Source organism: Streptomyces sp. NPDC048521 (assembly GCF_043199855.1).
Taxonomy (GTDB): domain Bacteria; phylum Actinomycetota; class Actinomycetes; order Streptomycetales; family Streptomycetaceae; genus Streptomyces.
Map to the genome: position 1 here is coordinate 130,353 of NZ_JBICWR010000008.1, position 57,447 is coordinate 187,799.

The 57,447-nt window shown below is 71.7% G+C and carries 48 protein-coding genes and 4 pseudogenes (2 of these 52 running past the window's edge); 26 read left to right on the forward strand and 26 right to left on the reverse strand.

Annotated elements, in window-relative coordinates; translation table 11 throughout:
• On the forward strand, nt 1-138 hold the final stretch of the coding sequence (speB, locus tag ACGFRF_RS20320) for an agmatinase (RefSeq protein ID WP_393741766.1). The gene continues 831 nt to the left of window position 1, outside the view; only the last 138 of its 969 coding nucleotides appear in the window; its start codon lies off the left edge, out of view; it ends in the stop codon at nt 136-138.
• A 23-nt stretch (nt 139-161) separates the two neighbouring features.
• Entirely contained in the window at nt 162-1,847 is a 1,686-nt protein-coding gene (locus ACGFRF_RS20325) for a thiamine pyrophosphate-binding protein (RefSeq protein ID WP_393741768.1), read from the forward strand.
• Nucleotides 1,848-1,937: 90 nt separating this feature from the next.
• On the opposite strand, the gene ACGFRF_RS20330 is transcribed toward ACGFRF_RS20325, so the two are convergent.
• Both ACGFRF_RS20330 and ACGFRF_RS20335 read right to left on the reverse strand, forming a co-directional pair.
• Nucleotides 1,938-2,060 carry a peptidase inhibitor family I36 protein gene (locus ACGFRF_RS20330; protein ID WP_393741770.1) on the reverse strand — a complete coding sequence of 41 codons (123 nt, stop codon included), beginning with the start codon at nt 2,058-2,060 and terminating at the stop codon, nt 1,938-1,940.
• Nucleotides 2,061-2,064: 4 nt separating this feature from the next.
• Entirely contained in the window at nt 2,065-2,265 is a 201-nt protein-coding gene (locus tag ACGFRF_RS20335; protein WP_393741772.1) for a hypothetical protein, read from the reverse strand.
• A 108-nt stretch (nt 2,266-2,373) separates the two neighbouring features.
• Here ACGFRF_RS20335 and ACGFRF_RS20340 point away from each other — a divergent pair, with 108 nt between their 5' ends.
• The 4 genes from ACGFRF_RS20340 (at nt 2,374) to ACGFRF_RS20355 (ending at nt 9,526) form a co-directional block, all read left to right on the forward strand.
• Complete coding sequence (locus tag ACGFRF_RS20340; protein WP_393741774.1) at nt 2,374-3,297, forward strand: serine hydrolase; 924 nt, start codon at nt 2,374-2,376, stop codon at nt 3,295-3,297.
• A gap of 431 nt (nt 3,298-3,728) precedes the next feature.
• A complete protein-coding gene (locus ACGFRF_RS20345) occupies nt 3,729-7,448 on the forward strand; it encodes an ABC transporter ATP-binding protein (protein ID WP_393741776.1) in 3,720 nt (1,239 codons plus the stop codon).
• A gap of 150 nt (nt 7,449-7,598) precedes the next feature.
• Nucleotides 7,599-7,991 (forward strand): hypothetical protein, encoded by a 393-nt coding sequence (locus tag ACGFRF_RS20350; protein ID WP_393741778.1) that lies wholly within the window; start codon nt 7,599-7,601, stop codon nt 7,989-7,991.
• A 110-nt stretch (nt 7,992-8,101) separates the two neighbouring features.
• Nucleotides 8,102-9,526: a S28 family serine protease gene (locus ACGFRF_RS20355; protein ID WP_393741780.1), complete on the forward strand. Its 1,425-nt coding sequence runs from the start codon at nt 8,102-8,104 to the stop codon at nt 9,524-9,526.
• Between the two features lie 197 nt (nt 9,527-9,723).
• Here the strand turns inward: ACGFRF_RS20355 and ACGFRF_RS20360 are convergent.
• The 3 genes and pseudogenes from ACGFRF_RS20360 to ACGFRF_RS20370 form a co-directional block, all read right to left on the reverse strand.
• Nucleotides 9,724-10,348: pseudogene (locus ACGFRF_RS20360) on the reverse strand (hypothetical protein).
• A gap of 87 nt (nt 10,349-10,435) precedes the next feature.
• Nucleotides 10,436-12,292 (reverse strand): glycoside hydrolase family 3 protein, encoded by a 1,857-nt coding sequence (locus ACGFRF_RS20365; RefSeq protein WP_393741782.1) that lies wholly within the window; start codon nt 12,290-12,292, stop codon nt 10,436-10,438.
• Nucleotides 12,293-12,799: 507 nt separating this feature from the next.
• Nucleotides 12,800-13,741: a LysR family transcriptional regulator gene (locus ACGFRF_RS20370; protein WP_393741784.1), complete on the reverse strand. Its 942-nt coding sequence runs from the start codon at nt 13,739-13,741 to the stop codon at nt 12,800-12,802.
• 50 nt (nt 13,742-13,791) lie between these two features.
• Between ACGFRF_RS20370 and ACGFRF_RS20375 the strand changes: the two genes are divergently transcribed.
• The gene (locus ACGFRF_RS20375; protein ID WP_393741786.1) at nt 13,792-14,382 is read left to right on the forward strand and encodes an RBBP9/YdeN family alpha/beta hydrolase; all 591 of its coding nucleotides are present in this window, start codon (nt 13,792-13,794) and stop codon (nt 14,380-14,382) included.
• Here the strand turns inward: ACGFRF_RS20375 and ACGFRF_RS20380 are convergent.
• The 4 genes from ACGFRF_RS20380 to ACGFRF_RS20395 all read right to left on the reverse strand — a co-directional run bounded on the left by ACGFRF_RS20380 (nt 14,360) and on the right by ACGFRF_RS20395 (nt 19,220).
• A complete protein-coding gene (locus ACGFRF_RS20380) occupies nt 14,360-15,682 on the reverse strand; it encodes an MFS transporter (RefSeq protein WP_393741788.1) in 1,323 nt (440 codons plus the stop codon). The genes ACGFRF_RS20375 and ACGFRF_RS20380 overlap by 23 nt on opposite strands.
• 209 nt (nt 15,683-15,891) lie before the next feature.
• The gene (locus ACGFRF_RS20385) at nt 15,892-16,692 is read right to left on the reverse strand and encodes a sugar phosphate isomerase/epimerase family protein (RefSeq protein WP_393742130.1); all 801 of its coding nucleotides are present in this window, start codon (nt 16,690-16,692) and stop codon (nt 15,892-15,894) included.
• Between the two features lie 18 nt (nt 16,693-16,710).
• The gene (locus tag ACGFRF_RS20390; RefSeq protein WP_393741790.1) at nt 16,711-17,643 is read right to left on the reverse strand and encodes a GNAT family N-acetyltransferase; all 933 of its coding nucleotides are present in this window, start codon (nt 17,641-17,643) and stop codon (nt 16,711-16,713) included.
• Nucleotides 17,644-18,170: 527 nt separating this feature from the next.
• Nucleotides 18,171-19,220, reverse strand: a complete 1,050-nt coding sequence (locus ACGFRF_RS20395) for a LacI family DNA-binding transcriptional regulator (RefSeq protein ID WP_393741792.1) — start codon at nt 19,218-19,220, stop codon at nt 18,171-18,173.
• 256 nt (nt 19,221-19,476) lie between these two features.
• Here ACGFRF_RS20395 and ACGFRF_RS20400 point away from each other — a divergent pair, with 256 nt between their 5' ends.
• Genes ACGFRF_RS20400 through ACGFRF_RS20410 form a run of 3 tightly spaced genes read left to right on the forward strand, consistent with a single transcriptional unit; the run spans nt 19,477 to nt 22,603 of the window.
• Nucleotides 19,477-20,628 carry a Gfo/Idh/MocA family protein gene (locus tag ACGFRF_RS20400; RefSeq protein WP_393741794.1) on the forward strand — a complete coding sequence of 384 codons (1,152 nt, stop codon included), beginning with the start codon at nt 19,477-19,479 and terminating at the stop codon, nt 20,626-20,628.
• Nucleotides 20,625-21,776 carry a dihydrodipicolinate synthase family protein gene (locus ACGFRF_RS20405; RefSeq protein WP_393741795.1) on the forward strand — a complete coding sequence of 384 codons (1,152 nt, stop codon included), beginning with the start codon at nt 20,625-20,627 and terminating at the stop codon, nt 21,774-21,776. Before ACGFRF_RS20400 ends, ACGFRF_RS20405 begins: the two co-directional genes overlap by 4 nt.
• A gap of 29 nt (nt 21,777-21,805) precedes the next feature.
• Nucleotides 21,806-22,603, forward strand: coding sequence for a sugar phosphate isomerase/epimerase family protein (locus tag ACGFRF_RS20410; protein WP_393742132.1), 798 nt, complete (start codon nt 21,806-21,808; stop codon nt 22,601-22,603).
• 103 nt (nt 22,604-22,706) lie between these two features.
• Here the strand turns inward: ACGFRF_RS20410 and rbsD are convergent, their stop codons facing one another.
• The 5 genes from rbsD to ACGFRF_RS20435 all read right to left on the reverse strand — a co-directional run bounded on the left by rbsD (nt 22,707) and on the right by ACGFRF_RS20435 (nt 28,607).
• Complete coding sequence (gene rbsD / locus ACGFRF_RS20415; RefSeq protein ID WP_393741797.1) at nt 22,707-23,096, reverse strand: D-ribose pyranase; 390 nt, start codon at nt 23,094-23,096, stop codon at nt 22,707-22,709.
• A complete protein-coding gene (locus tag ACGFRF_RS20420; protein WP_393741799.1) occupies nt 23,093-23,995 on the reverse strand; it encodes a ribokinase in 903 nt (300 codons plus the stop codon). The genes rbsD and ACGFRF_RS20420 overlap by 4 nt, the downstream gene beginning before the upstream one ends.
• A gap of 85 nt (nt 23,996-24,080) precedes the next feature.
• Complete coding sequence (locus ACGFRF_RS20425; protein WP_393741801.1) at nt 24,081-26,030, reverse strand: substrate-binding domain-containing protein; 1,950 nt, start codon at nt 26,028-26,030, stop codon at nt 24,081-24,083.
• Complete coding sequence (locus tag ACGFRF_RS20430) at nt 26,020-27,540, reverse strand: sugar ABC transporter ATP-binding protein (protein WP_393741803.1); 1,521 nt, start codon at nt 27,538-27,540, stop codon at nt 26,020-26,022. Before ACGFRF_RS20430 ends, ACGFRF_RS20425 begins: the two co-directional genes overlap by 11 nt.
• Complete coding sequence (locus ACGFRF_RS20435; RefSeq protein WP_393741805.1) at nt 27,537-28,607, reverse strand: LacI family DNA-binding transcriptional regulator; 1,071 nt, start codon at nt 28,605-28,607, stop codon at nt 27,537-27,539. Before ACGFRF_RS20435 ends, ACGFRF_RS20430 begins: the two co-directional genes overlap by 4 nt.
• Nucleotides 28,608-29,142: 535 nt before the next feature.
• Here ACGFRF_RS20435 and ACGFRF_RS20440 point away from each other — a divergent pair.
• A complete protein-coding gene (locus tag ACGFRF_RS20440; protein ID WP_393741807.1) occupies nt 29,143-29,571 on the forward strand; it encodes a VOC family protein in 429 nt (142 codons plus the stop codon).
• A 19-nt stretch (nt 29,572-29,590) separates the two neighbouring features.
• Here the strand turns inward: ACGFRF_RS20440 and ACGFRF_RS20445 are convergent.
• Together ACGFRF_RS20445 and ACGFRF_RS20450 are read right to left on the reverse strand one after the other, a co-directional pair.
• Nucleotides 29,591-29,803: pseudogene (locus ACGFRF_RS20445) on the reverse strand (IS5/IS1182 family transposase); the annotation flags it as partial.
• A 221-nt stretch (nt 29,804-30,024) separates the two neighbouring features.
• On the reverse strand, nt 30,025-30,516 hold the full coding sequence (locus ACGFRF_RS20450; RefSeq protein WP_393741809.1) for a MarR family winged helix-turn-helix transcriptional regulator: 492 nt from the start codon (nt 30,514-30,516) through the stop codon (nt 30,025-30,027).
• A gap of 75 nt (nt 30,517-30,591) precedes the next feature.
• On the opposite strand from ACGFRF_RS20450, the gene ACGFRF_RS20455 reads away from it, so the two are divergent.
• Nucleotides 30,592-31,539, forward strand: coding sequence for a zinc-binding alcohol dehydrogenase family protein (locus ACGFRF_RS20455; RefSeq protein ID WP_393741811.1), 948 nt, complete (start codon nt 30,592-30,594; stop codon nt 31,537-31,539).
• Between the two features lie 179 nt (nt 31,540-31,718).
• Entirely contained in the window at nt 31,719-31,862 is a 144-nt protein-coding gene (locus tag ACGFRF_RS20460) for a hypothetical protein (RefSeq protein ID WP_393741813.1), read from the forward strand.
• Here ACGFRF_RS20460 and ACGFRF_RS20465 read toward each other — a convergent pair.
• The 4 genes and pseudogenes from ACGFRF_RS20465 to ACGFRF_RS20480 form a co-directional block, all read right to left on the reverse strand.
• Nucleotides 31,859-32,233 (reverse strand): ester cyclase, encoded by a 375-nt coding sequence (locus ACGFRF_RS20465; RefSeq protein ID WP_393741815.1) that lies wholly within the window; start codon nt 32,231-32,233, stop codon nt 31,859-31,861. The genes ACGFRF_RS20460 and ACGFRF_RS20465 overlap by 4 nt on opposite strands.
• On the reverse strand, nt 32,230-32,346 hold the full coding sequence (locus tag ACGFRF_RS20470) for a hypothetical protein (protein ID WP_393741817.1): 117 nt from the start codon (nt 32,344-32,346) through the stop codon (nt 32,230-32,232). The genes ACGFRF_RS20465 and ACGFRF_RS20470 overlap by 4 nt, the downstream gene beginning before the upstream one ends.
• A 515-nt stretch (nt 32,347-32,861) precedes the next feature.
• Nucleotides 32,862-33,290, reverse strand: a pseudogene (locus ACGFRF_RS20475) (hypothetical protein); the annotation flags it as partial.
• A 6-nt stretch (nt 33,291-33,296) separates the two neighbouring features.
• Nucleotides 33,297-33,708, reverse strand: a pseudogene (locus tag ACGFRF_RS20480) (ATP-binding protein).
• 202 nt (nt 33,709-33,910) lie between these two features.
• On the opposite strand from ACGFRF_RS20480, the gene ACGFRF_RS20485 reads away from it, so the two are divergent.
• A complete protein-coding gene (locus ACGFRF_RS20485; protein ID WP_393741819.1) occupies nt 33,911-34,747 on the forward strand; it encodes a helix-turn-helix domain-containing protein in 837 nt (278 codons plus the stop codon).
• Nucleotides 34,748-34,755: 8 nt separating this feature from the next.
• Nucleotides 34,756-34,947 (forward strand): DUF397 domain-containing protein, encoded by a 192-nt coding sequence (locus tag ACGFRF_RS20490; RefSeq protein ID WP_393741821.1) that lies wholly within the window; start codon nt 34,756-34,758, stop codon nt 34,945-34,947.
• Between the two features lie 34 nt (nt 34,948-34,981).
• On the opposite strand, the gene ACGFRF_RS20495 is transcribed toward ACGFRF_RS20490, so the two are convergent.
• Nucleotides 34,982-35,161, reverse strand: coding sequence for a hypothetical protein (locus ACGFRF_RS20495; RefSeq protein WP_393741823.1), 180 nt, complete (start codon nt 35,159-35,161; stop codon nt 34,982-34,984).
• Between the two features lie 60 nt (nt 35,162-35,221).
• Here ACGFRF_RS20495 and ACGFRF_RS20500 point away from each other — a divergent pair, with 60 nt between their 5' ends.
• Nucleotides 35,222-37,477: an ATP-dependent RecD-like DNA helicase gene (locus ACGFRF_RS20500; protein WP_393741825.1), complete on the forward strand. Its 2,256-nt coding sequence runs from the start codon at nt 35,222-35,224 to the stop codon at nt 37,475-37,477.
• A gap of 250 nt (nt 37,478-37,727) precedes the next feature.
• Entirely contained in the window at nt 37,728-39,017 is a 1,290-nt protein-coding gene (locus tag ACGFRF_RS20505; protein ID WP_393741827.1) for a citrate synthase, read from the forward strand.
• Nucleotides 39,018-39,615: 598 nt separating this feature from the next.
• Here ACGFRF_RS20505 and ACGFRF_RS20510 read toward each other — a convergent pair.
• From ACGFRF_RS20510 to ACGFRF_RS20520, 3 genes are all read right to left on the reverse strand, one after another.
• Entirely contained in the window at nt 39,616-41,862 is a 2,247-nt protein-coding gene (locus tag ACGFRF_RS20510; protein WP_393741829.1) for a heavy metal translocating P-type ATPase, read from the reverse strand.
• An 86-nt stretch (nt 41,863-41,948) separates the two neighbouring features.
• Nucleotides 41,949-42,188 (reverse strand): heavy-metal-associated domain-containing protein, encoded by a 240-nt coding sequence (locus tag ACGFRF_RS20515; protein WP_393741831.1) that lies wholly within the window; start codon nt 42,186-42,188, stop codon nt 41,949-41,951.
• Between the two features lie 72 nt (nt 42,189-42,260).
• The gene (locus ACGFRF_RS20520; RefSeq protein ID WP_393741833.1) at nt 42,261-43,211 is read right to left on the reverse strand and encodes a PrsW family intramembrane metalloprotease; all 951 of its coding nucleotides are present in this window, start codon (nt 43,209-43,211) and stop codon (nt 42,261-42,263) included.
• A 251-nt stretch (nt 43,212-43,462) separates the two neighbouring features.
• Between ACGFRF_RS20520 and ACGFRF_RS20525 the strand changes: the two genes are divergently transcribed.
• Nucleotides 43,463-44,518, forward strand: coding sequence for a zinc-dependent alcohol dehydrogenase family protein (locus ACGFRF_RS20525; RefSeq protein ID WP_393741835.1), 1,056 nt, complete (start codon nt 43,463-43,465; stop codon nt 44,516-44,518).
• Between the two features lie 35 nt (nt 44,519-44,553).
• Here the strand turns inward: ACGFRF_RS20525 and ACGFRF_RS20530 are convergent, their stop codons facing one another.
• Together ACGFRF_RS20530 and ACGFRF_RS20535 are read right to left on the reverse strand one after the other, a co-directional pair.
• Nucleotides 44,554-44,754 carry a helix-turn-helix transcriptional regulator gene (locus tag ACGFRF_RS20530; RefSeq protein ID WP_393741837.1) on the reverse strand — a complete coding sequence of 67 codons (201 nt, stop codon included), beginning with the start codon at nt 44,752-44,754 and terminating at the stop codon, nt 44,554-44,556.
• A 255-nt stretch (nt 44,755-45,009) separates the two neighbouring features.
• Complete coding sequence (locus ACGFRF_RS20535; RefSeq protein ID WP_393741839.1) at nt 45,010-45,924, reverse strand: sugar phosphate isomerase/epimerase family protein; 915 nt, start codon at nt 45,922-45,924, stop codon at nt 45,010-45,012.
• A 125-nt stretch (nt 45,925-46,049) separates the two neighbouring features.
• Here ACGFRF_RS20535 and iolC point away from each other — a divergent pair, with 125 nt between their 5' ends.
• The 8 genes from iolC to ACGFRF_RS20575 form a co-directional block, all read left to right on the forward strand.
• Nucleotides 46,050-47,000, forward strand: a complete 951-nt coding sequence (gene iolC, locus ACGFRF_RS20540; RefSeq protein WP_393741841.1) for a 5-dehydro-2-deoxygluconokinase — start codon at nt 46,050-46,052, stop codon at nt 46,998-47,000.
• Nucleotides 46,997-47,944, forward strand: coding sequence for a deoxyribose-phosphate aldolase (locus tag ACGFRF_RS20545; protein WP_393741843.1), 948 nt, complete (start codon nt 46,997-46,999; stop codon nt 47,942-47,944). The genes iolC and ACGFRF_RS20545 overlap by 4 nt, the downstream gene beginning before the upstream one ends.
• A 7-nt stretch (nt 47,945-47,951) precedes the next feature.
• On the forward strand, nt 47,952-48,776 hold the full coding sequence (gene iolB / locus ACGFRF_RS20550; protein WP_393741845.1) for a 5-deoxy-glucuronate isomerase: 825 nt from the start codon (nt 47,952-47,954) through the stop codon (nt 48,774-48,776).
• On the forward strand, nt 48,773-50,650 hold the full coding sequence (gene iolD / locus ACGFRF_RS20555) for a 3D-(3,5/4)-trihydroxycyclohexane-1,2-dione acylhydrolase (decyclizing) (protein ID WP_393741847.1): 1,878 nt from the start codon (nt 48,773-48,775) through the stop codon (nt 50,648-50,650). The genes iolB and iolD overlap by 4 nt, the downstream gene beginning before the upstream one ends.
• Nucleotides 50,651-50,666: 16 nt before the next feature.
• A complete protein-coding gene (gene mmsA, locus ACGFRF_RS20560) occupies nt 50,667-52,169 on the forward strand; it encodes a CoA-acylating methylmalonate-semialdehyde dehydrogenase (RefSeq protein ID WP_393741849.1) in 1,503 nt (500 codons plus the stop codon).
• A 476-nt stretch (nt 52,170-52,645) separates the two neighbouring features.
• Nucleotides 52,646-54,037 (forward strand): APC family permease, encoded by a 1,392-nt coding sequence (locus tag ACGFRF_RS20565; RefSeq protein ID WP_393741851.1) that lies wholly within the window; start codon nt 52,646-52,648, stop codon nt 54,035-54,037.
• A gap of 208 nt (nt 54,038-54,245) precedes the next feature.
• A complete protein-coding gene (locus ACGFRF_RS20570) occupies nt 54,246-56,894 on the forward strand; it encodes a CocE/NonD family hydrolase (RefSeq protein ID WP_393741853.1) in 2,649 nt (882 codons plus the stop codon).
• Nucleotides 56,891-57,447: the 5' portion of an ABC transporter permease gene (locus ACGFRF_RS20575; protein ID WP_393741855.1), read on the forward strand. 307 nt of this gene lie beyond the right edge of the window; only the first 557 of its 864 coding nucleotides appear in the window; its start codon is at nt 56,891-56,893; its stop codon lies off the right edge, out of view. The genes ACGFRF_RS20570 and ACGFRF_RS20575 overlap by 4 nt, the downstream gene beginning before the upstream one ends.

Consider the following 57,447-nt stretch of genomic DNA (forward strand, 5'->3'; position numbering starts at 1 on the left):
AACCTGGTGTCGGCGGACGTCGTCGAGGTCGCTCCCGCGTACGACCACGCGGAGATCACCTCGGTCGCGGCCTCCCACACCGCGTACGAACTGACCACCATCATGAGCCGCCAGATCGCGGCGGCCCGCAACGCCTGACGCTCCTTAGGGGACCGAGAGCAGTGACTCACGACCACGACCTGGTACTCCGCCCGACACCCGCGCAGACGGAGGCCGCGTTGAACCCTCCCCCCGGCCGCAACGGCGGAGACCTGGTCGTGGAGACCCTGGCCGGGCTGGGCGCGACGACCGTCTTCGGCCTGCCCGGCCAGCACGCCCTCGGCATGTTCGACGCCCTGCGCCGCTCCTCCCTCCGCTACATCGGCCTGCGGGTGGAGAACAACGCGGGCTTCGCGGCGGACGCGTACGGCCGGATCACCGGCGAGGCCGCCCCGCTGCTGCTGTCCACGGGCCCGGGCGCCCTGACCTCACTGGCCGCCCTCCAGGAGGCGGCAGCGGCCTCCGCCCCCGTCCTGGCGATCAGCAGCCAGATCCCCACGGCCGGCCTCGGCGGCGGCCGGCACGGCTACCTCCACGAACTCCCCGACCAGGCGGCCTCGTTCCGGGGTGTGGTGAAGTCGGTCCACACCGTCCGCACCCCGTCCCAGATCCCCTCCGCCGTCGCGGCGGCCTGGCGGTCGGCGCTGACCGCGCCGCACGGACCGGTGTGGGTGGAGATCCCGCAGGACGTGCTGCTGGCTCAGACCTCGCTGCCGGTGGTGACGGCGATGGACGCCACCCCGGACGATCTGGCCCCGCGTCCCGAACTGACCGCGCTGGCCGCCCACTTGCTGTCCCACGCGGCCCGCCCGGCGATCGTCGCGGGCGGCGGGGTCGTCCGCGCGGACGCCTCGGGAAAGCTGCGGCAGCTGGCCGAGAGGCTTCAGGCGCCCGTCGTGACGACCTTCGGCGGCAAGGGCGCCTTCCCCTGGACGCACCCGCTGTCCTTGCAGTCCTGGCTGGAGGACCGGCACACGACCGACTTCCTGGAGGACGCCGACGTACTCCTGGTGGTCGGCTCGGGCCTGGGCGAACTGTCCTCCAACTACCACACGTTCCAGCCCCGCGGCCGAGTGATCCAGATCGAGGCCGACCTCGGCAAACTGGAGTCCAACCACCCGGCGCTCGGCATCCACGCCGACGCCCGCCTGGCCCTCCAGGCCCTGCTGGAGACGGTCGAGGAGCGCACGGACGAGTCGGCGCCGGAGCGGGTGCGGGAGCTGCTGTCCCGCGTCGGCGAGCGCATCGCCGCCCAGGAACTGACCCTGGAACAGGACGTCCTCGCCTCGGTGCGCCGCGCCCTGCCCGCCGACTCCCCGTCCTTCTGGGACATGACGATCCTGGCGTACTGGGCCTGGTCGGCGTTCGACGCGCAGGACCCCAACACCATGCACTCCGCCCAGGGCGCCGGCGGCCTCGGCTACGGCTTCCCGGCGGCACTGGGCGCGGCGGCGGCGGACCCCACCCGCCCGGTCCTGGCGGTGTCCGGCGACGGCGGCGCCCTGTACTCGATCGCCGAACTGGCCACGGCCCGTCAGTACGACCTCAACGTCACCTGGCTCATCGTCGACGACGGCGGCTACGGCATCCTCCGCGAGTACATGACGGACGCCTTCGGCCAGGCGACGGCGACCGAGCTGACCCGCCCGGACTACGTGGCCCTGGCGGAGTCCTTCGGTGTGCCGGGCGTGCGCACGACTGCGGACACCCTGGAGCAGGACCTGGCGAAGGCACTCGCGTCACCGGGCCCCTCGGTCGTCGTGCTCCCGGCGCTGCTGCGGATGTTCGCGCCGACGCATCTGGGCTGACCGAAGGGGCGGGGGTGGGTGCGGGTCACGGTCGCGATCCCGGCGCCGGTGGCCGCATCAGGCGCATGCCCCTGGCGGTACCGCCTGCCGTCAGCAGCCGCTTGGGCCCACCCCGTCCGTCCGGCCGCCGAAGCCCTCGCCGCTCCAGAGACAGACGGAGCCGCCGGGGCAGGAGGGCGCGGCGGCGCGGGCCGACGCGGCATGCGCGGGCACGGCCTCACGTCCGACGGGTCCAGGCGGTAGATCGCCGACCGGGCTTCCGCACCCGGGCGGTCACCTCGGAGCCGACGGCACTGCCGCCGCCCGTCCTGCCCCCGCCCAGCTGGACGTAGTGCGACTCGCGCTTCTTCACCACCTTCTCCAGCCTGGCCGGGGGCATCGCCTTGTCCGTCGAGAGTCGGGCAGAACTCCGGTTCATCGAAAGCGAGTACAACCTCCGAGCACCCTGGCGAGTCCAGACAGACAGCGCACGGGTGCGCTCTACGGCGTTCAGGGGGACGCCCGTACGACTCAAGGGGGAGCTTTCATGACTTACCGGATATCCGGACGTGCCGGTGTGCTCGCGGCCGCCGTCAGCGCCGCGCTGCTCATACCCGCCGTGACCGCCGCCACCCCGGCCGCCGCCGCCACGCCCACCGTGAGCTGTACGTCCGCCAAGGCGGGCCTCGCCGCCAAGCTGAAGAAGGACATCACGGCCGCCCTCGCGAACCGCAAGGGCACCGTCGCCATCGGCCTGTACGACCGCAGCACGAAGACCACCTGCACCCTGCGGGCCACCAGCGCCTACGACTCGGCCAGCACCGTCAAGGTCACCGTGCTCGCCACGCTGCTGTGGGACGCCAAGAAGCACAACCGGTACCTGACGGACACCGAGGCCTCGCTCGCCAAGGCCATGATCACCAAGTCCGACAACAACGCGACCAGCAAGCTGTGGAAGCAGCTGGGCATGACGAAGATCAAGGGGTTCCTGGCCGCCGCCGGGATGACGAAGACGAAGCCGGGCGCGAACGGTTACTGGGGTCTCACCCAGGAGAACGTCACCGACGAGCAGAAGCTGCTCAAGCTCGTCACCGCCAAGAACACCGTGCTGAGCGACAACTCCCGGGCCTACATCCTGAAGCTGATGGGCCAGGTCGTCTCCTCACAGCGCTGGGGCACGCCCGCCGGCGCGCCGTCCTCCGTCGCCGTGCACGTCAAGAACGGCTGGCTGCAGCGCTCCACGCACGGCTGGCGCGTGCACAGCCTGGGCACCTTCAACGGCCGCGGCCACGACTACATGATCACCGTGCTGACGCAGGACAACAGCACCATGAACTACGGCGTCACCACCATCCAGAACGTCGCCAAGGCCATCCACAAGGACCTGGTCCCGACCACCGCCGGTGTCACGCGCTACACCCCGACCAACCGGCCGAGCGAGGCGCTCGTCGCCGCACCCCCGCAGGGCTGACGCACGGCCGACGCTTCATGGGGCGGTCCGCCGCCGGACACCGGACCGCCCTACGGTGACGGACCTGCGCCTGAGAGCCGTGCCCGCCACCCTCACCGCCGGCCCGGCGGCGGCCACCTGCCTGCCCGCCGCCGGGCCCGCGAGCGCCCGCAGGGCCGGCCGAGCAGCCCCAGCCGAACCCCTGCTGGACACCGTCGAGGGCATGACGGTCACCGTCCGTGACCGCACCGGACGGCTGAAGGTCGTTCCGGTGAGCGACGACGACGAGACGCGACCCAGACCACACGGTTCCTCTTCCTGCGGGTCAGTGCCGCCGGCCCAGGGGCGCGGGGAACGGCGCGACCAGCCACGACGGCCCCGCACCAGGAATAGGGCCGAACCCGCGGAGCGTTGTCCGTTGCGGCAGACCAGGTCGACAGAAGGGCACCCGCGTGGCAACGCAACGGGGATGGGCACGGCGGCTGGCGGCCTACGCCTGGCGGTATCCCAAGGACGTCGTCCTGGCCCTCGGCTCCTCCCTGGCCGGCATGGCCGTCCTCGCCGTCGTCCCGCTGATCACCAAGGTGATCATCGACGATGTGATCGGCGACCACAGCCGCGGCATGGCCCCGTGGGCCGGGGCCCTGCTCGGCGCGGCCCTCCTGGTCTACGCCCTCACCTACGTCCGCCGCTTCTACGGCGGCCGGCTCGCCCTCGACGTCCAGCACGACCTGCGCACCGAGATGTTCGGCACCATCACCCGGCTCGACGGCCGCCGCCAGGACGAGCTGTCCACCGGGCAGGTGATCGGCCGTGCCACCAGCGACCTCCAGCTGATCCAGGGCCTGCTCTTCATGCTCCCGATGACCATCGGGAACCTCCTGCTCTTCCTGATGTCCCTGGTGATCATGGCGTGGCTGTCGCTGCCGTTGACCCTGGTCGCGCTGGCCGTCGCCCCGGCGCTCGGCTACATCGCCACGCGCAGCCGCAGCAAGCTGCACCCCGCCACCTGGTACGCCCAGGCCCAGGCCGCCGCGGTCGCGGGCGTGGTCGACGGCGCGGTGAGCGGCGTCCGCGTGGTGAAGGGCTTCGGGCAGGAGGAGCAGGAGACCGGCAAACTCCGCGAGGTCGGCCGCCGCCTGTTCGCCGGACGCCTGCGCACCATCCGCCTGAACAGCAGGTACACCCCCGCCCTGCAGGCCGTACCCGCACTCGGCCAGGTCGCCATGCTGGCCCTCGGCGGCTGGCTCGCCGTGCGCGGGCACATCACGCTCGGCACCTTCGTCGCCTTCTCCACCTACCTCGCCCAGCTCGTCGGCCCGGTCCGCATGCTCGCGGTGGTCCTCACGGTCGCCCAGCAGGCCCGCGCCGGCACCGAGCGCGTCCTGGAGCTGATCGACACCGAGCCCACGCTGAAGGACGGCACCAAGGAACTGCCCGCCGACGCGCCCGCGACCGTCGAGTTCGACGACGTGTCCTTCTCGTACGACAGCGGTACGCAGGTCCTGGACGGGCTCAGCTTCGAGATCCGGCCCGGTGAGACCCTCGCCGTCGTCGGCTCCTCCGGCTCCGGAAAGTCCACCCTGTCCCTGCTCCTGCCGCGCTTCTACGACGTCGGCCACGGCGCCGTCCTGGTCGGCGGCCACGATGTGCGCGAGCTGACCCTGGACTCGCTGCGGGCCGCGATCGGCCTGGTCCCGGAGGACTCCTTCCTCTTCTCGGACACGGTCCGCGCCAACATCGCCTACGGCCGCCCGGACGCCGGCCAGGAGGAGATCGAGGCCGCCGCCCGCGCCGCCCAGGCGCACCGTTTCATCGCCGAGCTGCCCGAGGGCTACGACACCAAGGTCGGCGAGCACGGCCTGACCCTCTCCGGCGGCCAGCGCCAGCGCATCGCGCTCGCCCGCGCCCTGCTCACGGACCCGCGCCTGCTCGTCCTGGACGACGCCACCTCGGCCGTGGACGCCCGCGTCGAGCACGAGATCCACGAGGCGCTCACGCACGTCATGCGGGGCCGCACGACCCTCCTCATCGCGCACCGCCGCTCCACCCTGAACCTCGCCGACCGCATCGCCGTCCTGGACGGCGGCCGGCTCGCCGACCTCGGTACCCACGAAGAACTCCAGGAGCGCTCGGCCCTCTACCGCCGCCTGCTGACCGACCCGGACGAGCTGGGCGGGGTCTCCCCGGGCCACGGACGCCCGGCCGAGCCGCAGGAGGACACCTCCCTGCGCGAGGAGCTGGACGCCGAGTTCGACGCCGAGCGGGGCGTGACCCCGCGGCTGTGGACCGGCGACCGGGAGCCCAAGGACCAGGCGCTCAGCGGCACCCCGGCCGGCCCCGAACTCCTCGCCCAGGTGGAGGCGCTGCCCCCGGCCACCGACACCCCCGACATCGACGAGGGCCGGGCGGTGCTCCCGGAGGAGTCCTACGGCCTGCGCCGTCTGCTGCGCGGCTTCCGCGCGCCCCTGCTCGTCAGTCTGCTGCTGGTCGCCGTGGACGCGGGCGCAGGCCTGCTGCTGCCGGTGCTGATCCGGCACGGCATCGACCAGGGCGTCACCCGGATGGCCCTCGGGGCGGTGTGGGTGGCCGCCCTGCTCGGCCTGCTGACCGTCGTCGTCCAGTGGGCCGCGCAGACCGGTGAGACCCGGATGACCGGCCGCACCGGCGAACGCGTTCTGTACACGCTGCGGCTGAAGATCTTCGCCCAGCTCCAGCGGCTCGGCCTCGACTACTACGAGCGCGAGCTGACCGGCCGGATCATGACCCGGATGACGACGGACGTCGACGCCCTGTCGACGTTCCTGCAGACCGGTCTGGTCACGGCGTTCGTCTCCGTCGTCACCTTCTTCGGCATCATGGTCGTCCTGCTGGTGATCGACGTGCAGCTGGCCCTCGTGGTCTTCGCCACCCTGCCCCCGCTGATCGTCGCCACCTACTTCTTCCGCCGGGCGAGCGTGAAGGCGTACCAGCTGGCCCGCGAGCGCATCTCGGTGGTGAACGCCGATCTCCAGGAGTCGGTGTCGGGGCTGCGGATCGTGCAGGCCTTCCGGCGGGAGCGGGACGGCGCGCGGCGGTTCGCCGAGCGCAGCGACAGCTACCGCAGCGCCCGCATCCGCGGCCAGTGGCTGATATCGATCTACTTCCCCTTCGTCCAGCTGCTGTCCTCGGTCGCCGCGGCGGCCGTGCTGATCGCGGGCGCGGGACGGGTCGAGGCGGCCACGCTGACCACCGGCGCGCTGGTGGCGTACCTGCTCTACATCGACCTGTTCTTCGCGCCCGTGCAGCAGCTCTCCCAGGTCTTCGACGGCTACCAGCAGGCCACGGTGTCGCTGGGCCGCATCCAGGAGCTGCTGCGCGAGCCGACGTCCACGAAGTCCGCCGACGAACCCCTCGAGGTGCTGTCCCTGCGCGGTGACATCGCCTTCGAGGACGTGCGCTTCGCGTACGGCGACGACGAAGAGGCGCTCGCCGGTGTCGACCTGACGATCCCGGCCGGGCAGACGGTCGCGTTCGTCGGCGAGACGGGCGCCGGAAAGTCCACCCTGGTGAAGCTGGTGGCCCGGTTCTACGACCCCACCGCCGGCCGGGTCACGGTCGACGGCACGGATCTGCGGGCCCTGGACCTCACCTCGTACCGGCACCGGCTGGGAGTCGTCCCGCAGGAGGCGTACCTCTTCCCCGGCACGATCCGCGACGCCATCGCCTACGGCCGCCCCGACGCCACCGACGCCGAGGTGGAGGCGGCGGCCCGGGCGGTCGGCGCCCACGAGATGATCGCCACGCTGGAGGGCGGCTACCTGCACGAGGTCGCCGAGCGCGGCCGCAACCTCTCGGCCGGGCAGCGCCAGCTGATCGCCCTCGCCCGCGCCGAGCTGGTCGACCCCGATGTCCTGCTCCTCGACGAGGCCACGGCCGCCCTGGACCTCGCCACGGAGGCCCAGGTCAACCAGGCCACCGACCGGCTGGCGGGCCGCCGTACCACCCTGGTGGTGGCCCACCGGCTGACCACCGCGGCCCGCGCGGACCGGGTGGTGGTGATGGACCACGGCCGGGTCGTGGAGGACGGCACGCACGAGGAACTGCTGGCCCGCGGCGGCCGGTACGCCGAGCTGTGGCGGACCTTCGTGGGCCAGTCCGAGCCGGAGGAGCCGGTCGGCGCGTCCCGCTGAGACCGGTCCACGCCGCCCCCCGGCCAGGCCCGGCCGCCCCCCGGTCGACGCGTGCCGCTGACGGCCGTGCAACCATCCGACACATGGCGTGCGTCCGTACATCAGTACGGTCACCGGGGGACGGACGATCGCGGTACGGGGAGGATGACAGTGGACACAGGTGCGATACGCCGGCTGCTGGCGCTCGGCGCGGCCGTACTGGCCGCGTCCGGGGTGCTCGCCTTCACCGCGACCGGCACCGCACAGGCCGGCACGGCGAGCACCTGCGCGGGGCGCGAGGTGCGCACCCTGCCGTTCCGCACCGGGGTCACCCACGTCTACAAGCGCAACGGTTACGTCTGCGCCGTCACCGTCGCCAGGCACCCCGGCCCCACCCGGACCATGTCGGTCAGCGTGCAGGCCCGCGGCAACCGGCCGGTCGTCGACAAGGGCCGCTACAAGCACCACGCCGGCCCGGTCACCGTGCACGCCGGGCACCGCTGCGTGTGGATCAAGGGCTCGGTGGGCCGGTACGCGGTCAGCTCCGGCTGGATCCTGTGCTGAGCACCCTGAGCACCCGAACCCAGTGCTGAGTCCCGTTCAATTCCCTCTGGTGTGACGGCTGTTGCTGGGATAACTTCCGGCGCACATCTGTCTCACAGGGGAGAGTGCGCATGCGCAAGGCGCTCAGATGGCTGCTGGCGCTCACGGTGTTCATAGGCACGCTGAGCACGGCGGGCGCGGCCACCGCCGCACAGTCCGAGCCCACCGACATCAAGGACCGGCTGCTGTCCATACCGGGCATGAGCCTGATCCAGGAGAAGCCGTACACCGGCTACCGCTACTTCGTCCTGAACTACACCCAGCCGATCGACCACCGCCACCCCGACCGGGGCACCTTCCAGCAGCGCATCACCGTGCTGCACAAGGACACGAGCCGCCCGACGGTCTTCTACACCAGTGGCTACAACGTCTCCACGACCCCCTCGCGCCGCGAGCCCACCCAGATCGTGGACGGCAACCAGGTCTCCCTGGAGTACCGCTTCTTCACCCCGTCCCGCCCCGCCCCGGCCGACTGGTCCAAGCTCGACATCTGGCAGGCGGCAAGCGACCAGCACCGCGTGTACGAGGCCCTGAAGCCGGTCTACTCCGCCAACTGGCTGGCCACCGGCGGCTCCAAGGGCGGCATGACGGCCACGTACTACGAGCGGTTCTACCCGCGCGACATGGACGGCGTCGTCGCCTACGTCGCCCCGAACGACGTCGTCAACAACGAGGACTCGGCCTACGACCGCTTCTTCGCCCGCGTCGGCACCAAGGAGTGCCGGGACCGGCTGAACGCCGTGCAGCGGGAGGCGCTGGTGCGCCGCGAGCCGCTGGAACGCAAGTACGCGCAGTACGCCGCCGACAACGGCTACACCTTCGACACCGTCGGCGGCCTGGACAAGGCGTACGAGGCGGTCGTCCTCGACTACGTGTGGGGTTTTTGGCAGTACAGCCTGCTGAAGGACTGCGACACCGTCCCGGCGAACGCGGCCACCGCGAGCGACGACGAGATCTGGAACTCGGTCGACACCATCTCCGGCTTCTCGGCGTACACCGACCAGGGGCTGGAGACGTACACCCCGTACTACTACCAGGCGGGCACCCAGCTCGGCGCCCCGACGATCCACTTCCCGTACATCGAACGGAAGTTGATCCGCTACGGCTACCAGCCGCCGCGCAACTTCGTGCCCCGCTCCGTCCCGATGCGCTTCCAGCCGCGGACGATGCGGGACGTGGACAGCTGGGTCCGCCACCACGCCACGCACATGCTCTTCGTCTACGGCCAGAACGACCCCTGGGGCTCCGAGCGTTTCCGGCTCGGCGCGGGTGCCCGTGACTCCTACGTCTTCACCGCGCCCGGCCTGAACCACGGCGCGAACGTGGCGGGCCTGGTCCCCGACCAGAAGGCCCTCGCCACGGCCCGCATCCTGGAGTGGGCGGGCGTGGCCTCGCAGGCGGTCCGGGCGAACCCGTCAGCGGCCGCGCCGCTGGCCCGCTACGACGCGAAGCTGGACGCCCGGGACGTGTGGCGCGAGCCGGCGCTGCGGCCGTGATACGGGCGATCGGCCACGACGGCCGGTTCGGCACCGCCGCCCACCGCCGCCGTGGCCGACGCGTCGTGACGGACCGAGGGTGACCGGCGAGTCCAGGTGCCGCCTCCTGGTTGCGCCGCGACGGCGAGCAACCGTCGCGGCGCGGTCCGCCGGCCTCCCCGGTGCGCGATCCCCTGGGCCGGCCGCGCCCTCCGTGGTCACAGGCGCCGGGCGCAGCCCACCGGGTCGAGGCCGCCGAGGTGCACGTACAGCGCGGTGGACGCGGGGCAGTTCGCGCGGGCCGGGGTCGCCCTGGTGATCCGGTACCGGGGTGCGTGCCGGCCCGAGCCGTCGCACGGCGTCTCGCGGACCTGGCCGCTGCCGGAGCCGTACACGCAGTCGCCCGGGATCGTGCGCGGGCCGCCCCCGCCGCCGGGATCGCCGGGGTGCGGCGGTGCCAGGCCGCGCATGCAGGCGTACCCCCGCGGGATCGCGCCGTCGCCGTCCTCGTCGCCGGCCGCGGTCTGCGCGCTGATGTGCAGCACGAAGTCGGTGGTCGCCGGGCACGGCGGACCGTCGCTGACCGCACCGTCGTGGCGGGCGACGGCCTTGGCCGCCGCCCGCTCACCCGCACGGCACCTCGGTGAAGCTGGTCGTACCGAAGGAGCTGCACTCGCCGACCGCGAGGAACTCGGCACCGTGGCCGCCGCTCGTGGCCGCCGCGGACCGGGCGCTGCCCACCGGGGCGTCCGCCGGGCCCCGGCAGCCGGACAGGCCTGGCAGGCCGGCGACGACGAGCACGGCGAGCAGCAGCCGGCGACGCACTCCCGCGGCACGGTTCATGGCGATCCCCCCAGACACCCCGTCCAGCGTGGCCCGGACGCCGGGGCCACGCCGGCCGAACGGGCGGGTTTCCGCCCGTCGAGGGGGTCAGGCCCGGTGCGCTGCGTACGACTCGTACGACAGGCCGTGCCCGATCGGGTACAGCACCTGCGCCGGATCGTCCGCCCGCTGCACCGGCACCGGCAGCTTCCCGCGCGGCGACACCCGCCCGGCGATCACCCGTGCGGCGGCCCGCAGTTCGACGTCGGTCCAGCAGTAGGTCGCCAAGTAACCCTTCACCTGAGGCAGGTGGGCGACGTCGTACGGGTTGCGGACGGCCACCGCCACCACCGGCCTGCCCGTCGCCAGCAGCCGCTCCACCAGCGTCCGCTGGGAACTGCCCGCCGTCACGTTGTACGTGGCCACGACCACCGCGTCCGCGTCCTGCGCGGCCGTGACCGCCTTGGTGACGGTCGCGGCCGAGGGCGTGGTGCCGGTCGACAGGGCCGTGGCGGTGAAGCCCAGCTCGGTGAGGGCGGCGGCCAGCACGCCGGTGGGCGGGCCGGTGGTGCCGGACGGGGATGCCGGGTCGGCGCCGACGACCAGGATCCTGCGTGCGGCGTCGCGGTCGAGCGGGAGCAGGCCGTCGTCGTTGACCAGCAGCGTCGTGGTCCGCTCGGCGATCCGGTCGGCGGCGGCCAGATGGGCCTCGGTGCCCACCGTGCGGTCCACGCCCGACCGGCTGACGTAGGCGTGGCCGAAGAGCCCGAGCCGGGCCTTGAGGCGCAGGATGCGCAGGATCGATTCGTCCAGGCGCGCCTCGGTCAGCTCGCCCTCCTGGACGGCCTTCAGGACCGCGTGCCAGGCCACGTCGATGGACGGCGGGTTGAGCAGCTGGTCGACACCGGCCTTGAGCGCGAGCACCGGCACCCGGTCGTCGCCGTACTTGGTGCGGACGCCCTCCATGCCGAGCGAGTCGGTGATCACGACCCCGTCGTAGCCGAGTTCGCCGCGCAGGATGCCGGTGAGGATCGGGTGGGACAGGGTGGCCGGGTCACCGGAGTCGTCGAGGGCCGGGAACTGGATGTGCGCGGTCATGATCGAGTCGATGCCCGCCCGGATCGCGGCCCGGAAGGGCACCGCGTCCAGCGTCTCCCACAGTTCCCGGCTGTGCGTGATGACCGGGAAGCCGTAGTGGCTGTCGACGGCGGTGTCCCCGTGGCCCGGGAAGTGCTTGGCGGTCGCCGCGACCCGGGACGCCTGATAGCCCTTCACCTCGGCGGCCACCAGCGTGGCCACCGCCTCCGGGTCGGCGCCGAAGGACCGCACGCCGATGACCGGGTTGGCCGGGTTGACGTTCACATCGGCGTCGGGGGAGTAGTCCTGGTTGATGCCCATCGCGCGCAGTTCGGCGCCGGAGATCCGGCCGAGGGTGCGGGCGTCGGAGCGGGAGCCGCCCGCGCCGATCGCCATGGCGCCGGGGAAGAGCGTCGCGGGCTTGCCGACCCGGCAGACGGCGCCGTGCTCCTGGTCGGTGGCGATGAGCACCGGCAGTCCGCGCGGCTGGTCCAGGGAGGCCCGCTGGATGCCGTTGGACAGGTCCGCGATCTGGTGCGGGTCACGGGTGTTGTGGGCCCAGGCGAAGTAGATGATGCCGCCGACCCGGTACTCGGCGATCAGCTCGGCGGCGGTGCGGACCCCGAGCTCCTTGAGGTTGGCGTCGACGTCGGCCTGGTCGGGGGCGGTGGCGGAGTGGCCGTAGACCCGCATCACGAAGAGCTGGCCGACCTTCTCCTCCAGCGACATCCGGGAGATCAGGGCACGTAGGTGGTGGTCGTCGGGGGTGGCGGCGCGGGCGGTCGTCGGTACGGTCAGCGCGGCGGTGAGTCCCGCGGTCGCGGCGAGTACCGCGCGTCTGGACGGCCGTGCGGTGTTTCCCGTGCTTCCCGTGCTGGTGTCGTGCACGTGCGCTCCTTCCGAAGGAGTACCGCTGAAGGAAACTTCCAAGGAGTCACCAATATCCGGGAAGTTTCTTTCCGTCAAGGGAACGCACAGTACCGGCGGATGGGGCCGCCACCGGCGCATGGGAGGGGGGCGCGCCGGTGACGGCGGGCTGTCGGCCGTGCCGCGGCCAAGAGGGTGGGTCGGCGATCGCGGCCAGTCGCGAGGGGCCGACACCACGGCACGGAGACTCGTCCGGCAACCCGACCGTTGGACGGCCGGAGGCGTCAACGGGTTCCCGGCCCCCGGAACCCGCCCGGCACCGTGCAAGGGTCCGCCACGGGAGGAGTCGGGCGGCGGAACACCCGGGACCGAAGGGGCATCCGGCGGAAGGTACGTCCGGCACGGGAATGGACGTCATGCCCTTCGCGGTGACCGCCCTGCGCACCCCCGGTCTGCCGTACGACGATCCCGCCTGCGTACGCAAGACGTTCCCGGGCTTCCACGAGGCGTTCGCGGCGTCGCGCGCGGTCAGCCGACCACCGTCGACTCCTCGGCCGCGCAGCGCAGTTGGTCCCGTAGCGCGCTCAGTACCGGATCCCCCTCCGCCCCGGCCCGCACCGCCGCGAACACGTTCCGGGACGGGGGCTGCCCCGCCACCGGCAGCACCGTGAGGCGGCGGTGGGCGTACAGCGGCCGTACCAGGCGCGGCACCAGCGCCACCCCGGCGCCCGCCTCCACCAGGGCGGTCAGCGCGGCCCAGTCGTTCACCGCGTGACGGACGTCCGGGGTGAAGCCGGCGGCCGCGCACACCGCGCGGGCCACCGCACCGCAGCAGCTCTCGGCGGCGCCGACGATCCAGGGCTCGCCGGCCAGGTCCCGCAGGGGGACACGGTCGCGGCCGGCCAAGGGGTGGCCCTCGGGCACGACCAGGTCGAGGACGTCCGTCAGCAGGTCGGTACGGGTGTAACGGCGGTCGGTGTGCGGCGGCGTGGCCGCGAAGTCGACGGCCACCACGACGTCCAGCCGGCCCGCGTCGAGCGCGGTGAACACGTCCGGCGGCTCGGCCTCGACCACGTCCACCCGGACGTGCGGAAGCCGGCCGGCCAGCGCGCGCAGGACCGGCGGCAGCAGTCCCAGGATGCCGCTGCCGAAGCAGCCGATCGTGACCTGCCCGCGCCCGCCCTCCCGGTACGCCGCCAAGTCGGCTCGTGCTCGCTCCAGTTGGGCGGCGATGGTCTCGGCGTGGGCGAGCAGGACACGGGCCTGGCCGGTCAGCCGTACGCCCCGCCCGTCGCGTTCCGTCAGCGGCGCGCCGACCTCCCGGGCCAGCGTCGCGATCTGCTGGGACACCGCCGACGGGGTCAGGTGCAGGGCCTCGGCGGTGCGGGCCAGGCTGCCGCGGCGCTGGAGTTCCCGCAGCACGGTCAGCCGCCGCACGTCGATCGTGAAGGCAGTGCTTATCCGTTCCACCCGGAAACATTAACTGGACCGTGGGGGAGGGGGCGGAAATCATCGCAGGCATGACCACACGCTCGTACCTCATCCTGCACGGCTGGCAGAACCACCGTCCGAAGGGCCACTGGCAGCACTGGCTCGCCGACCGGCTCACCGCGCTGGGCCATCGGGTCGGCTACCCCCAGCTGCCCGACCCCGACGCTCCCGACCTGGACGTCTGGCTCGGCGAACTGGCCCTCCACCTGGAGCAGATGGACGGCTCCGGGGAGCGGGTCGTCGTGGCGCACAGCGCGTCGGCCCTGCTGTGGCTGCACGCCGCCGCCCGTGGAATGAAGCAGTTGCGGCATGCGGACCGGGTGCTGCTGGTCGCTCCGCCGTCCGCGTCCTTCCTCGCCGGGCAGCCCGTGGTGACCGCGTTCGCCCCGCCCGCCCTCGACTTCACCCTGCCCGGGCCGGCTCGGCTGGTCGCGGGCGACGACGACCCGTACTGCCCGCAGGACGCGGCCACGCTCTTCGCCGAGCCCCTCGGCATCCCCGCCGACATCCTCCCCGGCGCCGCCCACCTCGACCTGGACGCGGGGTACGGCCCCTGGCCGGCGGTCCTGGACTGGTGCCTCACCGGCACCACACCGCTCACGGCGCGTCCGGCGCGGTAGCCGTTCCGCCGGGGAGGATGCCGTCCGGGAGCGCGGGGGCGCCGTCCGGCACTCCGGTGGCGTCGTCGCCCTCCCCGCCGCCTGCCCGCTCCCGCAGCTCGGGTGTGGTCGCCGCCACCCCCGCCACCGCCAGCACGCACAGCAGGCCGCCGGTGATCAGGGCGGTCGAGCCGGAGGTCCAGCCGGCGAGCAGGCCGCCGCGTACGTTGCCCAGGCTGGGGCCCGCCTGGCCGACGATCTGCTCGGCCGCCGTCACCCGGCCGAGCAGCGCGTCCGGGGTGCGGGTCTGCACGATCGTGGAGCGGGCGACCACCGAGGTGGCGTCCGCCGCCCCGGCGATCATGAGCAGCGCGAGCCCGATCCAGGGCCGGGTGGACAGGCCGAACAGCACCAGGGCCGCGCCCCAGGTGCAGGCGGCGCACAGCATCACCGGTCCCGGCCGGTCGAGCCGGGTCAGCGGCCCGGACAGCGCGGTCGCCGCGACGCCGCCGACCGCGAGCGCCGACAGGAACAGGCCGAGGGTGCGCGGATCGCCGCCGAACCGCTCGGAGTTCACCAGCGGGAACAGGCTCACCGGGAAGGACAGCACGGTGGCGGCGAGGTCGGTGATCAGCGCGCCCCGTACCACCCGGTGCCCGGCCAGGAACCGCAGCCCGTCCAGCACCCCCTGCACACCCGCCCGCGACGGCTCGCCCTCCGGCGGCAGCGCGGGCAGCCCGAAGGCGCCGTAGAAGGCGAAACCGAAACTGAGGGCGTCCAGCAGATAGCAGACGCCGATGCCGAACCAGCCCAGCAGCACCCCGGCCAGGGCGGGCCCCAGCAGCATCATCGACTGGCCGGTGATCTGGTTCAGCGCGAGACCGGCGGCCACCTGGTCCTTGGGCAGCAGACGGGGTACGAAGACACCGGCGGCCGGGGCGCCCAGCGCGCCGAACGCCGACTGCGCGGCCACGAGCAGCAGCACCACCGCCACCGGCACGTGCCCGGTGAATCCCTGGACGGCGAGCAGCAGGGAGCAGGCCGCCTGGCCGACGGTGGCCGCGAGGTAGATCCGGCGCCGGTCGGCCCGGTCCACCCACGCCCCGGCGAACAGGCCGAACACCACCAGCGGCAGCGCCTGCGCGAGCCCCACCGCGCCGGTCCAGGCGCTGCTGCGGGTCAGGTCCCACACCTGGTACATGACCGTCACCATGGTCATGAACGCGCCGAGCACGGACACGGTCCGGCCGATCAGCAGCCGCCGGAAGACGGGTGAGGTGCGCAGTGGGCGAATGTCGACGAGCGAGCGGGTCACGCTCATGAGCGAAGAAGGGCGCGGCGCCCCGGCGACTGCATCACCGGGGGAGGCTAACCGGACGGCGACGACCCGGCCAGTCAATTTACCCCGCCCCTGCTGCCCGGGTCCGGGTCCCCGAGCGGCGCCCTCCCAGCCTTGGGTGGCGTTCCCAGGGGCGCGGGGAACTGCGCGACCAGCCGCCGGCACCGCACACCAAGGCTTCCCGGCGGAGCCTAGGCCGCCTCGCCCAGCAGCCGTACAAGGTGGTCCCGGCCCGCGTCCAGCAGCCCGGGAAGCGGGGCGGCGCTCTCGTACCACCGCTTCTCGTACTCCCAGCACAGCCAGCCGTCCCAGCCGTGCCGGGAGAGGACGTCCACGCACTCGGTGAGCGGCAGCACACCCGCACCGAGCGGCAGCGGGGTGCTGTCCTCGGCCGAGGAGATGTCCTTGACCTGCACGTACCCCAGGTGCGGGGCGAGAGCCGCGTACGTCTGCGAGGGCTGTTCGCCGCCCAGCCAGGTGTGCATCACGTCCCACAGCGCGCCCACCTGCCGGTGGCCGACCGGGCCGAGGATCCGGATCGCGTCGGCGCCGGTGCGGTGCGAGTCGTGGGTCTCCAGCAGGATGCGGACGCCGAGCGAGGCGGCGTCCTCGGCGGCGGTGCCGAGCCGCCGGGCGGCGACGGCGTCGGCCTCCTCACGAGGCCGGCCGGGATCGGCGCCGGGGAACACACGGACGAAGGGCGCGCCCAGGTCATGGGCCAGCTGGAGGAGATCGTGGATCTCCTCCAGCACGGGACCGTCGTCACCTGGGGCGGCCACGCGCGCGTACCCGGCGATGCCCAGCACCTCGACCCCGGCGCCCTTGAACAGGGCCGCGGTCTCGGCGCGGTCGTCGGGGGAGAGGCCGGGGTGCACCGGCTCCTCCGGGTGGGCGCGCAGTTCGACGCCGTGGTAGCCGTGTGCGGTCGCGAGCGCCAGGACCTCCGGGACGGGCAGGCCGGGGACACCGAGAGTGGAGAACGCCAGCTTCATGGGCACGGAAAGTACCCCTCAGTCGCCGGGTCCATGCAATTCCAGCCGCCAGTCCTGGCCGACGAGGTCCTTGCCGAAGGAGCGGTGGGGTTTCTCGGCGACGAGGACGAAGCCGTGCCGCTGGTAGAGGTGGCGGGCGCTGCTGAGCACGTCGTTGGTCCAGAGCACCAGGTCGCGGTAGCCGGCCCCGCGTGCGAAGTCGACGACGGCCCGCACCAGCCGGTCGCCGATGCCGTGCCCGCGCGCCTCGGGCTCCACGAGCAGCAGCCGCAGCCGCGCGGTGCCGGGCACGTCGTCCCGTACGCACATCACGCAGCCCACCGGGCGCCGGTCCGACTCCGCGATCCACACCCGCTCCAGACGCGGGTCGTGGTCCTCCGCGAAGTCGGCGACGATCCGGGCGACGAGGCCCTCGTAGTCGGCGTTCCAGCCGTACTCGGCCGCGTACAGGGCGGCGTTGCGCTGCACGATCCAGCCGAGGTCCCCGGGGCGCGGCTCGCGCAGCACGGCCTCCCCGGGCTGCCGATCCGGCCGGTCCCCGAGGATGCCCCGAAGGGTCCCCATGGCCTCGGCCAGCCGCGGCCGGTCCTTCGGGTCCACGGTGTCGAGCAGCGCTCCGACCGTCTGCCGGGCCCGCTCGTCCAGCAGCCCGGCGGCCTCCTGCCCGCGCGCGGTGAGCCGCACCCGGCGCCGGCGCGGATCGCTCTCGGACGGCCCGCGCTCGACCAGCCCGCCCTCCTCGAACTTGTTCAGGATCCGGCTCAGGTACCCCGCGTCCAGGTCGAGCAGGGTCCGCAGATCGGCCGCGTCCATATGCGGGACCCGGGCCAGTTCGTAGAGCACGCGGGACTCGGTGAGGGTGTACGGGGCGTAGAGGTGGCGGCCGTAGTCGAGGGCGCCGATGAGACCCGTGTAGAAGCGGTTGAAGGCGCGGACGTCCTGGACGCTCATGATCGCTCTCCGGATGTTTGACGCAGTCAGAGATACCGGCACTCCGAGACTAGCCAGGTGTGCTGTCCGGGGACGTCGGTGAGTCACTCGCGACGGCGGCTGACGGTCTCGGTCCGTGGGCAGCGCCTTCTGTGCGAAGACGGTCCGCGTAGGATCACCGCACCCGAGTGCGCCCGGCACGCGGGTCATGCTCCGCCTCGCGACGCAGCGCACCATACGCCCGGCCCCATCCGAGGTGATCCGAACGGCGCCCCAGCCGATGCGGTGCCCCGGCCGATGCCCGTCCGTGTTCTGGACGCCCGCGGCGCCCCAGCCGATGCGCGCCCGCGCCCCAGTCGATGCGGCGCCCCGGCCGATGCCCGTCCGTGTTCTGGACGCCCGCGGTGCCCCGGCCGATGCGCGCCCGCGCCCCAGTCGATGCGGCGCCCCGGCCGATGCCCGTCCGTGTTGTGGACGCCCGCGGTGCCCCGGCCGATGCCTGCCGGTGTTCTGGACGCCCGCGGCGCCCCGGCCGAGGCCCGCCGCGTTCAGGACGCCCGCGGCGCCCCCGTGGACCCCCGCACCATCAACTCCCCCCGCACCGAGGCGATCCCCCCGGGCGGCGGTTCCTCGCGGCCCATCGCGATGCGGCCGGCCCGTGCCCCCGCCTCCGACAACGGCAGGCGCACCGTCGTGAGCGACGGCACCGCGTCGATGCTGAACGGCAGGTCGTCGAAGCCGGCCACCGAGACGTCCCCGGGGATGCGCAGGCCGGACTCGCGCAGGGCGGCGCAGGCGCCGAGGGCGACGGAGTCGTTCGCGGCGACGATCGCCGTCAGCGAGGGGTCCCGGCGCAGAAGTTCCAGCGTGGCCTCGTAGCCGGACCGGCGGTCGTAGCGGCCGTACACCGTCCAGCGCGGGTCCTCCTCGATGCCGGCTCCCGCCAGCGCCTCCCGGTGGCCCTCCAGGCGATGGCGGGTCGTCGTACGTTCCTCGGGGCCGGCGATGTAGCCGAGGCGGCGGTGGCCGAGGCCGATGAGATGGTCCGTCAGCGCGCGGGCGCCACCGCGGTTGTCGAAGGTGAGGGCGATGGCCTCGGTGTCCGGTGCCGGCGGGCGCCCGCACAGCACCACCCGGGTCCCGGCCTCCGCCAGCTTCCGCAGCTTCGCCGCGACCGCCGCCGCGTGCGGCACGTCCTCCACGGCCCCGCCGGTCAGCACCACGGCCGCGGCCCGCTGCCGCTGGAGCAGGGTCAGATACGTCAGCTCGCGCTCCGGGGATCCACCGGTGTTGCAGACGACCGCCAGACGTTCCCCGCCCGCACGCCCGCCCGGCCCCCCGATCTCGGCCTGGATGGCGCTCGCCATGATCCCGAAGAACGGGTCGGCGATGTCGTTGACGAGGATGCCGACCAGGTCGGAGGTGGCGGCGGCGAGCGCGCTGGCGGGGCCGTTGAGGACGTAGTCCAGTTCGTCCACCGCCCGCAGCACCCGCTCGCGGGTGGACGCGGCCACCGGATAGTTGCCGTTCAGCACGCGCGACACCGTCGCGGGGGAGACCTGGGCGCGGGCCGCCACGTCCGCCAGGGTCACCGTCATCTCGTCGTCCTCCGGTCGCGCTTCGTGTCGTACGCCCTCGTAGACAGCCAGGCCCCGCTCCTGGTTCCGAGGGACTGTGGAGCAGACCCTAAAGCCCCGGACCCCCGTTGTTCGCCCCCTCGAACAACTCGAAGAGGACACGGTCTTGTACAGACCACTGCTCAGAGGCTAGCTTCTCATCGGTTAGAAAGCGCTTGCTGTACTACCGACGCCGCTGCTGAACGGGGCGCGTGGCGCCCATGAAGGGGACTGAGACGTGACACGCAAGACGGTGCGTATCGCCATGAACGGCGTGACCGGGCGCATGGGCTACCGCCAGCACCTCGTCCGGTCGATCCTCGCCCTGCGCGAACAGGGCGGACTCGACCTCGGCGACGGCACCGTGCTCTGGCCCGAGCCGATCCTGCTCGGCCGCCGCGAGCACGCCCTGCGGGAGATCGCCGAACGGCACGCCCTGGAGCACGTCTGCACCGACGTCGACGCCGTCCTCGCCGACCCCACCGTCGACCTCTACTTCGACTCCCAGGTCACCTCCGCCCGCGAGGAGTCGCTCAAGAAGGCGATCGCGGCCGGCAAACACGTCTACACCGAGAAGCCCACCGCGACCGGCCTCGACGGCGCCCTCGAACTCGCCCGCCTCGCCCACGCCAAGGGCATCAAGCACGGCGTCGTCCAGGACAAGATCTTCCTGCCGGGCCTGCTGAAGCTGAAGCGGCTCATCGACGGCGGCTTCTTCGGCCGCATCCTCTCCGTCCGCGGCGAGTTCGGCTACTGGGTCTTCGAGGGCGACTGGCAGCCCGCCCAGCGCCCCTCCTGGAACTACCGCGCCGAGGACGGCGGTGGCATCGTCGTCGACATGTTCCCGCACTGGGAATACGTCCTGCACGAGCTGTTCGGCCGCGTGAAGTCGGTCCAGGCCCTGGCCACCACCCACGTCCCGCAGCGCTGGGACGAACAGGGCAAGCCCTACGACGCCACCGCCGACGACGCCGCCTACGGCATCTTCGAACTCGAGGGCGGCGCCATCGCCCAGATCAACTCCTCCTGGGCGGTCCGCGTCAACCGGGACGAACTCGTCGAGTTCCAGGTCGACGGCACCGAGGGCTCGGCGGTGGCCGGTCTCCGCAAGTGCCGCGCACAGCACCGCAGCGCCACTCCCAAGCCCGTCTGGAACCCGGACGTCCCCGCCACCGAGGCCTTCCGCGACCAGTGGCAGGAGGTGCCCGACAACGCCGAGTTCGACAACGGCTTCAAGGCCCAGTGGGAGCTGTTCCTCAAGCACGTGTACGCCGACGCCCCCTACCACTGGGACCTGCTCGCCGGCGCCCGTGGCGTGCAACTCGCCGAGCTGGGGCTGAGGTCCTCCGCCGAGGGCCGCCGCGTCGACGTACCGGAGATCTCGCTGTGACCATCCGACTGCCCTCCGCGGACGGCACCTTGCGGACGTACGAGCCCCGCACCGAGCCGCTGGTGGTGTCGCCGGGCACCCCCTTCACCTCCCGTACGGTCTTCTCCGCGGCCCACGTCGTCGCCGACCCGTACGCGGACGTCTCGCCCGACTCGCCCGCCGCCGTCGACTGGGACGCCACCCTCGCCTTCCGCCGCCACCTGTGGTCCCACGGCCTCGGTGTCGCCGAGGCGATGGACACCGCCCAGCGCGGCATGGGCCTGGACTGGGCGGGCGCGGCCGAACTGATCCGCCGGTCGGCGGCGGAGGCGAAGGCGGTCGGCGGCCGCATCGCCTGCGGGGTCGGCACCGACCAGATCACCGGGGGATCCCTGGTGGACATCAAGGCCGCCTACGAGGAACAGCTCGCGGTGGTCGAGGAGTCGGGCGCCCAGGCGATCCTGATGGCGTCCCGGGCCCTGGCCGCCGCCGCCTCCGGCCCCGAGGACTACCTGGAGATCTACGGCCACCTGCTGCGCCAGTCCGCCGAACCGGTGATCCTGCACTGGCTGGGCCCGATGTTCGATCCGGCGCTGGCGGGCTACTGGGGTTCGGACGACCTCGACGCGGCCACGGACACCTTCCTGGAGGTCATCGCCGCCCACCCCGACAAGGTGGACGGCATCAAGGTGTCGTTGCTGGACGCGCGGCGGGAGGTCGACCTGCGTCGTCGCCTGCCCGGCGGGGTCCGCTGCTACACGGGCGACGACTTCCACTACCCCGAGCTGATCGCGGGCGACGACCGCGGCTTCAGCCACGCCCTGCTCGGCATCTTCGACCCGCTGGGCCCGCTGGCGGCGGAGGCGGTACGGGTGCTCGACACGGGGGACGTCCAGGGCTTCCGGACCCTCCTGGACCCGACGGTCGGCCTCTCCCGCCACCTCTTCCAGGCCCCCACCCGCTTCTACAAGACGGGCGTGGTCCTCCTCGCCTGGCTCGCGGGCCACCAGTCGCACTTCACGATGGTCGGCGGCCTGCAGTCGGCCCGCTCCCTCCCGCACCTCGCCCGCGCCTACGAACTCGCCGACGCACTCGGCCTGTTCCCGGACCCCAAGCTCGCCGAGGAACGGATGAAGACCCTGCTGTCGCTGTACGGGGTGAACCAGTGAACGACCTCGCGCGCTTCTCCATCAACCAGATGACGGTCAAACAGCTGTCGATGCCCGAACTCGTCGATGCCTGTCGCGGGTTGGGCGTCACGAACGTCGGCCTGTGGCGGGAGCCCGTCCAGGCGTACGGCGCGCAGGCGACCGCCGAGCTGGTCCGCGACGCGGGCCTGACCGTCACCACGCTGTGCCGCGGCGGCTTCCTCACGGCGATCGACCCGGCGGAGCGCGCCGAGGCCCTGGACGACAACCGCCGAGCGGTCGACGAGGCGGCGACGCTGGGCACGGACACGCTGGTTCTGGTCTCAGGCGGCCTCCCGGCCGGTTCGAAAGACCTGCACGGCGCGCGCGAGCGGATCGCGGACGCGCTGGCGGTGCTCGGGCCGTACGCGGAGGACCACGGGGTGAGGCTGGCGATCGAACCGCTGCACCCGATGTTCGCCTCGGACCGCTGTGTGGTCTCCACCCTCGCCCAGGCCCTCGACCTCGCCGAGCGCTTCCCCGCCCGGCAGGTCGGCGTCACGGTCGACACGTACCACGTCTGGTGGGACGACACCGCGCCCGCGCAGATCGCCCGGGCGGGCGCGGGTGGCCGCATCCACGCCTTCCAACTCGCGGACTGGATCACTCCGTTGCCCGAGGGCGTGCTGAACGGCCGCGGGCAGATCGGCGACGGCTCGATCGACATGCGGGAGTGGCAGGGCTACGTGGAGGCGGCCGGATACACCGGCGCCATCGAGGTGGAGCTGTTCAACGAGGCGCTGTGGTCGCGCGACGGCCGGGAGACGCTGGCGCGGACGGCGGCGCGGTTCGTGGAGCACACGGCTTAGCGCAGCGGGACGCCGACGGTTTCCGGTCCGCCGGCGCGCGGGGAATGCCGAGGGGGCGTGCCTGGTCCGACGGACCGGCACGCCCCCCCCCGAACGACAGGGCCTAGAAGAACACCCCGCAGCGCAGCAGCACGTTGGCGTACGGGTGGGCCTCGCCGGTGCGGACGATCAGCCGGGCCCCCGCCGACAGCTCCTTGAGGCGTTCGTGGGGGACCAGGGCCAGGCCCGGGAAGCGGGACTCCAGCAGCGCGGTCGCCGCCGGATTGGCAGCCCGTACCTCCTCCGCGGCCGTGGCGCCCTCCACCACCAGCTCGGCCAGCAACCCGTCCAGCACCTCCGCGAAGGACGGGACGCCGGCCCGGAAAGCGAGGTCCACCACCCGGGGCCCGTCCGGGATCGGCATGCCCGCGTCGCACACCAGCACACCGTCCCCGTGCCCCAACTCGGCCAGCGCGCCGGACAGGTGGCGGTTGAGAATGCCCGCCTTCTTCACAGGGCATCCACCTCCGCCGCCGTCGGGTACGACTCCTGCGCGCCCCGCCTGGTCACGGCCGCCGCGCCCACGCGCGCCGCGTAGGCCGCCGCCTCGGCCGGTGCGGCACCGGCCCCGAGCCGCCAGGCGAGCGCGGCCGTGAACGCGTCGCCCGCCCCGGTGGTGTCCACCGCGTCGACCTTCACCGACGGCACCCGGGTCACGCCCGAGCCGTCGCACACCAGCGCCCCCTCCGCGCCCAGCGTCACCACCACCGAGCGCGGGCCCCGGGCCAGCAGCAGCCGCGCCCAGTCCGCGGGATCGTCGCCCACACCGGTGTCGCCGAGGGTCACCCGCGCCTCGTGCTCATTGACGATCAGCGGGTCACAGGCCGCGAGTACCTCCGGCGGCAACGGGCGCGGCGGGGACGGGTTCAGCACGAACCGGCTGCCGGGAGCCAGGTTCCGTACGACCTCCACGACCGTCTCCAGCGGGATCTCCAGCTGCGCCGAGACCACCCGCGAGGCGAGGACCAGGCTCCTGGCCGCCCGGACGTCCGCGGGCGACAGACGGGAGTTGGCACCCGGGGACACCACGATGCTGTTGTCCCCGGACGGGTCGACCGTGATCAGCGCCACGCCCGTCGGCGCCCCGCCCGCCGGCACGCCCGCCGTGTCGACCCCGGCCGCGCGCAGGGAGTCGAGCAGCAGCCGGCCGTGGCCGTCGTCGCCCACCCGCGCCAGCAGGGCCGTACGCGCCCCGAGCCGGGCGGCGGCGACGGCCTGGTTGGCCCCCTTGCCGCCCGGGTGCACGGCCAGGTCGCCGCCGAGCACCGTCTCGCCGGCGGCCGGCCGCCGTTCGACGTTTATCACCAGGTCGGCGTTGGCCGAACCCACGACCAGGAGGTCGTAGTCGTACATCAGTTGACTCCCCTGAGAGATGACTTCGGGCGGACGGCCGCCCCGGACTTCGTGCCCGGTACGACCGCCCGCCCGTCCGTCGTTGTCAGCCGGTGAATCCGGTCACGTTGTCCTTCGTGACCACCTTCACCGGCACCTTCACGGTCGGCTGAACCTTCTTGCCCTGGACCGCCCGGAGCGCGTTGTCCACGGCGATCTTCCCGAGCTGGGTCGGCTGCTGGGCGACCGACGCGTACAGCGTGCCGTCCTCGACCGCCTTCAGACCGTCCGGGGTGCCGTCGAAGCCGACGACCTGGACCGACCTGCCGGCCTTGGAGCCGAGCGCCTTGATCGCGCCGAGAGCCATCTCGTCGTTCGCGGCGATGACGCCCTGCACGTCGGGGTGGGCCTGGAGCAGGTTCGACATCACGTCGAGGCCCTTGGTGCGGTCGAAGTCGGCGGGCTGCTGGGCCAGCACCTGTATGCCCGGGTAGGCCTTCAGGCCCTGCGCGAAGCCGGCCGCCCGCTCCCGGGCCGCGGAGGTGCCCGCCTGGCCCTGCAGGATCACGATCTTGCCCTGGCCGCCCAGCTTCTCGGCGATCGTCTTGGCGGCCAGCTCACCACCGGCCACGTTGTCGGAGGCCACCAGTGTGTCCACGGAGGCGTTGTTGACACCCCGGTCGACCGCGACGACCGGGATCCTCGCCTTGTCGGCGGCCTTGACCGAGTTGCTCGCCGCGTCCGAGTCCACCGGGTTGACGATGATCGCGCCCTCGTTGGACGTGGTGAAGTTCTGCAGCTGGTTGGCCTGCTGGGAGGCGTCGTTCTGGGCGTCGGTGACGGTCAGGTCCACGCCGAGCTTCTTCGCCTCGGCCTGGGCGCCCGCCCGGATCTGCACGAAGAACGGGTTGTTGAGCGTCGAGAGCGACAGGCCCATCTTCGGGGTCGTCGACGAGGATCCGCCGTGCAGGAAGGAGGTCGCGCCGACGACCGCCACCGTCACCACGGCCGCGAGCGCGTACGTCGCCGCCTGTTTGCCCTTGTTCCCGCCGCCCGTACCGGCCGCCACCGGCGTGGCCCCGGCCTTGCGGCGCACCGTGTCCAGCAGCACCGCCAGCGCGATGACGACACCGATCACGACCTGCTGCCAGAACGCGGACACGTTCAGCAGGTTGAGGCCGTTGCGCAGCACCGCGAGGATCAGCGCGCCGATCAGCGTGCCCGACGCCTTGCCGGTGCCGCCCGCGAGCGAGGCGCCGCCGATGACGACCGCGGCGATCGCGTCCAGCTCGTAGCCGTCGGCGGCCTGCGGCTGCGCCGAGGACAGCCGGGAGGCCAGCACGATGCCCGCCACCGCGGCGAACACCCCGGACAGGGCGTAGATCGCGAGCTTCTGCTTCTTCACCCGCAGACCCGACAGCCGCGCGGCCTCCTCGTTGCCGCCGATCGCGTACATGGAGCGGCCGATGTACGTCCGCCCGAGCACGAACGCCGCGATCAGGCCCATCAGCACCATGACCAGCACCGGCACCGGCAGCCAGTCGCCGAGGGTGTCCCCGAGGTGCGAGACCGAGTCCGGGAACGGGATGGGGACGCCTCCGGAGATCACCAGGGACAGGCCGCGCGCCACCGACAGCATCGCCAGTGTCGCGATGAACGGCGGCAGCTTGCCGTAGGCGATGAGGAAGCCGTTCACCAGGCCCGCCACAATGCCCGTGGCGACGGCCAGCACCACCGCCAGGAACACCGGCACGCCATGATTCGTGGCGCTCCAGGCCAGCACGGTCGCCGACAGCGCCGCCACCGAACCGACCGACAGGTCGATGCCCGCCGAGACGATCACGAAGGTGACGCCGAAGGCGAGGATCGCCGTCACGGCGGCCTGGACACCGATGTTGAGCAGGTTGTCCGCGGTCAGGAAGTCACCGGACAGCGCCGACAGGGCGATGACCAGGACGATCAGCGCGGTCAGCGCGCCGTTGTCGAGGAGCAGCCGGCGCAGGCCGCCCCGGGCGCCACTCGCGCCCGTCGTGCTCTTGAGCGTGTCAGTGGCCACGGGTGGCCTCCTTCTCGGTGGTCGGGGTGGAGACGGCGAGCGCCATGACGGCGTCCTGGGTGGCCTCGTCGGAGCTGAGTTCACCGGCGATCCGGCCCTGGGCCATCACCAGGACCCGGTCGCTCATGCCGAGCACCTCCGGCAGATCGCTGGAGATCATCAGCACGGCGGCTCCGGCGGCCGTGAGTTCGTTGATGAGCTGGTAGATCTCGACCTTCGCGCCGACGTCGATACCGCGCGTCGGCTCGTCGAGGATCAGCACCTTGGTGTCGGCCAGCAGCCACTTGCCGATGACGACCTTCTGCTGGTTGCCGCCGGACAGGGTCCGCACATGCTGCCCGAGGCCCGCCATGCGCACACCCAGCTGCCCCGCGATCCGCTCGGCCGCCGTGTGCTGCGCCTTGCGGTCGACCAGCCCGGCCCGGGTCGCCGACCGCATGGTCACCAGCCCCAGGTTCTCCTCGACGGAGGCGTCCAGCACGAGCCCCTGCCCCTTGCGGTCCTCGGGCACGAGCCCGATCCCGGCCGCCATCGCGGCGTTCACGTCATGCCGCCGCAACGCGCTCCCGGAGACCTTCACGACCCCGTCGTCGTACGGGTCCGCGCCGAACACGGCCCGCACGACCTCGGTCCGCCCGGCCCCGACGAGTCCCGCGATGCCGACGACCTCACCGGCGTGCACCTCGAAGCTCACGTCGTGGAAGACGCCGTCCCGGGACAGCCCCTCGACGCTGAGCAGCGCGGCGCCCTTCTCGGGCCGCTGCCGCGGATACTGCTGCTCGATGGACCGGCCCACCATCAGCCGTACGAGTTCGTCCTCGGGCGTGGAAGCGGGCACCTGCCCGACGCTCCTCCCGTCCCTGATGACGGTCACCCGGTCCCCCAGGGCGGCGATCTCCTCCAGGTGATGGGTGATGAACACGACCCCGACGCCGTCCGCGCGCAGCGAGCGCACGATGGCGAACAGCTTCTCCACCTCCTCCGAGGTGAGCACGGCGGTCGGCTCGTCCATGATGAGCACGCGCGCGTCCAGGCTGAGCGCCTTGGCGATCTCGACCATCTGCAGCCGCGCGATACCGAGTTCCCGCACCCGCGCGCGGGGCGAGACGTTCACTCCCACGCGGGCGAGGAGCACCTCGGCGTCGGCCTCCATCCGCTTCCGGTCGATCATCCCGAAGCGACGCGGCTGCCGCCCCAGAAAGATGTTCTCGGCGACGGTCAGGTCCGGAACGAGATTGAACTCCTGGTAGATGGTGGCGATCCCGAGCCGTTCGGCGTCCTGCGCGCCATGCACGCGCACCTCTTTGCCGCCGGCCAGGATCCGCCCGGAATCGGGCGTGTAGGCACCGGAGAGCATCTTGATCAGCGTGCTCTTGCCGGCACCGTTCTCACCGAGCAGCACATGCACCTCGCCCCGGCGCAGGTCGAAGTCGACGCCGTCGAGCGCGACCACGCCGGGGAAGGTCTTGCGTATGCCCTCGATGCGCAGCAACTCGTCCGGGTTGCTCACGTCGTGCTCCTTTGCACTGGGGAGGGGGACTGCGTGGGGGGAAGGGCCCGCACGGCGGTGGCCGGTACGGACGCGGACGGCTCACCGCACGAGCGGCGTACGACGAGCCGGGCGGCGAGGGTGACGGACGCGGGCGACCGCCCCTCGATCCGGTCGACCAGGGCCCGTACGGCGGCCCGGCCCAGCTCGCCCGTGGGCTGGGCGATCGCGGTGACCGGAGGATCGGTGTGCACGAACCACGGGATGTCGTCGAAGGCGGCCAGCGCGATGTCGTCCGGAACCCGCAGCCCGCGCGCCCGGACGGCGTCCAGGGCACCGAGGGCCATGAGGTTGTCGGCCGCGAAGACGACCTCCGGCGGCTGAGGAAGATCCAGGAACCCCTCGGTGACCCGCCGCCCGCTCTCGGCCTGGAAGTCGCCCTGGCCTGTGTAGACGTCCGGGAGGGGCATCCCGTACTCCGCCATGGCCTCCCGGAAAGCCTCGACACGCTCGCTGCCCGTGGTGGTGGCCGCGGGGCCCGCGATGATGGCGAGCCGCCGGTGCCCCAGCCGGTACAGATGTGCCACGAGATCCCGTACGGCGGCCTGCCCGTCGGCCCGCACGACGGGCACGTCCACGCCCGGGATCCACCGGTCGACGAACACCATCGGCGTGCCCGCGCGGGCGGCGTCGAGCATCAGCGGCGACCCGCCGTCGGTCGGCGACACGAGCAGCCCGTCGATGCGCCGGTCCAGCAGATTCCGCACATGATGATCCTGCAGATCCGGCCGCTCGTCGGCGTTGCCGATGATCACGCTGTAGCCGAGGGCGCGGGCCTCCTCCTCGACGGACCGGGCCAGCTCGGTGAAGTAAGGATTCAGCACGTCGCTGATGACCAGCCCCAGGGTGTGGGTCTGATCGGTGCGCAGCGAACGGGCGACGGCGTTGGGCCGGTACCCCAGGTCCTGCACAGCGGCCAGCACCCGCGCCCGCGCGTCGGCACTGACCGACGGATGCTCGTTCAGCACCCGCGACACCGTGGCCACGGACACCCCCGCCGCAGCGGCGACGTCCTTGATACTCGCCATCGGCGACCCACCTCCTCGTGGAACGCGTGGAATCGATTACATCAACGCGTAGGAAGGATTGGAATCGATTACACGCCCGAAGGCAAGAGGGTGAAGGTTGGCCGAAACCGAATCGTGACCGTGGCCGAAACCGGCCGCTGGGCCGGGGGTGCGGCTGGGCCGGCAAGGGGACGGCCACCCTCCGGCGCCGCGGCGGTTGATCGGCAGAGGTGTTCCGCGTCCCCGGAGGTGCGCGCCCGACACGCAGGGCCTGGCCCATCCCGACCGTGGGACACACCTGCCGATCAGCGTGCGCGACTCGTCGGCCAGTGGCGGCGCGGGCACGGCCGGGAAACGGCGTTGCCCCAGCTCATGGCGGTCACTAAGGTCGGTTGGGTGACTGCCGGGTCGGCCTTGGGCCACGCACGAGTGAGATTCCCGGCCTCGGCGTGAGCACGAGGCGGGCAAGAGGCCCGCCCCCCTTCTCCGCTCTTCGACCCCGGCGCCCGCGTGCGGCGCCCCGTCCCAGAACCCCGAGACCGGAGAGAGACCACCGATGTCCCATGACCAGCGACACCCGCACGAATCCGAGCCGCCGACGGCCGCCGTCCAGCTGAACCACACCGCCGTCTACGCCAGTGACCGGCACCTGTCCGCCGAGTTCATCGCCGCGATCCTGGGCCTGCGGGTCGGCGCCCCGTTCGGGCCGTTCCTGCCCGTCGACCTCGGCAACGGCGTGACGCTCGACTACTACGAGAAGCGGGACGAGCCGATCCAACCGCAGCACTACGCCTTCCTCGTGCCCGACGAGCGGTTCGACGCCATGATCGCCCGCCTGGAGGCGGTCGGGGTCACCTACTACGCCGACCCCGGCCACACCGACCCCGGCCGGATCAACCGATTGTTCGGCGGCCGAGGCGCCTACTTCGACGACCCGGACGGCCACAACATGGAGATCATGACCCGTCCCTACGTTCGCCCCTAGGGCGCGTATCGCGTCGTGATCAAGGGGTGGTCTGGGCGCGGCCCTTGATCCAGATCGTCGAGGCGCGCAGGTGGAGGCCGGCGAGGTGGCTTTCGGGGCTCTTGTCGTACCGGGTGGCGATGCCTCGCCAGGCCTTGATCTTGCTGATCAGGCGCTCGACGGTATTCCGCTCCTTGTAGAGGTCGGTGTCGTGGCTGACGGGCCGACCGCCCCCGGGGCCCTTCTTCTTCCGCGGCATCGGGTACGGGTCGCCGTACCTGCTGATGAGCAGGTACGAGCCGATGAACTGCCACTCACCGTCGGTCAGTTGCATGCCTTGGTGGTCGGCTCCGGAAGTCCTTCGGGGGTTGATCAGGTAGCCAGGGCGACGGAGGGTCTTCTTGTCGGTCGGCGGGGGCGCCTCCGGAGCGGCTTCGCTGTGATGGGGTGGCGGCGCGTGTGGTGGGCGCGGTCTCAGGTGGTGGGTGGGGCTGTCGTGTGGCGAGTCTGCTGGATCAGGACGGTGGTGGCGCGTTCCAGGAGTTCGCAGAGTGAGGCGTGTTCGGAGGGTGTGAACGCGTCGGTGAGTGCGCGCTCAAGGATGATCACCTCCTGGTAGGCGCGGTCCAGCAGCGTCCGGCCCTCGTCGGTGAGGGTGGCGATCTGCACCTTGGCGTGTACGGGGGACGTCTCGCGGCGGATGAGCTTCTTGGTCTCCATGTTGGTCAGCACGCTGCTCATGCTCTGCTGCGTCACCCCGCAGGAGCGAGCCAGCTGGGCGCCGGACATGCCGCCTTCACGCGAGAGGATCAACAGCACGGTGTACTGCGTCATGGTCAGCCCGTAGGTACGCAGCACTGCCTCGTGGTGCGCCATCAGCGCCTGTTCCGAGCGCCTGATCCGGGTGCAGATGTCGTTCTCGATCGGGGCTTCCACGGTGCACTCCCACTCCATTAACAGGTTCATGGATTGACTCAGGAACCTTATATACCTACAGTGCTCGGCTATAAGGATACTGAGTCAACACAGGGGGCTGTAATTATGAAGGCCGTCGTTCTCGACACCGATGACCGCTACCGGGTCGCCGAACTTGATGAGCCCACTCCCGGCCCCGGCCAGGTGGCGATCCGGGTCGCCTACGCCGGGATCCAGTGGGGCGACACCATGGTCCGGGACGGCCACTTCCCCGTGCCGCGCCCCTTCGTACCCGGCTTCGAGGCGTCCGGACACATTGCCGCGGTCGGCGAGGGCGTCGACGCAAGCCGTGTCGGTGAGCTCGTCACCGCACTGACCATGGCAGGCGCCTACGCCGAGGTGGTCCTGGCGCCCGCCGTGCTCACGTTGAGCATCGGCGACGTGCCGCTGCGGACGGCCGCAGGTCTCGGGTGGGGCGCACCGACCGCCTACGACCTGATCCACACCGCCGCACGTGTGCGACCCGGCGAGCGCGTGCTGATCCACGCCGCCGCCGGCTCAGTCGGCACGCTCGCCATCCAGTTCGCCCGGCTGGCCGGGGCCGACCGGATCGTCGGCGTAGTCGGCACTGCCGACAGGGCCGACTACGCCGCGCAGTTCGGGTACGACCAGCTCCTGCTGCGCGAGGAATTCCCGACCGCGCTCGGCGACGACAAGTTCGACGTGATCCTCGACCCCGTCGGCGGCTCGACCCGCCACGCCGGCCTCGAGCAGCTCGCACCGCACGGCCGACTGGTGGCATACGGCAACCTCTCCACGTACGAACCTGTCCTGGCCAACGCCAACGACCTGCTCACACACGGCAAATCGCTCCTGACCTACAACAGCAACCTGCTCAGCCAGACCCACCCCGAGCGACTCGCCGACAGTGCCCGTCGTGCACTCGGCCTCGTCGCCGAAGGCCAGATCCGCACGGACATCACCGCCGAGTACGACCTCGGGGACCTGGCCATGGCCGTACAGCACCTCGCTGAGGGCGCAACCCATGGCAAGAGCATCCTCCGCGTCGCCTGACGACATCAGTGCTGGCAGCGGCCTTGGCCGCTGCCCACCCTGACGTGCCCCACGCAGCCACACCCCCCGGAAGATGGGCCGCCCTCCGTCCATGCCCGCATGTTCCGCCGTGCCCGTGGAACTGACCGCTGCCGAGCGCCACCGGCTCAAGCAACCGAATCGAGATCTTCTTCTCCATCGTGCAGCGCAAGGTCGTCTCACCCAACGACTTCACAGACCTCGACGAGGTCCGAAATCGGCTCCGAGCATTCGAAGACCGCTACAACGCCACGGCACAGCCGTTCCAGTGGAGGTTCACCACCGCCGACCTGGACACCACTTAGCTGGCCGGTCGGCCGAGACTGGACAGGCCCCATAGCTCGGCGATCAGGCCGTACTGAACTCGGAAGATCTCCATCATGGTGGGTGCGGGCTCCGCGCCGCCCGACGCGGAGTTCGAAAGCCCGTGCAGCACCGAGCGGACGGCGACCCGGTCGTGGTCCACGAGCATGTCCTCGACGAAGACCTGAATGTCGGGATGGGCTGCGAACATCTTGGACCAGGCATCCGCGACGGCCCCGATCCCGGCCGTTCTCAGCGGGTGGCTCACGAAGTCCGGTGCGAGGATCGTCTCCAGGGCTGCCAGGTCCCGGGCGTTGAAGGCCTCGTACATGCGCAGGCCGACAGCCCTTGCTTCGTGCACTTCGTCTGTCATCGGTCCAATCCCACCTCGTAGTCGCACCAGATCCGATGCGTTCCATCAGCCTCGACGGCCATTCCTCCAGCACCGGAGATCCCGGCCGGCTCTCCCGTACCGCTCGTTGGCACGATGGTGAAGAACTCCGCTGCGCGATCACTGCCGAGTGCTTCTCCATCGTGGCGAGACCCACCGGAAGCCCACTGGACACAGCCGAGCCCGGTTTCAGCTCAGTCGGGACGAACGCTTTGACAGTGAACGTTCCTGTAGCTCTCATGGAGCGACCGTATCGGTGCGGTCTGACACCGCTCTCCTCTGGGCGGCCGAAGCTGAAGCGACTGGCCGCGACCCGCAAGGTGATCACGACTCGATGCGCGCCCTAGCAGGCCCACTGCCGGCGGCCCGTCGTGTCGTCCCAGCCGAGCGGCTCCCGACGCCCTGGCGCCCAGCACGACGGCGAGCCGCTCGGATCACCAAGGGAAAACGTGCGCTTCTCGGAAGGAGACGAAGAACCAGACGACCACAGGCAGGACGGCGAAGAGGACGAACCCTGCCAGGACTTTCGCCCACACGGCGGTCTTCCCTCTGCTCTCGGTCGGCATGGTGGCTCACAACCTGTCTATGAGGCGGCTCAACGCTCACCCACTCAGTCGTCGGCGAACAGCTCGGCCGCGTCCGTGGCGTGCACGGCTCGCTGGGCCCAGGTCTCCAGCTGGTCGAGGTCCGTGCAGGCGCTCACCCGCTCACGTACGGTGTCCGGCACGGAAATGCCGCGCCATTCCAGAACCTGGAGGACCATCTCGGCCTTGGCCTCGGCGCGGCCCTGCTCCCGGCCCTCTTCGCGTCCTTCTTCGCGCACCTGCTCGGCCAGTGGGTGTCGCCAGAAGTACTGGATCGCCGTCATCAGGTCCCTCCACGCCAGGGAGTCCAGTATGGCCGGAGCCTGCGGGCCACGCCCGTGTGTCATCGCCGAGAGCACCGCGAGGGGCACGTCCCGCTCGGTCTGCCGCTCGTCCGCGATCACCGGCACGTTGTCCGGACCCAGCACCAGCGGACGCACCGTCAGCGAGTGCCAGGTGGGTCACCCCGCCTCCAGCTCGCACCACACGTACTTCCCCCGGTCCCCGAACCGTGCCGACGGCTGCCAGCCCCAGTACTGCGCGCAGGCCGTCACCAGTCCCAGTCCCCGCCCGTCCTCCAGTTCGGTGACCTGGTCCAGCGGCCGGGGCGGAGGGGGCGGCTCCGGGTCGGTGTCCCACGCCCCGATCCACACCACCCCCTCCCGGGTGCGGCGCACCCTCAGTGCGGCCGGCCCCTTCGTGTGCCGTACGGCGTTGGAGACCAGCTCCGTCGCCAGCAGCTCCGCCGTGTCCACCAGGCCGATCCAGCCCGTGCAGCGTGAGGATCAACCGCAGGGTGCGGCGGCAGACCGTGACGGCTCTGAGGTCGTTGGGGACGTAGAGGGTGTAGTCCCAGGACTCGGTTTCGGGCATGCGTCATCAACTCCGGTGGGAGACAAGGAATTTCGCGCGCGGTGGCATTGCCGCAGCCGTCATGGCGGGACAGAGCGGTGCGCTTCCGCTGCGTGTGCGCTACGTCACCGACGGTAGATCTAAATCTAGGGACGCAGCAAGCCGATCGCGTAATCTGACGCCGAACGAGTCGCGCCCACAGGCGCGTGAGGAGGACCAGTCGATGGTGAAGAGGCGCGAGCCAACGGCACGCCAGATGCGCCTGGCCACTGAGCTGCGCAGGATGCGTGAAGCGGCGGGCCTCAACTCCCGCCAGGCGGCGGCTCTCCTCGGCGTGAGTCCCGCCCAGATCACCCACATCGAGTCCGCACTCGCGGGCGTGAGCGAGCAGCGACTCCGCCGTCTCGCCTCCCACTACGCCTGTACCGACGAGGAGTTCATCGAGGCCCTGGTGGCGATGGCCACCGATCGGACACGCGGCTGGTGGGAGGAGTACCGGGGCTTGCTGCCCACGTCGTTCCTGGACTTGTCCGAACTGGAGCATCACGCCCGGTCCCTGCGCCACGTGGCGATCCTGTACGTGCCGGGCCTGCTGCAGACGGAGGACTACTCGCGTGCCGTCTTCTCATCGCGGCTGCCGGAACTGACCGGCGAGGAACTGGAGTTGCGCATCCGGCACCGCAAGGCGCGCCAAGCGTTCACCGTCCCGTACGAAGCGGTGATCCATGAGGCGGCACTTCGGATCAGAGTCAGCGACCGTGCCACCTCAAGGGCCCAACTCATCCGACTACTCGAGCTGTCCGAAGCGGACCACATCACCGTGCGCGTCATCCCGTTCGACCTGGACGGCTTCGCCAGAGCGTCGAGCACGATGACCTACGTGGGCGGTCCCCTGCCCAAACTGGACACCGTGGTCCGCGACGCGCTGCACGGCTCAGCCTTCATTGACTCCGAAGCACAGCTCAACACCTACCGAACGAGTTTCCGTAAGGTGGAGGCCGCGTCCCTGGAACCCGGACAGTCGCGTGACTTCATCCACAGGCTGGCGAAGGAGCTGTGAGGAAACCCATGGACAACTGGCGGAAGTCGTCCTACTCGGGCCCGGGCGACGGCAACGAGTGCGTGGAGATCGCGAACACACCCACCCACGTTGCCGTCCGCGACTCCAAAACCCCCACCCGAGCCCCCCTCGCCTTCCCCGCCCCCGCCTTCGCCGCTTTCCTCGAAGCTCTGAAGAAGGACTCGTACCCAGGGTCCTGACCCGCTGGTCCGGCGGAGGCGGCGGACGAGCCTGTCAGAGCAAGAACACGACGCCGAGGGCGATCAGCGTGCCGAGGGCGACGACGGCGCCGAAGATGCCGAAGGCTATGGCGATCTTCGCGTCGGCGGGCCGCAGCCCGTCCGGTACGGCGTGTCCGCGACGGCGGCCTCGATGTGGGCGTGGAACTCCTCGGTGGCGCTTGTGCCGTGGCACCCCTCACGGCCACGCAGAGTAACAGTGCCCGTTGTCAGACCCCACCGGTACCGTCGGATCATGGCTCAACAGGCGGGGAACCCCACGGCCGAGCGGCGGCTCGCCGTGCTCGAAGGCGTGCTGGAGCGGATCACGTACGCCAATGAGGAGAACGGCTACACGGTCGCCCGGGTCGACACCGGAAGAGGCGCCGGAGACCTCCTCACGGTGGTCGGCGCGCTGCTCGGCGCCCAGGTCGGCGAATCCCTCCGCATGGAGGGCCGCTGGGGGTCGCATCCGCAGTACGGCAAGCAGTTCCATGTCGAGAACTACACGACCGTGCTGCCCGCCACCGTCCAGGGCATCCGCCGCTATCTCGGCTCCGGCCTGGTCAAGGGCATCGGACCGGTCTTCGCCGACCGCATCACGCAGCACTTCGGGCTGGACACGCTCAGGATCATCGAGGAGGAGCCCGAGCGGCTCGTCGAGGTGCCCGGCCTGGGCCCGAAGCGGACCAAGAAGATCGCCGACGCCTGGGAGGAGCAGAAGGCGATCAAGGAGGTCATGCTCTTCCTCCAGACCGTCGAGGTGTCGACCTCCATCGCGGTGCGGATCTACAAGAAGTACGGGGACGCGTCGATCTCGGTCGTGAAGGAGCAGCCGTACCGGCTGGCCGCCGACGTCTGGGGCATCGGCTTCCTCACCGCCGACAAGATCGCCCAGTCCGTCGGCATCCCGCACGACAGCCCGGAACGGGTGAAGGCGGGCCTGCAGTACGCACTGTCCCAGTCCGCCGACCAGGGGCACTGCTACCTGCCCGAGGAGCGGCTGATCGCGGATGCCGTCAAGCTCCTCCAGGTCGACACCGGGCTCGTCATCGAGTGCCTGTCCGAGCTGGCCCAGCCCCCGCAGGACGGCGCGGATCCCGGGGTCGTACGGGAGAAGGTGCCCGGGGCGGACGGTGACGAGGAGCCCGTGACCGCCGTCTATCTCGTGCCCTTCCACCGGGCGGAGCTGTCCCTCTCCGCCCAGTTGCTGCGCCTGCTGCGGACCGGTGACGACCGGATGCCGGCCTTCCAGGACGTGGACTGGGACAAGGCCCTCGGCTGGCTGAAGTCCCGTACCGGCGCCGATCTCGCCCCCGAACAGGAGGCGGCGGTCAGACTCGCGCTGACCGAGAAGGTCGCCGTGCTGACCGGTGGGCCGGGTTGCGGCAAGTCCTTCACGGTCCGCTCGATCGTCGAACTGGCCCGCGCCAAGCGGGCCAAGGTGCTGCTCGCCGCCCCGACCGGCCGCGCGGCCAAGCGGCTGTCGGAGCTGACCGGCGCCGAGGCCTCCACCGTCCACCGGCTGCTGGAGCTGAAGCCGGGCGGTGACGCGGCCTACGACAAGGACCGCCCGCTGGACGCCGACCTGGTGGTCGTGGACGAGGCGTCGATGCTGGACCTGTTGCTCGCCAACAAGCTGGTGAAGGCCGTGCCGCCGGGGGCGCATCTGCTGTTCGTCGGCGATGTCGACCAGCTGCCCAGCGTCGGCGCCGGCGAAGTCCTCCGCGACCTGCTCGCCGAGGGCAGCCCCATCCCCGCCGTCCGGCTCACCCGGGTGTTCCGGCAGGCCCAGCAGTCCGGCGTCGTCACCAACGCGCACCGGATCAACGCCGGGCAGCATCCGCTCACCGACGGCCTCAAGGACTTCTTCCTCTTCGTCGAGGACGACACCGAGGAGGCCGGTCGGCTCACCGTGGACGTGGCCGCCCGGCGGATTCCGGCCAGGTTCGGGCTCGACCCCCGGCGGGACGTGCAGGTGCTCGCGCCGATGCACCGGGGCCCGGCCGGTGCGGGCAACCTCAACGGCCTGCTCCAGCAGGCCATCACGCCCGGCCGGCCGGACCTGCCGGAGAAGCGGTTCGGCGGCAGGGTTTTCCGCGTCGGCGACAAGGTCACCCAAATTCGCAACAATTACGAAAAAGGGAAGAACGGTGTCTTCAACGGCACCGTGGGCGTGGTCACCTCGCTCGATCCGGTCGACCAGCGTCTGACGGTGCTGACGGACGAGGACGAGGAGGTCCCGTACGAATTCGACGAATTGGACGAACTGGCACACGCGTACGCGGTGACCATCCATCGCTCGCAGGGAAGCGAATATCCCGCCGTGGTGATTCCCGTCACCACCGGAGCATGGATGATGCTCCAGCGGAACCTGCTGTACACGGCGGTGACACGGGCGAAACGACTCGTCGTCCTCGTCGGTTCACGCAAAGCGATCGGGCAGGCGGTGCGCACGGTGTCCGCCGGACGGCGGTGCACGGCACTGGACTTCAGACTCCGCGGATCCTGACGGGCTCCCGACCGCCCCTGACCAGGGACGGCGACCGGCATCGCAAAAAATGATCGATCAAACGAGTCGGAAAGGTCACAGAGCACTTCCAGATGCCGTGCGGAGGGGGCAGGATGAGCAGGTTGGCGGCACTGAGTGCCGTCGATAGGCCCAATGGTCGACCCCGAGTGCACTCTCCTGAGCCAAATGGGGGATGGTAGAGACAGTCAGGGCACCTCGAAGATGAGGCACTACGTCGGTGAGGGAAGACGTGAGCGACAACTCTGTAGTACTGCGGTACGGCGACGGCGAGTACACCTACCCGGTGGTCGACAGCACCGTCGGCGACAAGGGCTTCGACATCGGGAAGCTCCGCGCCCAGACCGGTCTGGTGACCTTGGACAGCGGTTACGGCAACACTGCCGCCTATAAATCCGCGATCACCTACCTCGACGGCGAGGCGGGCATCCTCCGCTACCGCGGCTACCCCATCGAGCAGCTGGCCGAGCGCTCCACCTTCCTGGAGGTGGCGTACCTGCTGATCAACGGTGAGCTGCCCACCGTCGACGAGTTGACGACGTTCAAGAACGACATCACGCGGCACACCCTGCTGCACGAGGACGTCAAGAACTTCTACCGGGGCTTCCCGCGCGACGCCCACCCGATGGCCATGCTGTCCTCGGTCGTCTCGGCGCTGTCCACCTTCTACCAGGACAGCCACAACCCGTTCGACGAGAACCAGCGCAACCTCTCCACGATCCGCCTGCTCGCCAAGCTCCCGACGATCGCGGCGTACGCGTACAAGAAGTCGATCGGCCACCCGTTCGTCTATCCGCGCAACGACCTCGGTTACGTCGAGAACTTCCTGCGCATGACCTTCTCGGTCCCGGCGGACGAGTACGAGCTGGACCCGGTCGTGGTGGCCGCGCTGGACAAGCTGCTGATCCTGCACGCCGACCACGAGCAGAACTGTTCGACCTCCACGGTCCGTCTGGTCGGTTCCTCGCAGGCCAACATGTTCGCGTCGATCTCGGCCGGCATCAGCGCCCTGTGGGGCCCGCTGCACGGCGGCGCCAACCAGTCCGTGCTGGAGATGCTCGAGGGCATCCGCGACTCCGGCTCCGACGTCGACACCTTCATCCGAAAGGTGAAGAACAAGGAGGACGGCGTCCGTCTGATGGGCTTCGGCCACCGGGTCTACAAGAACTTCGACCCGCGCGCCAAGATCATCAAGGCCGCCGCGCACGACGTGCTCTCCGCGCTGGGCAAGAGCGACGAGCTGCTGGACATCGCGCTCAAGCTCGAGGAGCACGCGCTGTCCGACGACTACTTCGTCGAGCGCAAGCTGTACCCGAACGTCGACTTCTACACCGGTCTGATCTACCGGGCCATGGGCTTCCCGACCGAGATGTTCACGGTCCTGTTCGCCCTCGGCCGCCTGCCGGGCTGGATCGCCCAGTGGACCGAGATGATCAAGGAGCCGGGCTCCCGCATCGGCCGCCCGCGCCAGATCTACACGGGTGTCGTCGAGCGCGACTTCGTGCCGGTCGAGAAGCGCTGAACACACCGAGCAGCAGGGCCTGCCCGTCCGGCAGGCCCTGAACCGCCGGTGACAAGCGAAAAAAACGGAAGGCGCCCTGACGCCGGTCCCCCCACGGGCCGACGACCAGGGCGCCTTCCCATGTCCCGGTGCGGATTCCCCCCACGGGATCCGGCCGGGCGCTCGGAGAGAACAGCGCCTGAATCGCTGTTTTCGAGCACAACGAGCAGAACTCGCCGTACTCCAGTGATGCGGTGCGATCTGCCGGGACAACGCACGCAGGGAGGGCCGCTCAAAGCTTCCCGGTGTACGTGCCCCGGCAACGCATCTCTGAGGAAGTCCCCCAAGACATCCCCAGATGCCAGTCAGCGCCCCCCAAGACGCTGGTCTGACATCGCCAACTTAGACCTTCGAACCCCTTCGATGGTTACGTTCGCATCACTGTGATCTGCGTCTCTTGCATATGTCCTATAGATGCGCAAGAGCCCCGATACGGTGATCGAGACTCAAGCGTAAGGATGATGCGCGAGCCTTGTGAAGAGCTTATGTGAGGCGCGCGCCGGACTCCAGGGGGACTCCCACTTCGGTACCGGCGAATCCCGGGTGGTGCCCGGTGCCCTCACCGGAAGGTCCGCAGCCGCAGGCTGTTGGTCACCACGAACACCGAGGAGAAGGCCATCGCGGCGCCCGCGATCATCGGGTTCAGCAGGCCCGCGGCGGCCAGGGGGAGCGCGGCGACGTTGTAGCCGAAGGCCCACACGAGGTTGCCCTTGATGGTGGCGAGGGTGCGCCGGGAGAGCCGGATCGCGTCCGCCGCCACGCGCAGGTCACCGCGCACCAGCGTCAGGTCGCCGGCCTCGATCGCCGCGTCCGTGCCGGTGCCCATGGCGAGGCCCAGGTCGGCGGTGGCGAGCGCGGCCGCGTCGTTGACGCCGTCGCCGACCATCGCCACGGACCGTCCCTCGCGCTGCAGCCGTCGTACGACGTCCACCTTGTCCTCGGGGAGCACCTCGGCGATCACCTCGTCGATGCCGACCGTCCTGGCGACCGCCTCGGCGACGGTCCGGTTGTCCCCGGTGAGCAGTACCGGCCTGAGCCCGAGGGCGCGCAGCTCACGCACCGCCTCGGCGCTGGTCTCCTTGACCGCGTCGGCGACGGCGAGGACCCCGCGGGCCCGCCCGTCCCAGCCGGCCAGGACGGCCGTGCGGCCCTGCTGCTCGGCCTCTCGGGCCGCGCGCTCCAGCTCCTGCGGAAGGTCGTCGTACAGGCGCCCCACGACCACCTCGTGGCCGTCCACGCGCCCGCGTACGCCCCGCCCGGGGACGTTCTCGAAGTGCTCGACCGCGGGCAGGGCTCCGGCGCGCTCCTCGGCGCCGGCGGCGATCGCGCGGGCGACGGGGTGCTCGGAGGCGTGCTCCAGGGCGCCCGCGAGCCGCAGCAGTTCCTTCTCGTCCTCGTCCTCGGCGACGTACACCGCCTGCAGGGTCATCCGGCCGGTGGTGACGGTGCCGGTCTTGTCGAGGACGACCGTGTCGACGCGGCGCGTGGACTCCAGCACCTCGGGACCCTTGATCAGGATGCCGAGCTGGGCGCCGCGGCCGGTGCCGACCATCAGCGCCGTCGGCGTGGCCAGTCCCAGGGCGCAGGGGCAGGCGATGATCAGGACGGCGACGGCGGCCGTGAACGCGGCGACCGTGTCCCCGGTGACGCCCAGCCAGACGCCGAAGGTGCCGGCCGCGATGAGGATGACCACGGGCACGAACACCGCGGAGACGCGGTCGGCGAGCCGCTGCACCTCGGCCTTGCCGTTCTGCGCGTCCTCCACGAGCCGGGCCATCCGGGCGAGCTGGGTGTCGGCGCCGACCCGGGTGGCCTCGATCACCAGCCGGCCGCCCGCGTTGACCGTGGCGCCGGTGACCCGGTCGCCGGGGCCGACGTCCACCGGCACCGACTCGCCGGTGAGCATGGAGGCGTCCACCGCGGAGACGCCCTCCACGACGGCGCCGTCGGTGGCGATCTTCTCGCCGGGCCGTACGACGAACCGGTCGCCGACCCCGAGCGAGCCGACCGGGACCCGGACCTCGCGGCCGTCCCGCAGCACCGCCACGTCCTTGGCGCCCAGCTCCAGCAGGGCCTTCAGGGCGGCCCCGGCGCGCCGCTTGGAGCGGGCCTCCAGATAGCGGCCGAGCAGGATCAGCGCGACGACTCCGGCGGCCACCTCCAGGTAGATGGTGGCGGCGCCGTCCATCCGCGAGACGGTGAGGCGGAACTCGTCGTGCATGCCGGGCATGCCCGCGTCGCCGAAGAACAGCGCCCACAGCGACCAGATGAACGCGGCCAGCGTGCCGACCGAGACGAGGGTGTCCATGGTGGCGGCGCCGTGCCGGGCGTTGGTCCAGGCGGCCCGGTGGAAGGGGGCGCCGCCCCAGACGACGACGGGCGCGGTGAGCATGAGCGAGAGCCACTGCCAGTTCTCGAACTGCAGCGCGGGGATCATCGCGAGCAGGACCACGGGCGCGGCGAGCAGGACGGAGACGAGCAGGCGGTGGCGCAGGGCGCCGAGTTCGAGGTCCCGCTCGGGGGTTTCCGGGGCCGCCTCGGGCGCGGGCTCCGGCGGCGGGGGCTCCTCGGCGGTGTAGCCCGTCTTCACCACGGTGGTGATCAGGTCGGCGACCTGGACGCCCTCGGCGTAGGTGACCTTCGCCTTCTCGGTGGCGAAGTTGACGGTGGCGCTCACGCCCTCCATCCGGTTGAGCTTCTTCTCCACCCGGGCGGCGCAGGAGGCGCAGGTCATTCCGCCGATGAGCAACTCGACCTCGGAGGCCGTGCCCGTGGCTATGGCTGTCTCTGCGGTGGTGCTGGTCATGTCCGGACTCCAGACATCGGACCGGACCGTACGGATCCAGTATCAGCTGGTCGGCGCGGCCCGGTCGGGGAAGGGGAGCGCGCTTCTCAGGCCTTGCCGGCCAGCTCGAAGCCGGCCTCGTCGACGGCGGCGCGCACCGCCTCGTCGTCCAGCGGGGCCGCGGAGACGACGGTCACCTCGCCGGTCGACGCGACGGCCTTCACCGAGCTGACGCCGGGGATCTGGGAGATCTCACCGGAGACGGAGCCCTCGCAGTGGCCGCAGCTCATGCCGGTCACCCGGTAGACGGTGGTGACGGAGCCCGGGGTGTCGGTCTGGACGCTCATGTCGTTCTCCTCGTCGGGGCATGTGGGGTCCCTGGGGCCCACGAGGGGCCCCATGTTTCTCACACTATACCCCTAGGGGGTATTTCTCCAAGGGGTGTCCCGGCGCGCCACCACCCGCACCCAGCCGACCCCGGCCAGCGCGACCAGGGCCAGGCCGCCGACCGAGAACAGCGCGAACAGGTGCTCCTGCCCGGCGCTCGGCCGGCTCAGGTACCCCTGCCCGAACAGCCGCGGTGAGAGGCCGGTGCCGGACAGGTGTGCCACCAGCCAGATCGCGATGCCGTGCGTGGAGTCCCACAGGGCGTGCAGCAGGGAGACGCCCATGAGGGCGGCGACCACCGGCGGGGCGTACCGGAAGCGCCCGTTCACCCGGCGCAGCGACAGCAGCACGCCGCCCGCGACCGCCGTCCACAGGCCGTGTCCGAGGGGGGCGAGAACCCCGCGCAGGATCTCCGTCTCCAGCAGCGCCCGCGGATCGAGGCCCTGGGTGGAGACGGCCGCGTCGAAGGCGTACCCGGCGCTCTCCAGGGCCGCGAAGCCGAAGCCGACGGCCGCGCCGAGCACCAGCCCGGCCCGCGCCCCGCGGACGCCCGGCTGGCGGCGCAGCACGAACACCAGCGCCGCCGCCTTGGCGGCCTCCTCGATCAGGCCGACACCGAGGAACGTCCCGAGCGAGGGGCGCAGCAGGTACGACTGCATGAGCGCGGCGCCGAACGCGCCGAGCGTGCCACCGGCCAGGAAACAGCCGAGGACGGCACTGACGCCCAGGTCGCGGCCGTGCCGCTCGTAGGCCCACAGCACGAAGGCGACCGGCACGAGGAAGCTGCCGAGCAGGATCAGCGTCGGCAGCGGCGCGGTGTCCCGCGTGGTGTACGTGACCCCCGCGGTCAGCGCCCACAGGACGAGCCCGCCGCCCAGGACGCGCCGCCACAGGCCCGCCCCGATGCGCGGGTACGGCGGTGGGGGCTGCTGCGGGCCGGGGATGCGGGCCTTGGGCGTGCCGGGCGGCGGGGAGTGGGTCACGAGGGTCCCTCGGGCAGCTGGGCGACTTATCCGCACCTTAGGCAGATGTCCCGTGGGTCGCAGTCCCGGGGGGTCCGCTGGGGTCACGTACGGCCGGGCCGTCCGCCGCGCGCCCGGCGCCCTCGTGGGTCGTCGACATCGCCGGCATCGTGCGCGGCGCCTCCGAGGGCGAGGGCCTGGGCGACACGTTCGGAGCGCTAGCGTTCCGCAGGAAGCGGTGGCCCCGGACGCGGACGGAAGGTGAGGCACGGATGCGTGCTGTGGTGTTCGAGCGGTACGGCGAACCGGCCGAGGTACGAGAAGTGCCCGACCCCCGGCCCGCCGACCACGGAGTGATCGTGCGGGTCGAGGCGACCGGGCTGTGCCGCAGCGACTGGCACGGCTGGATGGGGCACGACCCCGACATCACCCTGCCGCATGTGCCGGGGCATGAACTCGCCGGTGTCGTGGAGGCGGTGGGCGCGCGGGTGACCGGGTGGCGGCCCGGCGACCGCGTCACCGTGCCCTTCGTGTGCGCCTGCGGCACCTGCCCGTCCTGTGCGGCGGGTGACCAGCAGGTGTGCGAGCGGCAGACCCAGCCCGGCTTCCACCACTGGGGCTCCTTCGCCGAGTACGTGGCGCTCGACCACGCCGACGTCAACCTCGTCGCGGTCCCGGACGACATGGCCTACGCCACCGCCGCCGGCCTCGGCTGCCGCTTCGCCACCGCCTTCCGTGCCGTGGTGCAGCAGGGCCGGGTGGCCGCGGGACAGTGGGTCGCGGTGCACGGTTGCGGCGGGGTGGGCCTGTCGGCGGTGATGATCGCGGCGGCCTGCGGAGCGCGGGTGGTCGCCGTCGACGTATCGCCTCAGGCTCTCGACCTGGCACGGAAGTTCGGCGCCGCGGAGTGCGTGGACGCGACCGCCGTGCCCGACACGGCCGCCGCCGTCCGCGAGCTGACCGGTGGCGGTGCCCACCTCTCCCTCGACGCCCTCGGCTCGCCCGCCACCTGCGCGGCCTCCGTGAACGGCCTGCGCCGCCGCGGCCGGCACGTCCAGGTCGGCCTGCTGCCCTCACCCGACGGCACCACACCCGTCCCGCTGGCCCGCGCCATCGCCCTCGAACTGGAACTCCTCGGCAGCCACGGCATGGCCGCCCACACCTACCCCGCCATGCTCCACCTGGTCCGCTCCGGCGTCCTGCGCCCCGACCTCCTGGTGACCTCCACCCTCCCCCTCGACGCGGCACCGGCGGCGCTCGCGGCGATGGGCACGGCAGCGGGGGCGGGGGCGGGGGTCACGGTCATCGAACCGTGGGGCCGGGGCTGAGGCTTCCCGGGACCGTTCGCCGGGGCCTGGGTGTTTCAGTCCTGTCTGCGCCCGCGGTTGCCGGGGCGGGAGGCGACCCAGGCGCGAACGGTGTCGGCGTACCAGTAGGGCTTGCCGCCCTCCACATGGTCGGGCTGGGGCAGCAGCCCGTGCTTGCGATAGGACCGCACGGTGTCCGGCTGCACCTTGATGTGCGCCGCGATCTCCTTGTAGGACCAGAGCCTTCGGTCGGTCATGAGCTGCACCTCCCTGCGTGCGCCGCGGCGGCGACCGAGGTCGGCCGTCGGGGGAGCCGGGCGCTTGAGTGGCGAATCACCAAGCCTGTGCCCGGTGAACGACGCAGAGTGAGCAAGGGGCAGTGCCTGTCGATCGGGTGTGACCGAGAGCCCGCGTACACGCGACATGTGTGACACGAAGGCGGTGTTTGTGACACAGCCGCTGCAAAGGCGTACGCCGGTACGCCGGCGGGGCGCGTTGACTCGTGGACGCTTCTACGCTCCGCACGACCGGAGGAACGCCCGAGTCCGCTGAGCGATCGGCAGCGGGGCATCCGGCTCGCACGGGTACATGTCCTGCTCGACGATCGCGAACAGATCGACGTCCAGCCGCTGCGCGGCGGCGAGCACCGGCCCGAGTTCCGGCACCCCGGCCGGCGGTTCGCACATCACGCCCTGGGCGACCGCCGGACCGAACGGGGTGCCTTTGGCCCGCACGTCGGCCAGGATCTCCGGGTCCACCTGCTTCAGATGCAGGTAGCCGATCCGCTCGCCGTAGGTCTCGATCAGCTCGACGCTGTCCCCGCCGCAGTAGGCGTAGTGCCCGGTGTCCAGGCACAGTGACACCAGGTCGGAGTCCGTGCCGTCGAGGAAGCGGGTGACGTTCTCCTCGCTGTCGATGTGGGTGTCGGCGTGCGGGTGGACGACGATCGTGAGTCCGTAGCGCTCCCGCACCTCCCGCCCGAGCCGCTCGGTCAGCGAGGTGAGGTTCCGCCACTGCCGCGGCGTCAGCTCCGAGGGCTCCAGCACCTGCCCCGTCTTGTCGTCCCGCCAGAAGGACGGGATGACGACCAGGTGGCGGGCGCCCATGGCCTGGGTGAGGGCGGCGATGTCGCTGACGTGCGCCCAGGTCTTCTCCCAGACCGCCTCGCCGTGGTGCAGACCGGTGAAGACGGTGCCGGCCGACACGGTCAGGCCCCGCCGGGCGGTCTCCTCGGCGAGCACCGCCGGGTCGGTGGGCAGATACCCGTAGGGACCCAGCTCGATCCACTCGTAGCCGGAGGCGGCCACCTCGTCCAGGAAGCGCTGCCAGGGCACCTGGCGGGGGTCGTCCGGGAACCACACGCCCCAGGAGTCGGGCGCCGATCCGATGCGGATGCGGGAGAGTGAGGAGGGTGACAACGACGTCATGGCCGTCAGCGTGAGGGCGGGGGGAAAGCGGTGTCAAGGGCTCGTCCGAATGTCTGGACAAAACATTGACAGGGCTCGGCGTACGGGGCTAGAAAGCCGGGGAGAGCCGTGACGAAGGGAAGCCGATGGCCTACGACCTGATCACCATGGGGCGGATCGGAGTGGACCTCTATCCGCTGCAAACCGGTGTCCCGCTCGCCCAGGTGTCGTCCTTCGGCAAGTTCCTCGGCGGGTCGGCGACGAACGTCGCGGTCGCCGCGGCCCGGCTCGGCCGGCGCACCGCCGTCATCACCCGTACCGGCGACGACCCGTTCGGCGCCTATCTGCACGAGGCGCTGCGCGGCTTCGGCGTGGACGACCGCTGGGTCACGCCCGTTTCCGGTCTGCCGACCCCGGTCACCTTCTGCGAGGTCTTCCCGCCGGACGACTTCCCGCTCTACTTCTACCGGCGGCCCAAGGCACCCGACCTGGAGATCGACGCGCACGACCTGGACCTGGACGCCATCCGCGCGGCGCGGATCTTCTGGGTCACCGGCACCGGCCTGAGCGAGGAGCCCAGCCGTACGGCGACCCTCGCCGCCCTCGCCCACCGGGCGAAGGCGGGCACGACGGTCTTCGACCTCGACTGGCGGCCGATGTTCTGGACCGACCCCGAGTCCGCCCGGCCCTTCTACGCCGAGGCCCTGCGCCACACCACGGTCGCCGTCGGGAACCTGGACGAGGTGGCGGTCGCCACCGGGGTGCGCGAGCCGCATGCCGCCGCCCGCGCCCTGCTGGACGCCGGGGTCGAGCTGGCCGTCGTCAAGCAGGGGCCCAAGGGCGTCCTCGCCGTCAACCGGCAGGGCGAGTCCGCCGAGGTGCCGCCGCTGCCCGTCACCGTCCTCAACGGACTGGGCGCCGGTGACGCCTTCGGCGGCTCCCTCTGTCACGGCCTGCTGGCCGGCTGGGACCTGGAGACGATCATGCGGCACGCCAACGCGGCCGGCGCGATCGTCGCCTCCCGCCTGGAGTGCTCCTCCGCGATGCCCACCCCGGACGAGGTGGCCGCCGCGCTCGAGGCCGGAGCGGTGCTGTGAGGGCGGGCCGTGTCGCCGGCACGCACACCGAGGGCGGGGACACCGGACGGCGCCCCCGGGTGGACGTGGCCGAACTCGTCCGCATCCGCACCCACCACCCCGAGGCGATCGCCGAGGCCGCCGCCCGCCGGCCCCGCAGGCCCCTGCTGAACGGGAACGGCCGGCTGATGATCGTGGCCGCCGACCACCCGGCGCGCGGCGCCCTCGGTGTCGGCGACCGCAGGCTCGCCATGGCCAACCGGGCCGACCTGCTCGAACGCCTCTGCCTCGCCCTGTCCCGGCCCGGCGTCGACGGCGTCCTGGCCACCGCCGACATCCTCGACGACCTGCTGCTGCTCGGCGCCCTCGACCACAAGGTCGTCATGGGCTCCATGAACCGCGGTGGCCTGCAGGGGGCCAGCTTCGAACTGGACGACCGGTTCACCGGCCACCGCCCCGAGGACATCCAGCGCCTCGGCTTCGACGCGGGCAAGCTGCTGCTCCGTATCGACTACGACGACCCGGGCTCCCTGACCACCCTGGAGTCCACCGCCCGCGCCATCGACGCCATGGCCGCGCGCCGGCTGCCCGTCTTCGTGGAGCCGTTCATCAGCGGCCGCGGCCCCGGGGGGAGGCTGAGGAACGACCTGTCCGCCGAGGCGGTCACCAAGTCCATCGCCATCGCCTCCGGCCTCGGCGGCTCCTCCGCCTACACCTGGCTGAAGGTTCCGGTCACCGAGAACCCCGACGACATGGCTCGGGTCATGGAGACCTCCACCCTGCCCGCCGTGCTGCTCGGCGGCGACATCGGCGACTCGCTCGAGGACCAGGTCGCCGCCTACGAGAAGTGGCGCGGCGCGCTGCAACTCCCCACCGTGCGCGGCCTGGTGGTCGGCCGCTCGCTGCTGTACCCGGCGGACGGCGATGTGGCCGCCGCCGTGGACACCGCCGTAGGACTGCTGTGAGGGCCGCATGACCAGCACCGACCTGCACCTGCCCAAGGGTGCCACCGCGAACGCCCAGTACGCCGTCGACATCGACCCCAAGCGTGCCGGATGGACTTACAGCAGCCTGCGCGTCGTCGCGTTGACACCGGGCGGTACGCATACGTTCACCACCGGGGACAGTGAATGGATCGTGCTTCCGCTGGAAGGCGGATGTACCGTACAAATTGAGGAAAACGAGTTCCAACTCCTGGGCCGGGAAAGCGTGTTCGCGGACGTCTCGGACTTCGTGTACGCACCCCGGGACACCCGGGTCCAGATCGCCTCCGGCGCGGGAGGCCGCTTCGCCCTGGCAGGAGCGAAGTGCGAGCGACGACTCCCCGCCCGCTACGGCCCCGCGCCGGAGGTCCCCGTCGAACAGCGCGGCAGCGGCACCTGCGCCCGACAGGTGCGCAACTTCGCCTCCGCCGACTCCTTCGACTGCGACCGGCTGATCGCCGTCGAGGTGATCACCCCGGGCGGCAACTGGTCCTCGTACCCGCCGCACAAGCACGACGAGCACCGGCCGGGCGAGGAGTCCGAACTGGAGGAGATCTACTACTTCGAGATCGACGGGTCGAACGGTCTCGGGTACCAACGCGTGTTCCCCTCGCGCGAGGGCGGTTCCGACGTCCTCGCCGAGGTCCGCTCCGGCGACGCCGTCCTCGTCCCCGACGGCTGGCACGGCCCGTCGATCGCCCAGCCCGGGCATGACATGTACTACCTGAACGTCATGGCCGGCCCGGGCCGGACCCGGGAGTGGCGGATCTGCTTCCACCCCGACCACACCGAGACCACAGGGGGGTACCGATGACGATCCGGCTGACCGTCGCCCAGGCACTCGTGCGCTTCCTCGCCGCCCAGTACACCGAGCGGGACGGTGAGCGGCGGCGGCTGATCGGCGCCACCTGGGGCATCTTCGGCCACGGCAACGTCGCCGGCCTCGGCCAGGCACTGGTCGAGTACGCCGACGTGATGCCGTACCACCAGGGCCGCAACGAGCAGTCCATGGTGCACGCGGCCGTCGGGTACGCCCGCCAGTCGAACCGCCTGTCCACGCACGCGGTGACGACGTCGATCGGTCCTGGCGCGACGAACCTGGTCACCGGCGCCGCCCTCGCGACCATCAACCACCTCCCGGTCCTGCTGCTGCCCGGTGACGTCTTCGCCACCCGCCCCGCCGACCCGGTCCTGCAACAGCTGGAGCTGCCCTTCGCGGGCGATGTCTCGGTCAACGACACCCTGCGCCCGGTGTCGAGGTACTTCGACCGGATCAGCCGCCCCGAGCAGCTGATCCCGAGCGCGCTGCAGGCCATGCGGGTCCTCACCGACCCCGTGGAGACCGGCGCGGTCACCCTCGCCCTGCCGCAGGACGTGCAGGCGGAGGGCTTCGACTGGCCGGAGGAGTTCTTCGCCGAGCGCGTGTGGGCCGTGCGCCGGCCGGGCGCGGACCCCGCCGAGCTGGCCGAGGCGGTCCGGGCGGTCCGCGAGGCGCGCAGGCCGCTGGTCGTCGCGGGCGGCGGAGTGCACCACAGCCGCGCCGAGGCGGCCCTCGCCGAGTTCGCCGAGGCCACCGGCATACCGGTCGCCTCCACCCAGGCCGGCAAGGGCTCCCTGCGCCACGACCATCCCCAGGACGTGGGCGGCGTCGGCCACACCGGCACCGCGACCGCCGACGAGCTGGCCCGCACCGCGGACCTGGTGATCGGCGTCGGCACCCGGTACACCGACTTCACCACGGCCTCCGGCACCCTCTTCGAGAACCCGGCCGTCCGCTTCCTGAACCTCAATGTCGCGCCCTTCGACGGCCACAAGCTGGCGGGGCTGCCGCTGGTCGCGGACGCCCGCAACGGCCTGGAGGAGCTGACCGAGCGGCTGCAGATGCACGGCCACCGGGTCGCCGACTCCTACGTCACCGAGTACACCGAGGACAAGGAGCGCTGGGAGCAGCGCGTCGACGCCTGCTTCGAGGCGGACGAACCGGACGTACGGCCGTCCCAGCCGCAGGTGATCGGCGCCCTGGACGCCCTGGTGGACGAGTCCGACATCATCATCAACGCGGCCGGCTCGCTCCCCGGCGACCTGCACAAGCTCTGGCGGGCACGCAGCCACGACCAGTACCACCTGGAGTACGGCTACTCCTGCATGGGCTACGAGATCCCGGCCGCGATCGGTGTGAAGCTCGCCGCGCCCGAGCGGAACGTGTGGGCGCTGGTCGGCGACGGGACGTACCTGATGATGCCGACGGAGATCGTGACCGCCGTGCAGGAAGGCATCGCGATCAAGGTCCTCTTGGTGCAGAACCACGGGTACGCCTCGATCGGCGGCCTGTCGGAGTCGGTGGGCGGGGAGCGGTTCGGCACCGCTTACCGGTACACCGCCGACGACGGCACCTTCACGGGCGCCCCGCTCCCCGTCGACCTCGCCGCCAACGCGGCCAGCCTCGGCATGCGGGTGCTGCGCGCGAAGACCGTACGGGACCTGCGCGCGGCGCTCGCCGAGGCGCGGGCCGCCGACACCGCCACATGTGTCTACGTGGAGACCGAAACGTCCGACACTGTGTCGGGCGCGCCTCCGGCGCAGGCCTGGTGGGATGTTCCTGTGGCCGAGACCGCGACCCGACCGTCGGCGGTCAAGGCACGTGAGCTGTACGAACGGCACGTCTCGACCCGACGCCGCCATCTGTAAGAAGGAGTTACCGGGCATGACGAAGATCGTCAACCACTGGATCGGCGGCAAGACCGTCGAAGGCGCGTCGGGTACGTACGGGCCGGTCACGGACCCGGCGACCGGCGCGGTCACCACCAAGGTCGCGTTCGCGTCGGTGGAGGAGGTGGACGCGGCCGTCGCGGCGGCCAAGGACGCCTACCTGACCTGGGGCCAGTCCTCGCTGGCCCAGCGGACCTCCATCCTCTTCACGTTCCGGGCGCTGCTGGACGCCAACCGGGACGCCATCGCGGAGCTGATCACCGCCGAGCACGGCAAGGTGCACTCGGACGCGCTCGGTGAGGTGGCGCGCGGCCTGGAGATCGTCGACCTGGCCTGCGGGATCAACGTCCAGCTGAAGGGCGAGCTGTCCACGCAGGTCGCCAACCGGGTCGACGTGGCCGCGATCCGCCAGCCGCTCGGTGTGGTGGCGGGCATCACGCCGTTCAACTTCCCGGCGATGGTCCCGATGTGGATGTTCCCGATCGCCATCGCGACGGGCAACACCTTCGTGCTCAAGCCGTCGGAGAAGGACCCGTCGGCCTCGATCAAGATCGCCGAGCTGCTGGCGGAAGCCGGTCTCCCGGACGGTGTCTTCAACGTCGTCCACGGCGACAAGGTGGCTGTCGACCGCCTGCTGGAGCACCCGGACGTCAAGGCCGTCTCCTTCGTCGGCTCGACCCCGATCGCCCGCTACATCCACACCACCGCCTCCGCCCACGGCAAGCGGGTGCAGGCCCTCGGCGGCGCCAAGAACCACATGCTGGTCCTGCCGGACGCCGACCTGGACGCGGCCGCCGACGCGGCGGTCTCGGCGGCCTACGGCTCGGCGGGCGAGCGCTGCATGGCCATCTCGGCGGTCGTGGCGGTCGGCTCGATCGGTGACGAGCTGGTGGAGAAGATCCGCGAGCGCGCCGAGAAGATCAAGATCGGCCCGGGCAACGACCCGACGTCCGAGATGGGCCCGCTGATCACCAAGGCGCACCGCGACAAGGTGGCCTCGTACGTGGAGGGCGCCGCCGCCGAGGGCGCCGAGGTGGTCCTGGACGGCACGGGTTACACCGTCGAGGGCTTCGAGGACGGCCACTGGATCGGCATCTCGCTGCTGGACAAGGTGCCGACCACCGCGAAGGCGTACCAGGACGAGATCTTCGGCCCGGTCCTGTCCGTCCTGCGCGTCGACACCTACGAGGAGGGTGTGGCCCTCATCAACGCCTCGCCGTTCGGCAACGGCACCGCGATCTTCACCCGGGACGGCGGCGCCGCCCGCCGCTTCCAGCTGGAGATCGAGGCGGGCATGGTCGGCGTGAACGTGCCGATCCCGGTGCCGGTGGGCTACCACTCCTTCGGCGGCTGGAAGGACTCGCTCTTCGGCGACCACCACATCTACGGCAACGACGGCACGCACTTCTACACCCGCGGCAAGGTCGTCACCACGCGCTGGCCCGACCCGGCCGACGCCCCGGCCGGCGTGGACCTGGGCTTCCCGCGCAACCACTGAGCCGAGACGCACGGTGCCCCGTCCTGTCGCGTGCGAGAGGACGGGGCACCGGTGTGTTCAGTGCGCCGCACGCGCCCTCCAGGGCGATCCCGCCCAACACTGACATGAACGCGACCAGTTTCCGCGTCCGAATACCGGACGGCTGACATTTTTTTGAAACCTTGGCTACGGTTATCGTTCAGGGCGGACGAAACGGGCGGCGAAGGAGTTGCCTCGAGATGACCTTTGAAACCAAGGTCACATTCGCCTGAGGCTTGATGGATGCCCCTAGAGCTCATCGCGACCTGTGAAAGTGATGCGGCATAAGCCGCTCCACAACTGCGGATTCCGAAGGTAAACGGCCATTGACGTGGCGGTTTTCGTCGGGGTTCGCTATGCAGCGCCGGGAGCGGACGAGACGAACGTACGACGATCCGCCGGAGGCGATAGCGCTCCCGACCCCACCCTCAGTCGCACGAGTCGATCGGAACCGCCGCATGACCGACACGCTCCAGAAGTCCGTGGTAGACACCGCGCCGGCCCCCGCACCGGGGCTGAAGCGCTCCATCGGTGTCGTCGGCGGCACCCTGCTGACGCTGTCGTGCGTCACGCCCGCCTCCACGCTCTTCGTGGTCGTCCCCGACCTGTTCGGCTCCCTGGGCACCGCCACCGCCCTGACCATCGCCATCGGCTCGCTCCTCTGTATCGCCGTGGCGTTCTGCTACTCCGAGCTGGGCACCCTGATCCCCAGCGCGGGCGGCGAGTACGCCATGGTGTCGACCATGGCCGGACGGCTCGCGGGCTGGCTGGTCTTCGTGCTGTCCCTGCTGGTGGTGATGATCGTCCCGCCGGTGATCGCCATGGGCACGGCCGACTACCTGGCGCCGATCGTGCACCTCGACCCGTCGATGACCGGCGCAGGCGTGATGCTGCTCGCCACCCTCGCGGGCCTGCTCGACCTGCGTGCCAACGCCTGGATCACCGGCATCTTCCTGGTCCTGGAGGTCGTCGCCGCCGGCGTCGTCGCCCTGCTGGGCTTCTCCCACAGCCACCGCGGGGTGGACAGCCTGGTCTCCATGCAGGTGGCCGGCGCGCACGGCCACACCGACACCGTGACCGCCATGCTGGTCGTCTCCGGACTCGCCATCGCCCTCTTCGTCACCCAGGGCTTCTCGACCGCCGTCTACCTCTCCGAGGAGCTGGAGAACCCCCGCCGCAACGTCGCCCGCACGGTGCTGGCCACGCTCGCCATCTCCACCGTGGTCATCCTGGTGCCGGTCGCGGCGATCACCATGGGTGCCGGCGACCTCGAGGAGCTGACCGGCGGCGACATCAGCTCCATGGTCACCGCCTGGTCCAACTCCGCGGTCGGCACCTTCGTCAGCCTCTGCGTGGCCCTCGCCATCATCAACGCGGGCATCGTCATGGTCATCCAGAACTCCCGCGTCCTGTTCGCCTCCGCCCGCGACAAGGCCTGGCCCGGCCCGGTCAACAACGTCTTCTCCAAGCTCGGCCGCTTCGGCTCCCCGTGGGTCGCCACGCTCGCCGTCGGCGTCCCCGGCGCGCTGCTCTGCTTCGTCAACCTGGACACCCTGTACGGCGTCACCGGGGTCTCGGTGACCGGCATGTACCTGCTGGTCGCGGTCGCCGCCTTGCTGGCCCGCCGCGGCTCCCACCGGCACACCCCCGCCTGGCGGATGCCGCTGTGGCCCGCGGTGCCGGTCCTGCTGATCGCGGTCCTCGCGTACATCCTCACCCAGCAGGAGGCGAGCTACCTGCTGTGGACCGGCGGCATCACGGCCGTCGCCACCCTCTACTGGGCCCTCTACCTCCGCCCGCGCCGCGAGACCCGCTGGCTGGTGACGATCCCGGAGGACGCGCAGGCCTGACCGCCCCGCGAGGGCGGCGCCCGAGGGGGCGCGGGGGACTGCGCGACCGGCCACGACGCCCGGCAGCCGGCCGGCGACCGAAGCGACCGAACCGCTGTGGCGTACCACGACCGCGGTACGCCACAGCACCCCCGTACCTCCACGGGAGGGGTGCCCCCTCACCCCGAGGTCTGCAGCGGTTGTCGGTCCCGCCTCGTACCGTTGACGCATGGATCTTCGACTGTCCGCGTTGCGCACGCCGCGGCGGCCCCGTCGGCTCCTCGCCGCCGCGGCCGCCGCCGCTGTGCTCGCCGGCGCCGGTACGTGGACGGCGGCCGTCGCCTCCGACGACACGCGCACGGTGCGCCGCAGCGACCGGGTCATGGCGGTCGACGGCGTGCGCCTGGACACCTCGTTCTTCGCCCCGGCCACCGCCGGCCGCCACCCCGCCGTCCTGCTGGCGCACGGCTTCGGCGGCAGCAAGGACGACGTGCGGCAGCAGGCCGAGGACCTCGCCCGGGACGGGTACGCGGTCCTGACCTGGTCGGCGCGCGGCTTCGGCCGCTCCACCGGGAAGATCGGCCTCAACGACCCGAAGGGCGAGGTCACCGACGTCTCCCGGCTCATCGACTGGCTGGCGAAGCAGCCCCAGGTCCGGCTCGACCGACCCGGCGACCCGCGCGTGGGGGTGACCGGCGGTTCCTACGGCGGCGCGATCTCCCTGCTCGCCGCCGGACACGACCACCGTGTCGACGCCATCGCCCCGGCCCTCACGTACTGGAACCTCGCCGACGCCCTGTTCCCGAACGGCGTCTTCAAGAAGCTGTGGGCCGGCGTCTTCGTCAACACCGGCGGCGGCTGCGCCCGCTTCGAGCCCGCGCTGTGCCGGATGTACGACCGGGTCGCCGAGACCGGCACGCCGGACGAAGCCGCCCGGCGGCTTTTGGAGGAACGCTCGCCGTCCGCCGTCGGCGACCGCATCAAGGTGCCCACCCTGCTGACGCAGGGCCAGACGGACTCCCTGTTCACCCTCGGCCAGTTAGACGCCGCCGCGCAGGCGATCCGGGCCAACGGCGCCCCGGTGGCCGTCGACTGGATCGCGGGCGGACACGACGGCGGGGACATGGAGACCGGCCGGATCGAGGCACGCGTGCGTGCGTGGTTCGACCGGTACCTGAAGGGCGACAAGAGCGCCGACACCGGCCCCGCCTTCCGGATCACCCGCACCGGAGGCGTCGACTCCACCGACGGCGCCGCCCAGCTGCGCGGCGCGAGCGCCGCCGCCTACCCCGGCCTGCACGGCCACCGGCGCGCCATCGCCCTCACCGGCGGCGAGCAGCACGTCACCAACCCGGCCGGCGCCAGCCCGCCCGGCGTCTCCGCGCTGCCCGGTCTCGGCGGTTCCGGCGGCCTCGCCCAGCTGTCCGCGCTCGGCGTCGGCGTCTCCCTCGACTTCCCCGGCCAGTACGCGCGGTTCGACTCGGCACCGCTCACCCGCGACCTGCGGATCACCGGCGCACCGACCGCCACCGTCCACATCACCTCCAGCCGCGACGACGCCGTCCTCTTCGGCAAGGTGTACGACGTCGGCCCGGACGGCACCCGGCAGGTCCTGCCCTCCCAACTGGTCGCGCCCGTCCGGGTGACCGGCGCCAGGGCGGGCAAGGACGTCACAGTCACCCTCCCGGCGATCGACCACGAGGTGCAGAAGGGCCACCGGCTCCGCCTGGTCCTCGCCTCCACCGACCTCGGCTACGCCTCACCCGCCGCCCCGGCGACCTACACCGTCTCCCTGCAGGGCGACCTCGGCGTGCCGACGGCCCCCGCCGTCACCACCGCCGCGGCACCCCTGCCCGCCTGGGTCTGGTGGCTGCCCGTGGCCGGGGCGGTCGCCGCGCTCGCCCTGCTGCTCACCGGCCGCCGCCGTACGGCGGCCCCCGCGCCCGACCCGGAGCTGGCGGACGTCCCGCTCGTGATCAAGGACCTGAGCAAGCGGTACGCGAAGTCCACCGACCGGTACGCGGTGCGCGAGCTGTCCTTCCGGGTGGACAAGGGCCAGGTGCTCGGCCTGCTCGGCCCCAACGGCGCCGGCAAGACCACCACCCTGCGCATGCTGATGGGCCTGATCAAGCCGGACGACGGCGAGATCCGCGTCTTCGGACACGCCGTCCGCCCCGGCGCGCCGGTGCTGTCCCGGGTCGGCGCGTTCGTGGAGGGCGCCGGCTTCCTGCCGCACCTGTCCGGCCGGGAGAACCTGGAGCTGTACTGGCGGGCCACCGGCCGCCCGCCCGAGGACGCCCACCTGGACGAGGCCCTGCGGATCGCCGGGCTCGGGGACGCGCTCGCCCGCGCGGTGCGCACCTACTCACAGGGCATGCGCCAGCGCCTGGCCATCGCCCAGGCCATGCTCGGCCTGCCCGACCTGCTCATCCTCGACGAGCCCACCAACGGTCTCGACCCGCCCCAGATCCGCGAGATGCGCGAGGTGATGATCCGCTACGCGGCCGGCGGGCGCACGGTGATCGTCTCCAGCCATCTCCTCGCCGAGGTCGAGCAGTCCTGCACCCACCTGGTGGTGATGGACCGCGGCCGCCTCGTCCAGGCCGGCCCGGTCCGGGAGATCGTCGGCTCCGGCGACACCCTGCTGGTCGGCACCGCCACCGCCGTGGAGGAGCCGGTGGTGGAGAAGGTGGCCGCACTCCCCGGCGTCGCCTCCGCCGTGCGCACCGACGACGGGCTGCTCATCCGGCTCGAACCCGGCGGCACCGCCGAGCGGCTGGTCATGGAACTGGTGCGCCTCGAGGTGCCGGTCGCCTCGGTCGGCCCGCACCGCCGCCTGGAAGACGCCTTCCTCACCCTGATCGGAGGTTCCGCATGAGCACGCTCGCCGAGCGCACCGAGACGGCGTCCGGCTACCGCGCGGGCCGCACCCTGCCCCTGCGCGTGGAGCTGGCCCGGCAGCTCAAGCGGCGCCGCACCCTGGTCATGGGCGCGATCCTCGCCGCGCTGCCGTTCGTGCTGCTGATCGCCTTCGCCGTCGGCGGCGACCCGGGCGGCCGGAACAACCAGGTCACGCTGATGGACACGGCCACCGCGTCCGGCGCCAACTTCGCCGCCGTGAACCTGTTCGTGTCGGCGGGCTTCCTGCTGGTGATCCCGGTCGCCCTGTTCTGCGGGGACACCGTCGCCTCCGAGGCGAGCTGGTCCTCCCTGCGCTATCTGCTGGCCGCGCCCGTGCCCCGTGCCCGGCTGCTGTGGTCCAAGCTCGTCGTGGCGCTCGGGCTGAGCCTCGCCGCGATGGTGCTGCTGCCGGTGGTGGCCCTCGCCGTCGGCACGGCCGCCTACGGCTGGGGACCGCTGCAGATACCCACCGGCGGCGCGCTGGACACCGGTACGGCGGCCCAGCGGATCGTGGTGGTCGTGGCGTACAT

Coding starts and splice junctions, on each gene's coding strand:
- ACGFRF_RS20335 (WP_393741772.1), bottom strand. CDS start 2,265: ATGAACCGGAGTTCTGCCCGACTCTCGACGGACAAGGCGATGCCCCCG.
- ACGFRF_RS20340 (WP_393741774.1), top strand. CDS start 2,374: ATGACTTACCGGATATCCGGACGTGCCGGTGTGCTCGCGGCCGCCGTC.
- ACGFRF_RS20355 (WP_393741780.1), top strand. CDS start 8,102: ATGCGCAAGGCGCTCAGATGGCTGCTGGCGCTCACGGTGTTCATAGGC.
- ACGFRF_RS20375 (WP_393741786.1), top strand. CDS start 13,792: ATGACCACACGCTCGTACCTCATCCTGCACGGCTGGCAGAACCACCGT.
- ACGFRF_RS20380 (WP_393741788.1), bottom strand. CDS start 15,682: ATGAGCGTGACCCGCTCGCTCGTCGACATTCGCCCACTGCGCACCTCA.
- ACGFRF_RS20385 (WP_393742130.1), bottom strand. CDS start 16,692: ATGAAGCTGGCGTTCTCCACTCTCGGTGTCCCCGGCCTGCCCGTCCCG.
- ACGFRF_RS20390 (WP_393741790.1), bottom strand. CDS start 17,643: ATGAGCGTCCAGGACGTCCGCGCCTTCAACCGCTTCTACACGGGTCTC.
- ACGFRF_RS20395 (WP_393741792.1), bottom strand. CDS start 19,220: ATGACGGTGACCCTGGCGGACGTGGCGGCCCGCGCCCAGGTCTCCCCC.
- ACGFRF_RS20410 (WP_393742132.1), top strand. CDS start 21,806: ATGACGGTCAAACAGCTGTCGATGCCCGAACTCGTCGATGCCTGTCGC.
- ACGFRF_RS20420 (WP_393741799.1), bottom strand. CDS start 23,995: ATGTACGACTACGACCTCCTGGTCGTGGGTTCGGCCAACGCCGACCTG.
- ACGFRF_RS20435 (WP_393741805.1), bottom strand. CDS start 28,607: ATGGCGAGTATCAAGGACGTCGCCGCTGCGGCGGGGGTGTCCGTGGCC.
- ACGFRF_RS20440 (WP_393741807.1), top strand. CDS start 29,143: ATGTCCCATGACCAGCGACACCCGCACGAATCCGAGCCGCCGACGGCC.
- ACGFRF_RS20450 (WP_393741809.1), bottom strand. CDS start 30,516: ATGAACCTGTTAATGGAGTGGGAGTGCACCGTGGAAGCCCCGATCGAG.
- ACGFRF_RS20455 (WP_393741811.1), top strand. CDS start 30,592: ATGAAGGCCGTCGTTCTCGACACCGATGACCGCTACCGGGTCGCCGAA.
- ACGFRF_RS20465 (WP_393741815.1), bottom strand. CDS start 32,233: ATGACAGACGAAGTGCACGAAGCAAGGGCTGTCGGCCTGCGCATGTAC.
- ACGFRF_RS20485 (WP_393741819.1), top strand. CDS start 33,911: ATGGTGAAGAGGCGCGAGCCAACGGCACGCCAGATGCGCCTGGCCACT.
- ACGFRF_RS20490 (WP_393741821.1), top strand. CDS start 34,756: ATGGACAACTGGCGGAAGTCGTCCTACTCGGGCCCGGGCGACGGCAAC.
- ACGFRF_RS20500 (WP_393741825.1), top strand. CDS start 35,222: ATGGCTCAACAGGCGGGGAACCCCACGGCCGAGCGGCGGCTCGCCGTG.
- ACGFRF_RS20510 (WP_393741829.1), bottom strand. CDS start 41,862: ATGACCAGCACCACCGCAGAGACAGCCATAGCCACGGGCACGGCCTCC.
- ACGFRF_RS20515 (WP_393741831.1), bottom strand. CDS start 42,188: ATGAGCGTCCAGACCGACACCCCGGGCTCCGTCACCACCGTCTACCGG.
- ACGFRF_RS20525 (WP_393741835.1), top strand. CDS start 43,463: ATGCGTGCTGTGGTGTTCGAGCGGTACGGCGAACCGGCCGAGGTACGA.
- ACGFRF_RS20530 (WP_393741837.1), bottom strand. CDS start 44,754: ATGACCGACCGAAGGCTCTGGTCCTACAAGGAGATCGCGGCGCACATC.
- ACGFRF_RS20535 (WP_393741839.1), bottom strand. CDS start 45,924: ATGACGTCGTTGTCACCCTCCTCACTCTCCCGCATCCGCATCGGATCG.
- iolC (WP_393741841.1), top strand. CDS start 46,050: ATGGCCTACGACCTGATCACCATGGGGCGGATCGGAGTGGACCTCTAT.
- iolB (WP_393741845.1), top strand. CDS start 47,952: ATGACCAGCACCGACCTGCACCTGCCCAAGGGTGCCACCGCGAACGCC.
- iolD (WP_393741847.1), top strand. CDS start 48,773: ATGACGATCCGGCTGACCGTCGCCCAGGCACTCGTGCGCTTCCTCGCC.
- mmsA (WP_393741849.1), top strand. CDS start 50,667: ATGACGAAGATCGTCAACCACTGGATCGGCGGCAAGACCGTCGAAGGC.
- ACGFRF_RS20565 (WP_393741851.1), top strand. CDS start 52,646: ATGACCGACACGCTCCAGAAGTCCGTGGTAGACACCGCGCCGGCCCCC.
- ACGFRF_RS20570 (WP_393741853.1), top strand. CDS start 54,246: ATGGATCTTCGACTGTCCGCGTTGCGCACGCCGCGGCGGCCCCGTCGG.